This window comes from Paenibacillus sp. 01T47 (assembly GCF_056398245.1).
The window spans coordinates 230,685-272,016 of the sequence record NZ_JBFTPA010000009.1 but is presented as its reverse complement, the minus strand read 5'-3'; the positions used below and the strand labels follow the sequence as shown (position 1 = coordinate 272,016).

The 41,332-nt window shown below is 42.5% G+C and carries 41 protein-coding genes, 4 tRNA genes and 1 pseudogene (1 of these 46 running past the window's edge); 14 read left to right on the top strand and 32 right to left on the bottom strand.

What is annotated here, in order from left to right; genetic code table 11:
• Nucleotides 1–191 precede the first annotated feature (191 nt).
• On the bottom strand, nucleotides 192–443 hold the full coding sequence (locus AC1DOV_RS19795; RefSeq protein ID WP_076268203.1) for a DUF3892 domain-containing protein: 252 nt from the start codon (nucleotides 441–443) through the stop codon (nucleotides 192–194).
• A 136-nt stretch (nucleotides 444–579) separates the two neighbouring features.
• Nucleotides 580–747, bottom strand: a complete 168-nt coding sequence (locus AC1DOV_RS19790; protein ID WP_441883064.1) for a hypothetical protein — start codon at nucleotides 745–747, stop codon at nucleotides 580–582.
• A 190-nt stretch (nucleotides 748–937) separates the two neighbouring features.
• Here AC1DOV_RS19790 and AC1DOV_RS19785 point away from each other — a divergent pair, with 190 nt between their 5' ends.
• Nucleotides 938–1,111 carry a YjfB family protein gene (locus AC1DOV_RS19785; protein ID WP_076268202.1) on the top strand — a complete coding sequence of 58 codons (174 nt, stop codon included), beginning with the start codon at nucleotides 938–940 and terminating at the stop codon, nucleotides 1,109–1,111.
• A 207-nt stretch (nucleotides 1,112–1,318) separates the two neighbouring features.
• Complete coding sequence (locus AC1DOV_RS19780) at nucleotides 1,319–1,489, top strand: aspartyl-phosphate phosphatase Spo0E family protein (RefSeq protein WP_441883062.1); 171 nt, start codon at nucleotides 1,319–1,321, stop codon at nucleotides 1,487–1,489.
• 360 nt (nucleotides 1,490–1,849) lie between these two features.
• Here the strand turns inward: AC1DOV_RS19780 and AC1DOV_RS19775 are convergent, their stop codons facing one another.
• On the bottom strand, nucleotides 1,850–2,449 hold the full coding sequence (locus AC1DOV_RS19775) for a DUF4352 domain-containing protein (protein ID WP_477510119.1): 600 nt from the start codon (nucleotides 2,447–2,449) through the stop codon (nucleotides 1,850–1,852).
• Nucleotides 2,450–2,824: 375 nt separating this feature from the next.
• Here AC1DOV_RS19775 and AC1DOV_RS19770 point away from each other — a divergent pair, with 375 nt between their 5' ends.
• Nucleotides 2,825–3,199, top strand: coding sequence for a winged helix-turn-helix transcriptional regulator (locus AC1DOV_RS19770; RefSeq protein WP_477510118.1), 375 nt, complete (start codon nucleotides 2,825–2,827; stop codon nucleotides 3,197–3,199).
• A 95-nt stretch (nucleotides 3,200–3,294) separates the two neighbouring features.
• Here the strand turns inward: AC1DOV_RS19770 and AC1DOV_RS19765 are convergent.
• A pseudogene (locus AC1DOV_RS19765) lies at nucleotides 3,295–3,478 on the bottom strand (IS256 family transposase); the annotation flags it as partial.
• A 235-nt stretch (nucleotides 3,479–3,713) separates the two neighbouring features.
• Between AC1DOV_RS19765 and AC1DOV_RS19760 the strand changes: the two are divergent.
• From AC1DOV_RS19760 to AC1DOV_RS19750, 3 genes are all read left to right on the top strand, one after another.
• Nucleotides 3,714–4,916: an MFS transporter gene (locus tag AC1DOV_RS19760; protein WP_477510117.1), complete on the top strand. Its 1,203-nt coding sequence runs from the start codon at nucleotides 3,714–3,716 to the stop codon at nucleotides 4,914–4,916.
• A gap of 62 nt (nucleotides 4,917–4,978) precedes the next feature.
• Entirely contained in the window at nucleotides 4,979–5,359 is a 381-nt protein-coding gene (locus AC1DOV_RS19755) for a VOC family protein (RefSeq protein ID WP_477510143.1), read from the top strand.
• Nucleotides 5,360–5,366: 7 nt separating this feature from the next.
• A complete protein-coding gene (locus AC1DOV_RS19750) occupies nucleotides 5,367–6,089 on the top strand; it encodes a sugar phosphate isomerase/epimerase family protein (RefSeq protein ID WP_477550821.1) in 723 nt (240 codons plus the stop codon).
• A 236-nt stretch (nucleotides 6,090–6,325) separates the two neighbouring features.
• On the opposite strand, the gene AC1DOV_RS19745 is transcribed toward AC1DOV_RS19750, so the two are convergent.
• The 5 genes from AC1DOV_RS19745 to AC1DOV_RS19725 form a co-directional block, all read right to left on the bottom strand.
• Complete coding sequence (locus AC1DOV_RS19745) at nucleotides 6,326–6,703, bottom strand: response regulator (RefSeq protein ID WP_477550820.1); 378 nt, start codon at nucleotides 6,701–6,703, stop codon at nucleotides 6,326–6,328.
• A gap of 90 nt (nucleotides 6,704–6,793) precedes the next feature.
• Nucleotides 6,794–7,816, bottom strand: coding sequence for an ROK family protein (locus tag AC1DOV_RS19740; RefSeq protein ID WP_477550819.1), 1,023 nt, complete (start codon nucleotides 7,814–7,816; stop codon nucleotides 6,794–6,796).
• 183 nt (nucleotides 7,817–7,999) lie between these two features.
• Entirely contained in the window at nucleotides 8,000–8,770 is a 771-nt protein-coding gene (locus AC1DOV_RS19735; RefSeq protein ID WP_477550818.1) for a sugar phosphate isomerase/epimerase family protein, read from the bottom strand.
• A 287-nt stretch (nucleotides 8,771–9,057) separates the two neighbouring features.
• Entirely contained in the window at nucleotides 9,058–9,600 is a 543-nt protein-coding gene (locus AC1DOV_RS19730; RefSeq protein ID WP_477550817.1) for an NAD(P)H-dependent oxidoreductase, read from the bottom strand.
• Nucleotides 9,601–10,088: 488 nt separating this feature from the next.
• A complete protein-coding gene (locus AC1DOV_RS19725; protein WP_477550816.1) occupies nucleotides 10,089–12,737 on the bottom strand; it encodes an HD domain-containing protein in 2,649 nt (882 codons plus the stop codon).
• Between the two features lie 445 nt (nucleotides 12,738–13,182).
• On the opposite strand from AC1DOV_RS19725, the gene AC1DOV_RS19720 reads away from it, so the two are divergent.
• Together AC1DOV_RS19720 and AC1DOV_RS19715 are read left to right on the top strand one after the other, a co-directional pair.
• Nucleotides 13,183–13,356 (top strand): hypothetical protein, encoded by a 174-nt coding sequence (locus tag AC1DOV_RS19720; protein WP_477550815.1) that lies wholly within the window; start codon nucleotides 13,183–13,185, stop codon nucleotides 13,354–13,356.
• 527 nt (nucleotides 13,357–13,883) lie between these two features.
• The gene (locus AC1DOV_RS19715) at nucleotides 13,884–14,483 is read left to right on the top strand and encodes a JAB domain-containing protein (RefSeq protein ID WP_477550814.1); all 600 of its coding nucleotides are present in this window, start codon (nucleotides 13,884–13,886) and stop codon (nucleotides 14,481–14,483) included.
• Between the two features lie 278 nt (nucleotides 14,484–14,761).
• Here AC1DOV_RS19715 and AC1DOV_RS19710 read toward each other — a convergent pair whose 3' ends face one another.
• From AC1DOV_RS19710 to AC1DOV_RS19690, 5 genes are all read right to left on the bottom strand, one after another.
• Complete coding sequence (locus tag AC1DOV_RS19710) at nucleotides 14,762–14,968, bottom strand: hypothetical protein (RefSeq protein ID WP_477550813.1); 207 nt, start codon at nucleotides 14,966–14,968, stop codon at nucleotides 14,762–14,764.
• Nucleotides 14,969–15,050: 82 nt separating this feature from the next.
• The gene (locus tag AC1DOV_RS19705) at nucleotides 15,051–15,269 is read right to left on the bottom strand and encodes a hypothetical protein (protein ID WP_477550812.1); all 219 of its coding nucleotides are present in this window, start codon (nucleotides 15,267–15,269) and stop codon (nucleotides 15,051–15,053) included.
• The gene (locus AC1DOV_RS19700) at nucleotides 15,270–15,620 is read right to left on the bottom strand and encodes a helix-turn-helix domain-containing protein (protein ID WP_477550811.1); all 351 of its coding nucleotides are present in this window, start codon (nucleotides 15,618–15,620) and stop codon (nucleotides 15,270–15,272) included.
• 694 nt (nucleotides 15,621–16,314) lie between these two features.
• Complete coding sequence (locus AC1DOV_RS19695; protein ID WP_477550810.1) at nucleotides 16,315–17,103, bottom strand: hypothetical protein; 789 nt, start codon at nucleotides 17,101–17,103, stop codon at nucleotides 16,315–16,317.
• A 121-nt stretch (nucleotides 17,104–17,224) separates the two neighbouring features.
• Nucleotides 17,225–17,989, bottom strand: a complete 765-nt coding sequence (locus AC1DOV_RS19690) for a hypothetical protein (RefSeq protein WP_477550809.1) — start codon at nucleotides 17,987–17,989, stop codon at nucleotides 17,225–17,227.
• Between the two features lie 347 nt (nucleotides 17,990–18,336).
• Between AC1DOV_RS19690 and AC1DOV_RS19685 the strand changes: the two genes are divergently transcribed.
• From AC1DOV_RS19685 to AC1DOV_RS19675, 3 genes are all read left to right on the top strand, one after another.
• Nucleotides 18,337–19,824: a YfjI family protein gene (locus tag AC1DOV_RS19685; RefSeq protein WP_477550808.1), complete on the top strand. Its 1,488-nt coding sequence runs from the start codon at nucleotides 18,337–18,339 to the stop codon at nucleotides 19,822–19,824.
• A gap of 5 nt (nucleotides 19,825–19,829) precedes the next feature.
• Nucleotides 19,830–20,000 carry a helix-turn-helix domain-containing protein gene (locus tag AC1DOV_RS19680; RefSeq protein WP_477550807.1) on the top strand — a complete coding sequence of 57 codons (171 nt, stop codon included), beginning with the start codon at nucleotides 19,830–19,832 and terminating at the stop codon, nucleotides 19,998–20,000.
• A 113-nt stretch (nucleotides 20,001–20,113) separates the two neighbouring features.
• The gene (locus tag AC1DOV_RS19675; protein WP_477550806.1) at nucleotides 20,114–21,250 is read left to right on the top strand and encodes a site-specific integrase; all 1,137 of its coding nucleotides are present in this window, start codon (nucleotides 20,114–20,116) and stop codon (nucleotides 21,248–21,250) included.
• Between the two features lie 135 nt (nucleotides 21,251–21,385).
• Here AC1DOV_RS19675 and AC1DOV_RS19670 read toward each other — a convergent pair.
• Nucleotides 21,386–21,461: transfer RNA gene (locus tag AC1DOV_RS19670), tRNA-Val, on the bottom strand.
• A gap of 200 nt (nucleotides 21,462–21,661) precedes the next feature.
• Here AC1DOV_RS19670 and AC1DOV_RS19665 point away from each other — a divergent pair.
• Nucleotides 21,662–22,624 (top strand): S-layer homology domain-containing protein, encoded by a 963-nt coding sequence (locus tag AC1DOV_RS19665; protein WP_441883046.1) that lies wholly within the window; start codon nucleotides 21,662–21,664, stop codon nucleotides 22,622–22,624.
• Nucleotides 22,625–22,683: 59 nt separating this feature from the next.
• On the opposite strand, the gene AC1DOV_RS19660 is transcribed toward AC1DOV_RS19665, so the two are convergent.
• The 3 genes from AC1DOV_RS19660 to AC1DOV_RS19650 form a co-directional block, all read right to left on the bottom strand.
• Nucleotides 22,684–23,376: a uracil-DNA glycosylase gene (locus AC1DOV_RS19660; protein WP_441883044.1), complete on the bottom strand. Its 693-nt coding sequence runs from the start codon at nucleotides 23,374–23,376 to the stop codon at nucleotides 22,684–22,686.
• A 51-nt stretch (nucleotides 23,377–23,427) separates the two neighbouring features.
• Nucleotides 23,428–23,913: a hypothetical protein gene (locus AC1DOV_RS19655; RefSeq protein WP_441883042.1), complete on the bottom strand. Its 486-nt coding sequence runs from the start codon at nucleotides 23,911–23,913 to the stop codon at nucleotides 23,428–23,430.
• Nucleotides 23,914–24,083: 170 nt separating this feature from the next.
• Nucleotides 24,084–24,479 (bottom strand): RDD family protein, encoded by a 396-nt coding sequence (locus AC1DOV_RS19650; protein ID WP_477550805.1) that lies wholly within the window; start codon nucleotides 24,477–24,479, stop codon nucleotides 24,084–24,086.
• 220 nt (nucleotides 24,480–24,699) lie between these two features.
• Between AC1DOV_RS19650 and AC1DOV_RS19645 the strand changes: the two genes are divergently transcribed.
• The gene (locus tag AC1DOV_RS19645) at nucleotides 24,700–25,215 is read left to right on the top strand and encodes an RNase H family protein (protein ID WP_441883038.1); all 516 of its coding nucleotides are present in this window, start codon (nucleotides 24,700–24,702) and stop codon (nucleotides 25,213–25,215) included.
• A 199-nt stretch (nucleotides 25,216–25,414) separates the two neighbouring features.
• On the opposite strand, the gene AC1DOV_RS19640 is transcribed toward AC1DOV_RS19645, so the two are convergent.
• The 4 genes from AC1DOV_RS19640 to AC1DOV_RS19625 all read right to left on the bottom strand — a co-directional run bounded on the left by AC1DOV_RS19640 (nucleotide 25,415) and on the right by AC1DOV_RS19625 (nucleotide 25,986).
• Nucleotides 25,415–25,500, bottom strand: a tRNA-Leu gene (locus AC1DOV_RS19640).
• 21 nt (nucleotides 25,501–25,521) lie between these two features.
• Nucleotides 25,522–25,598, bottom strand: a tRNA-Ile gene (locus AC1DOV_RS19635).
• 37 nt (nucleotides 25,599–25,635) lie between these two features.
• Nucleotides 25,636–25,712, bottom strand: a tRNA-Met gene (locus AC1DOV_RS19630).
• A 109-nt stretch (nucleotides 25,713–25,821) separates the two neighbouring features.
• The gene (locus AC1DOV_RS19625) at nucleotides 25,822–25,986 is read right to left on the bottom strand and encodes a hypothetical protein (protein WP_162839330.1); all 165 of its coding nucleotides are present in this window, start codon (nucleotides 25,984–25,986) and stop codon (nucleotides 25,822–25,824) included.
• 141 nt (nucleotides 25,987–26,127) lie between these two features.
• Here AC1DOV_RS19625 and AC1DOV_RS19620 point away from each other — a divergent pair, with 141 nt between their 5' ends.
• Nucleotides 26,128–26,640, top strand: coding sequence for a 2'-5' RNA ligase family protein (locus tag AC1DOV_RS19620; protein WP_076268194.1), 513 nt, complete (start codon nucleotides 26,128–26,130; stop codon nucleotides 26,638–26,640).
• A gap of 68 nt (nucleotides 26,641–26,708) precedes the next feature.
• Here the strand turns inward: AC1DOV_RS19620 and AC1DOV_RS19615 are convergent, their stop codons facing one another.
• The 10 genes from AC1DOV_RS19615 to carA form a co-directional block, all read right to left on the bottom strand.
• Entirely contained in the window at nucleotides 26,709–28,214 is a 1,506-nt protein-coding gene (locus AC1DOV_RS19615) for an ABC transporter substrate-binding protein (protein WP_441883036.1), read from the bottom strand.
• A 6-nt stretch (nucleotides 28,215–28,220) separates the two neighbouring features.
• Nucleotides 28,221–29,111, bottom strand: a complete 891-nt coding sequence (locus tag AC1DOV_RS19610) for an ABC transporter ATP-binding protein (RefSeq protein WP_441883081.1) — start codon at nucleotides 29,109–29,111, stop codon at nucleotides 28,221–28,223.
• An 8-nt stretch (nucleotides 29,112–29,119) separates the two neighbouring features.
• Nucleotides 29,120–32,050: an ABC transporter permease gene (locus tag AC1DOV_RS19605; protein ID WP_441883034.1), complete on the bottom strand. Its 2,931-nt coding sequence runs from the start codon at nucleotides 32,048–32,050 to the stop codon at nucleotides 29,120–29,122.
• Nucleotides 32,051–32,053: 3 nt separating this feature from the next.
• Nucleotides 32,054–33,118 carry an efflux RND transporter periplasmic adaptor subunit gene (locus AC1DOV_RS19600; RefSeq protein ID WP_339209586.1) on the bottom strand — a complete coding sequence of 355 codons (1,065 nt, stop codon included), beginning with the start codon at nucleotides 33,116–33,118 and terminating at the stop codon, nucleotides 32,054–32,056.
• Entirely contained in the window at nucleotides 33,090–33,821 is a 732-nt protein-coding gene (locus AC1DOV_RS19595; RefSeq protein WP_441883032.1) for an ABC transporter ATP-binding protein, read from the bottom strand. The genes AC1DOV_RS19600 and AC1DOV_RS19595 overlap by 29 nt, the downstream gene beginning before the upstream one ends.
• Nucleotides 33,822–33,998: 177 nt before the next feature.
• Entirely contained in the window at nucleotides 33,999–35,726 is a 1,728-nt protein-coding gene (locus tag AC1DOV_RS19590) for a methyl-accepting chemotaxis protein (RefSeq protein ID WP_441883030.1), read from the bottom strand.
• A gap of 175 nt (nucleotides 35,727–35,901) precedes the next feature.
• Nucleotides 35,902–36,549 (bottom strand): orotate phosphoribosyltransferase, encoded by a 648-nt coding sequence (gene pyrE / locus AC1DOV_RS19585; RefSeq protein WP_076268188.1) that lies wholly within the window; start codon nucleotides 36,547–36,549, stop codon nucleotides 35,902–35,904.
• Nucleotides 36,542–37,279, bottom strand: coding sequence for an orotidine-5'-phosphate decarboxylase (gene pyrF, locus AC1DOV_RS19580; RefSeq protein WP_441883028.1), 738 nt, complete (start codon nucleotides 37,277–37,279; stop codon nucleotides 36,542–36,544). The genes pyrE and pyrF overlap by 8 nt, the downstream gene beginning before the upstream one ends.
• Nucleotides 37,280–37,416: 137 nt before the next feature.
• Nucleotides 37,417–40,641: a carbamoyl-phosphate synthase large subunit gene (gene carB / locus AC1DOV_RS19575; protein WP_441883026.1), complete on the bottom strand. Its 3,225-nt coding sequence runs from the start codon at nucleotides 40,639–40,641 to the stop codon at nucleotides 37,417–37,419.
• A protein-coding gene (carA, locus tag AC1DOV_RS19570) for a glutamine-hydrolyzing carbamoyl-phosphate synthase small subunit (protein WP_339208742.1) crosses the window boundary here: on the bottom strand, nucleotides 40,628–41,332 show its 3' portion. Its footprint extends 441 nt past the window's final position; the window shows 705 of its 1,146 coding nt (coding positions 442–1,146); the start codon falls outside the window, past its right edge — the gene reads right to left on this strand; the stop codon is at nucleotides 40,628–40,630. The genes carB and carA overlap by 14 nt, the downstream gene beginning before the upstream one ends.

Below are 41,332 nucleotides of genomic sequence, written 5' to 3'. Positions count from 1 at the left end.
TCAACATGTAAGCGGATTGCCTCCACTTTCGTTGTATCTTCATAATGCTTAAACTTTTGCCCTTTAACCGCCACAAAAATACACCCCCTAGAATTTCATCGGAATAACCTAGGGGTTTTTCCAATGTCTATTCTAAGGGGTGCACTTCAAAGAAGTGCGGCGCCTTTTTATTAATGTAGTTAACATTTCATTTAGAACATTGGAAGCTGATCCAAATTGTTTGTTGGATCTCCATCTGCGTCGCCTCGGATATAGATGTCGCCATCTTTTCCTTTAAAGGCATTTACCCCTGCAATATGACCTGCTTGTACCTCTTGAAGTGCCGTTGCATAGTCAAGCACTCGGCCGCTATTCGTTTTGAATGCGGTAAGATCACCGTCTCCATCCTTTTGTACAGCAACAATTTGCTCCCTAGTATCTTGTCCGCCAACCTCGTGACTCATCTTTGTTAGCCCCTCTCAACTGATAAGAATGTACAGCCAATTACTATCATGCCTTGCGTGTGCAATAATTATGCACCATCGCTTACAAAAAAAATCCAGCGCTATCGCATGAGGAGCGAACGCTGGATTTTTGTTTTTATTTTCTTTTGATTGCGTCAGCTGGAATTTTCCTTCGCCAAACAAACTGCTCGTCATGCGACAAGGAATCATGTATTGCGAAATTTGCTACAGAACCAATAACAATGCCGATAATTCCAAACATCCCCAATAGCCAAATGGCTAAATAGGCATACTCTGCTGCCAACAGCAACCGCCTCCTGCGCGCTTTCTATCATCGTATGCTGTTAATCGTGCCTTTAGTATTGTTTAAATTAAATCCACAATTAGGTCGCATGAAATAGCTTTAAGCAGCATATCAGAGCAGTTCTAGCGGGCAACGATTTATTGTAAAGAAGTTGATCGTTTTTGCCGATAATGGAGTAAGGAGGTGTATTATGGATATAGCAGCAGCATCAATTGCGATGAATCAGAACAGCTTAGCACTTGCAGCGAGCATCCGTGTCATGTCTTTAGCAAAGGAACAAGCTACGCAGCAAGCGCAGGATATGGTTCAAATGATGAAACAAGCACAACCTCATTTAGGCCAAAGCATCGATATACAAGTTTAAACTGAACCCCCAAAGGCATAAATCGCTACTTGGGGGTTTTCCATCTTGAAACTGTTTCAAATGAAACTGATTGGTTTAGTTAATCTAATACGAAGGCCTGCTTCTTTGAGATTGTTCAGAAAACTAACATTATCCTAATCTCATTGTTAAAAAATTCTAACAACCTTCGTTTATCCTTAATTTAACAAATGAAAAGTTGGAGGGATTATGATGAACATTTGCTTTTATCAACAAAGAATTGAAGAAGTACGAGCTGAAATGGTCGAGATATTTGGCGCGTGCAATAATTTTACAGATCAAGCTGTTCTCAAAATTAGCCAAGAACTGGATTTTCTCTTAAATCAATATTCCGGATGTTTAGCCAATCATTCAAATTAGCCCTTTCGCATGAAGAGGTTTTCTTATATTGCATGGAAGAATATGAAATTACGTTTCGGAGGTCTGATTGTGGAGATAAAATAAAAAGGACCCTTGCTATGCAAGGGTTCTGAACGTGTTCCTACCTAATCAAAATTTTGCAGCACACTCCTCTTCACCTCATAAGGCTCACGATCCTAACTGCCACAACACTATTCGATTTCCCTGTTTTGATTTCCCTCCTGCTTCCTCTAATTAACTACTTTACCTTACCATGCTCGGCGCAGCTCTTTCTTAAAAGAATGGAACAATCAACTGCCGCGATTAAAGTTAGCTTTTTCGGGATAAAAAAACACCCACAATACTGGGTGCTTGTTTCTACTATTTTAAAACGATTTGAGCTTTTTCCCCATCATCTTCAAGCTTAATTACAAGACTTTCATTGGAACTAGCTACCGAGTCTGGAACTTCGATTACAACAAAACCTTTTTTGCTCGCTAATGGTTTAATACTATTTTGACTCAAATCTCCATCGATCATAGTTACAGTGTAATCATATTCATACTCGCCTTTAAAAATAGCTTTCATTCGAATACCATTTATCATTGCAGTAAAATCATTTGCCTCTTTACCATTATTGGTAACATTATAATTTAATACGATAAATTTATTGCCTTCATCAGCGCTTGAGGAAAACATATCACTACTCACTTTTTGATTAAACTCAAATGATTCAAGGGTAATTTCCCAAGTGCCTAATTTGAATTTATCACCTGGCTTGAAGGATGCTTCTTTCGGTTCCTCCGTAGGCGGAGTTTCTGTTTCTTTGGGTGTTTCAGTAGCCTCAGTTTCCTTGCTATCCACCGTGCTTGCTTGATTGTTATTCGAAGATTTGGCTGCATTATTTGTTTGTGATCCCCCGCATGCTGATAAAACAAGCAATATGAGTGCGAGTAATGTAAAGACTTGAACTTTTTTCATCAAACTTTCCCCCTTCAACAATTTTCTACATATTACCACAAATTCTAAGGGTTGTCTTAGAAATATTTGTAATACTACGTCAATTCTTTTTCAAGTAATTGATACCTATAATAGATTTCTAAAAAATACTTTTAATAATTGCTCTATTTAATATCCATAAAATGGTAATTGTTGAAGTTTCTCATTTGCTATATCAAGCACCTATTTACTGCCTGAGTGTTTTGAACTAATCGTTTCGAAATGGTATAGTAAGTTTATTGCTCCCAGGTTGACTTTTCAGCGAATTGTCAATTACAGAGAAAGCGAATTCTTAGCATAGAGACGCGGCAGCACCTGCCTTTTTCGTCGAATATCTCAAAAGGAGGATAACAGCCCATGCAGGTTGAAAACTGTGTACCGTCTGGCATTCAACCCAAAGACACTGGCTTCGGCTACACATTGTCTGTTATTGGCGGCAAATATAAAATGACCATACTGTACTGGCTCTCCGAAAACAAGGTCATGCGGTTTAATGAGCTGCAACGGAAAATCGGCACTATATCCTTTAAAACATTAAGCGTGATGTTAAAAGAGTTGGAGACAGACGGCATTGTCAGCCGCGAGGAATTCCCACAAATCCCTCCCAAAGTTGAGTATTCCTTGACCGAGTTGGGGCAAACGATTATTCCGGTACTGGATATCATGTGCCAATGGGGAGAAAAAAACGGCATACCAGCCGCGCAGGCGGCGACAATTCCGCTTTCAATGTAAATGCGCACGAAGAAAAGAGGTTGTCCCAAAAGCTATGAAAATGGCTCTGTGACACCTCTTTTCAATTTTCAAGAGACTGTCAACTAATAAATATAACCTTTAGCGACTTTTAACAGCTCCCGCTGGTATCCCTCGATCAATTTGTTCGTGTAGATGAGCTTGCGCAGCTCCAGCAGATAGGCAAAGATGGTCGAGAGCTCCTCTCGATTTCTGTCCCCACGACTTCACTAGTAACAGGCTTTACGTTCCCCATTCTTCCACAAATCGATCCAGTTCCGCCACGCAGACAAGAAGGATGTCTTGGCCCCATTAGGAGCTTGCCAAAAAACCATTTGAATCGGTAAAGTATTCATCCCGTGTCCAATATTCAAGTATTGACTCTCATACAAACATGAGATATATTTATTTCGTAGCTTATTAAAATAATTAAAATAACTATTTAAAAATAATAAAGGAGAATTATAAAAACATATTCGCAGGACCACAAAATAATTTAACACAACGGAGAATGGACATGGTTTTTCTTATTTTAATTTATTTGGCCTTTATCAGCCTTGGATTGCCCGACTCCCTGCTTGGTTCATCCTGGCCCATCATGAATACGGATTTGGGTGTTCCCATCGGAAATGCGGGAATTGCATCCAGTATTATTTCCATAGGCACCATTATTTCAAGCTTGCTCTCATACAAGTTGATTCGGGTCATTGGTACAGGCAAGGTAACGATTATCAGTGTCGCCATGACTGCCGCTGCACTACTTGGTTTTTCGCTTTCGCCTTCCTTCATTTGGTTATTGGCTTTTGCGATTCCGCTTGGTCTTGGGGGCGGAGCCGTTGATGCCGGACTGAATAGGTTTGTGGCCGAGCATTATGAAGCCAAACATATGAACTGGCTGCACGGTTTTTGGGGTGTTGGAGCTATGCTAGGCCCTATTTTGTTGTCTACGCTCGTATTGTGGGGAAATACGTGGAGAAGCGGATATTTTACTATATCGATGGTACAGTTTTCATTAGTTATGTTACTGCTGTTTTCTCTTCCAATGTGGAGGAAATTTGAAGGCCCGTCAACGAAGCCGGCTAACGAAGATCTGCAATCCAAAGAGAAGCCAGGACTGCTCGCTTCGCTGAAAACAAAAGGTGCTATCTTTGGGATGTTTTCGTTCTTTCTGGTTTCTTCAACGGAAGCTTCCATGATGCTATGGGGATCAAGTTATTTGGTGAAAAACGAAAGCATTTCGCCTGAAAGCGCTGCAGGTTGGGTATCCTTATTTTTCTTGGGAATCACGGCCGGACGGATGTTAAGCGGCTTTATCTCTATTAAGTTGAGCAATGAGGCGCTGATTCGCCTTGGAACCTTTCTTATGATTTTCGGATTTTTTATCATGCTGTTGCCGCTTCCGACGATTTTCACATTAATCTCATTCATTATTGTTGGGACAGGGCTTGCGCCGATCTATCCATCCATGCTGCATCAAACGCCCATTTATTTTGGGCAGCATAACGCACAGGCGGCTATGGGCATGCAAATGGCATTTGCCTATACCGGTACTACGTTGGTTGCACCATTGCTTGGACAACTTTTTGCGCACGTCTCCTTCTCCTTAATGCCTTATGTTCTTCTCACCTGCGGCGTCGGATTGCTGACTTGTAGGGAAATGCTAACGCGGGCGTATAAAAGCAAAGCTGGCGTTCACAAAAGCACTTCTTTGGAGAGCTAAGCTAAGTGTTTGAAGTAGCAGGCCGAATGCTCCAGCTTTAAATATAGAAAGGCGGATGAATGATGCGAATTGAACATGTCGCAATCTGGACCAAGGACCTTGAAATGATGAAATCGTTCTATGAGAAATTTTTCAACGGCATCATAAATAAAAAATATGTGAATGAAAAAAAACAATTCCACTCGTATTTTTTGACCTTTGAATCAGGTGCGCGTTTGGAATTGATGCAAAAACCCGAGCTTGTGGAGTTGGAAACTGCCGATTATTACGGCATAACCCATTTTGCTTTTTCAGTCGGTTCTGAGGAAAAGGTGAATGAATTGACGGATCGCTTAAAGAAGGAGGGCTTTCAGGTTTTTGATGGGCCTCGAACAACCGGTGATGGGTATTACGAAAGTGTTGTGCTTGATCCAGAAATGAATCGGTTAGAAATCACGATTTAAACGAGAGATGGCGACCGATTTCAAAGTAATGCTGAAGAAAGTGGCCGAGTTGGGTTATGAGGGGGTTGAAATTGCAGGATATGGCGGTCTTCCTGCCGATGATCTGAAGGCGCTATTGGATGAACTCGGCTTGAAAGGATATAGCAGCCATCTTTCTCTGCACGCGCTTCGTGCTGATCTGCAAAAAGAGATTGATTACTTGAAAGCTATCGGCGCTCAATACATGGTCTGTCCTTATCTATTCCCTGAAGACCGACCGAAAAATGCAGACGAATGGCGTACCTTATTTGTAGAGCTTGAACAAATCGGGAAGGAAGTTCAAAAACAGGGACTCATTTTTGGTTATCACAACCATGAATTTGAGTTCGAGGGCGTAGTAGGCGGTAACAATCCTTTTGAAGCCTTGTTTGCAGAGACAACACCGCAAGCTGTTCAGATGGAGATGGATGTATGCTGGGTGCAATTTGCAGGCAAAGATCCTCTTCAGTACATCGACAAATATGCCGGCCGTCTCCCCTTGCTTCATCTAAAAGATTATAGCTTAGACGACCAAAGACAGATGGTTACATTAGAGCTTGGCGAGGGCGTAGTAGATCTGCCAGCCGTAATCAAAGCAGCTGAGCAAGCCGGAGTCGAGTGGCTGATTGTGGAACAGGATTTTTGTCAGAGCCCTCCGCTGCAAAGCATTGAAAAAAGCTATGCATGGTTAAAAAGAAACTATCTTACCTAAATGAGGTTTTATTTCAATGAGTATGGGACAAACAGCTAAGCCAAGAGCAGCTCCTTTGTCTTAAAAAGCTTTGCGATTTTAATCTACCTTATTTCAATTGAAAGACAACGACTCTCGTCGTTGTCTTTTTTTGATTAGATGGAAAAACACTACACAGCGAAGACGTTTCCTGCTACTTGGTTGGGCCAGGAATCGCTACGCACTATCTACTTCACCCAAATTATCAATTATTAATTCTAACTGGACGACTCACTTGAATTAATAAGTTTGTTTATCGTTTCAGATAGCTCTGATTTCGAGAATGGTTTTAATAAATAATCTTTAACTCCTAGTTGCATTGCTTTGCGAAAGTAAATGTGTCCGCTGAGCCCCGTCATTACAATCCATTGAGTATCTAAAAATCTATTACGATAGCTCTCAATAAACGTCATTCCATCCATCCCCGGCATGATAATATCTGTGAGTATGATATCCATATGATCCTCTTCCATAATTACAAGAGCCTCTTTGGTAGAAGAAGCTTCATATACGTTGAGATCTGGAAAACTCTTCATTAGGGTGCGTTTAACATCACCTTTTATTATGAAATCATCATCAATAATCAGAATATTCATGACCTTACTCCCCTATCGTTGAAAAGATTCAAGTAAACGCGGGTTCATCAGAACCTTTTCACCATAGAAGTCTACTTTAATAAATTTATCTTAGATATATTCGTTGTCTTGTCGATAATTTCCGAGCAGACCAGACTGATATGCTGCTATCGCCTGAGCAATCAAACCTTGAAGGATGTCGGAATCTAAATCACTTTCATAATTAACAACAGGGAATATTTTTCTCAAACCCTCTGATGGTATCGCTTGCTCAATCGCTTCTTTTAAAGCTTCGGAAAAAAAATCACCGTAAAGAACAACATATGCGGGATTGATTGTCCCACAAAAAATACTGATTAATTTAGAAATGGCAGCTCCTAGCTCTTTGGGATCATCATAGTTAATCGTTATCCAGTCAACACCGATCGGAAGCAGATTGACTTCACCAGCATAACCAACAACCCCTTTATGAATGCTGCCATCAATTACAACGCCTGCACCTGGACCAAACGTACGAGGGAAATAAATGCCGACAATAGAGGATACTTTTTCTTTATGTTGGCTAAAACCAAAAGCTGCTGCATTGACATCATTCTCAACAATGACCGGAATCTTATACTTATTCTGAAAATATTCTGTAAAGGAAGTCCCTTTTAAAGATGTAAAGTCGTTTTCCAAAATAATACCATTACGCTCCACACCCGGCAGTGAAAAAGCAACAAGACTTATAGTCGAATAGTTTCGCAGGGCCTCATCGATCAGCTGATCAAAACTAGAGAGTTGAATGGTATCAAACAGCTCCTCTGCGTCCCATACGCGTTCACCGTAAAGATTCCCGATACAAGCACTGATAATATTTTTACCGTTGCGTACCCGCGCCGATAGCCCCAGCACATGCGCAAATTCTGCATTAAAGCTATACGCTTGAGACGGCCTTCCTCCCGTCGCTGAATACATTTTACCGAGTTTGACTTCTCCGCTTTCTACAAATCCATTCAGTATGTTCCCAACGGTAACAAAGCTTAAGCCTGTCGTTTGAGCCAATTGTTTAATGGTGGAAGTTTTGGATGAACAAAGGTTCCAAAGAACTGTTTGTGAATTGCTCTCTTTCATGTCCAGCATATTTATTCCCATAAAAACCCCCGGCTTATTAACTCTGATTTTCATTTTATAATGTTGCAATCCGCCATAAATTCCTGACTTTGAATCATGCTATCTGTTTCTGTATTTTTCCGAATCACTATGCAGAGATCTCCTGCGGCAACCGAGTCAGGTAGAATATCTTTTAGTATAACATTTCCTGCACCTGTTGTTTTTCTAAACATTAGCTGATGTAATACCCGATTTCGTTAGATAATCCAAGCTCTCTTTTACACAATCAAAGGCGTCCTTCTGCCAGTTTTCTTGCTCGACCAGTCCCCATTTCACACCGGTTCGATGACTAGCCTCAAATATGGGCAACCAATCAATCCGACCTTGGCCAAGTGGAACCAAATATTCTTTCCCTTCGGTTGAGAGTGCAGAATCTTTAAAATGGCATATGTCTACTCGCCCTTGATACCGTTCCATTAAAGCCACAGGGTTCTCACCTGCCCGCACAGCGTGATACACACATAAGGTTAAGCCCACTTCAGGCAGCTGTTCCATTACGATATCTATGGCACGAATGCCATTTATGTACTCATAGTTGAACCAGAGCGGGTGGAAGGTGAGTGCGATACCATGTTCACCCAGCGTCCTAGCCATTAGGCCCATCGCGTCACAAAATTCCACGATGCCTTCCGGTGTCATTAACTCGCGCGGGATGGTACTGACACATAAAGAATTACTTTCCCACAGCCTATTCATCGTGATATAGTAATCCAGATTATTTTGCACCACTGTAAAATCTTCTTGCGTTGCGATACATTTCAGCCCAGTTTCTCGCAAAGCTTTTGCCGTGAATGCCAGAGGTACGGCAGGATCGATCCATTGCAGCTGTACATCGTGATACCCCATATTTTGCAGTCTACGAAATGTATGTTGTACTTCATCTTCTGTCGTGAGATAAGGTCTAAGACTGGAAGCTTGAAAGCCAAATGATGTCATAATTCATCCTCCAAGTTTATTAATTGGTTATTAAAATGAATTTAATAAATATGATTTAACTATACCCCTGTCTGCATAAGGAGTCAATGTCTAATGTATTAACTCCTCACTATCCCATAACTTGTTGAAAGAAAGCAGCAATAGACGCAAAAAGAAAAGGAGTTAAGCACAGACAAGCTGCTTAACTCCTTTTCTCATTTAGACATTCATCTTCAATGAATATCCGATGTATCCCGCGGATCCTAAATTTCCACTTATGGGACTACCTCTTTTTAGTTCTTCACTAATTAAAGACTATCAATAAAATCAACATAACCCTGCGCACTAATATCTAATTTCCTTAAATAATCTGGATTTCCTTCCGTCTCGTATTCAGCGCCATAGAAGGCATAGAAGGAACGATAATCGGCGCCACAATACAAAAATGTCGTGTCAAAGGGAGATAGGAGTTGGTCAAGTCCGTAACGTAGTTTCCCTTCATCGGTAAAGTCTTTTTCCCTTCCACCGGCGGTTACAGCTAGAGCGGTTTTTCGATTTCTTAATTTATCGCCCTTTGACCCGTATGCCCACCCGTAAGTTAGCACCTCGTCAAGCCATTGTTTAAGCAGCGGTGGAGAACTGAACCAGTAAACAGGGAACTGCAAAACTAAATTGCTATGCGCTTCAATCAACTGTTGTTCCTTTTCCACGTCGATTTTTCCATCGGGATAGGCTCTGTGCAAATCGTGAACCGTATATTTGTCGGGATATTTACGAAGCTCTTCCGCCCAGCGTTTATTGACGATGGATGCTTCCATGTTTGGATGTGTAATGATAACAAGTGTTTTCAATGTATTGCCCTCCTTGAGCGGTATTTGTTTCTGAACTTGAGTATAGATCGCATCGCCGTATTGCGGAAGTATGCACTTTTAGTTCACCTACTTACCATAAGGTAAGTACTGTACCGAACAGTTAGTCCCAAAATGTTAATCAAATCTTTTAAAAAATCTATACTGATTTGAATGGGAAATGGAATGCTTAATGTAGTCAAGGAGAGAATGTTGAGGAGAATCTGAGGGTTAAGATCTCGCAGTTTTGAGTATAAAAACAAAAAAAGCCTTGATTATCAAGGCTTCCGAAGTTTAAGTTATGGTGATCTGAACAGGGTTCGAACCTGTGACCCCTACCCTGTCAATGTAGCCCTTGAGGTATCCTTGTGTGTTTACCAATGCTCGAAAGCCTACTCTTAAAAGGCTTTCGGGCATTGTTTATTTCCGAATGTTACCCTTGATTTCCAAGTATTATTAGAGGTTTGCTACCACGGTGCTACCATAATAATTCAATTTTTAAAATCCGTAACCTTACACAAAAACCTTATAGGAGAACCATCTTTTTTCGTACCAACAATCCATTCTTTTGTTTCAGATTTGATAAATCCTTTAGAATCTAATATGTTTTCTATTCCTATACCTTTTGACGTACAAATAGCTTCAAAGATTCGATGCTCTGATCGACGACGATACCAAAATTGAGAATCAGTCCTATTAAAAGGCCAATCAACATTATCAGTTGTTACACTCATACCTGTTAATCCAACAATCACAACACCAGGATCTAAATATTCCAAATCAACCAATTTATTCTTATCATAAGAACTCAACAAAGCAATTTGATCTGGCCAAGTTAACCGCGCAATTTCTTGATAAGATAGTTTTCCTTTGTTAGTTTCACAAATCGGCAATGGGCCTGTGTCTCCTCCAAGCTCAGAAATTGAACTAGAACCTTCAAATAATGTATCATTATTCTTTCCGATGTTCAATTCGTTCATCAAATGTGCTTGTTCAGTTGCCCATACAGATATTTCATCAGCAGTTATCAGGGGTATCGCACTGTTTCTAGTCGCATCTGTGACTTCCCCTAAAACTAGTCCAGTTAGCATGTTAAGATAACTACTTCGAAAACCACCACAAGTAATCGGACAGTCGAGACTTATATCGAGTTCAGTCCCTAATATATATCTAAATCCAGTAAATCCCAATCGACCAACCACTTTACCTTCTTTGTTTGTTATTGTTCTTATTAGAGGGGCTTTTTCAGAAATTATTTCCATTAATTCTTGAGGACAAATTTCACTAACTAATCCCTTTGTCCGTAATATCAGGTCTCTTTCATTGATCACTAACCAGTCATTCGCCTTTATGACTAGTCTTTTAGGACCATCAAAAGCTTGAACATATACGTCAACATCTATAGTAGGCGCAAGTAATCGGCATAGTAAAGCTAACAATTCATCGTATTCCAAATCATTAACCAGTTCTAGATAGCTTAAGTGTTTCGCCATATCTTTAATGATGTCAGGATCTTTTAAACATATTCTTATTTCGGTTCCTGGTTCGGTTCGTTGCTGGTTTCGGTTAAGATTAAGCAAAACTGGTCTAGCAGATAACTCATTTCCAAACTTTAATAATAACGTTCCATCAGGTCCTTTGTAAACTGATCTTGTGAGTACCTCAACATTATCACCTAGCATAAATACTGAATAAAATCCAATCCCATACTTGCCTGTAGATGAAAAATCGGTAGACATTAGTCCTGGTTGTTCTTCTAACATAGTTTGACTGCCCCAATATGATTTTCCGAAATCTAGTAGGTTCTCACGGATAGCTCGATCAGTCATCCCGATACCTTCATCTGACACAGATAACCACAGCAGACCTTCATGATCTTTATTAATTTTTATTACGATACTACCCCAATCCTCACTTTTATGATGCAACTTTCTCCTTGCTACAACAGCATCACGCGAATTCTGCATTAATTCTCTTAATGCAACATACGGCTTATTACCATACAGTGCATCTCCACCTAGCTTTCGAACAAGCTTAGGCACATCACTTATGTGTATACTTGTGTCAACAGGTTTCCAGTTGCTTACATGTATAAATTCAGATAATTTCGCTGGATTATCGGCACCTTTTACACCTTGTACTACAAAAGCCTGCGCCTGTTTCTCCCGTAGCAGTTGGTTTGATTGTTTTATCTCTCTGTCAATTGCTTTTACTGCATCATAAGCTAGCCACCACGCACTAGCGTCTTGATCAGTAAATCGAAGACGTGAAGAATATACCAGTAGATCATCCCTCACAACAGGCCGAGCAATTCTCTCTTGGAACTTCCAGTGAAGATCACTTTCTCCCTTAGGCTTTCTAATTATTCTAAGAAAACTAGGAGCTCTTCTACTATCTATATGGCTAACATCAGCACAACGCAATATGCATGCTAGCTTTAATGCGTCAACCTCCCATTCATGTGGACACAAAGGAGGGGCACCGAGCACATATGAAAGCTTCTCCTCAACTTCCTCTACACTCCACCAGTGACTCGAGGCAACTAAACCAATTGTTTCCCCGCAATGATCTAGAAGCTCTTGGTCATCTAAAAGCCTGTAACTGTTCCCAGTCCCATCTTTGTCTTTCCACACAACAAATGGTAATTTTTCCGCTTTAAATGCATGTAGTTGTCTTAATCTGGTGTCTAGTGCAATTTGCTTTATATCTGCTGGTGGATTATTTATCTCATCTTTAGTTGGTATGCTTCCTGTATGATTTCTTATTAATAATGAAATAATGTCTCTCCACTCATCCTCTAAGTATAGCGATTCTACGCCTTCCACATAAGCTGCAGCAGCCATTCCGAGATCGTGTATTAATATTGCTCCCCCTAACACGAATGCTTCAGCAGGGTTAAGTGGATAGTTCTCCCCAGTAATTAGTGATGCGATTTCCCAAAGCGAGTCTATATGCGTAATATCGTGAACTGTAAATTCAGGAAAATCATGAGCAATATGAGCTGCGAGAACTTCACAATTTTTCCTGAAGGAATCAAGGGCTACTTGTAACCGTTGCTTCTCTTTGTTAAATTCTATATCCACATTTGGATCAAAAGCATTTTTCCATAGCGAACTGTTATACATGTATTGTGCTGACATTATATTCCCCCATATAAAAATTCAGACTCTAGTATTAGGTATCTTTTGTATTAATGCTACTAGCAGACAAAACCTCAATCCATCTATGAATTCCTCCAAAGTATATTGTCTGCGATCAGTCAGTGAACTGATATTCTTATACAATCCATAATTTCAACAAGGTACGACAATAATCCTGCTTTCCATAATGAAAAATTTAGGTGATTTTCCTAGACTTAAAAATTGATGAAAAAAATTCTTGTAGTGGTACTAAAAATTCAAAAATTTCCAGGCACCAGTATTGCATTGTAAGAATTAATTGAGATTTTGGAGTAGGCCACCCGTTCCTTATGGAGATACGACAGCACTGTGTTCGTTCAATATGGACTGATGCGGGGCTTTAGCATGTTATACAGCGATAATACGGAGGAGTGAGATAAACCCCATATGAGAGGAGGTGATACCAATGGAAGGTTTTAAGATAGCGCTGGATACGGTTATTGATTCAATGATCAGGTTGGAAGCCGAATGGGATCGGATAGAGTGTACCCACGCCGATCAATTGGCTGAGCATTATCCGCTTACCCATGATTATCGGGAAATTGTTTATCAGATGATGAATTGGCAAGAGAAACTGTAAAGGAGAGATTAAATTGGTTGTGAAGCGTGGATTACCAGAAGATATGACGGTGTTGCTTCGGCAGCTCGTCGTGAATGTTAGATCCGTATGGCAGGAATAGTCTTACGGACGTACTTCATTCGGGAATGGAAGTTGGAAGAAGAACTGGCTAGAAGGTACGTGCGTGGATGTTTCACCAAGTACTACCTTAAGCAGTTAGAATCGCACCTCACATAGCTGAATACTGCTAGTTAATAGAGAGGATGGAGAGAATGCTAGAGCAATTAATGAGGCGTAAGATGGCTCTACAACAAGCGAGAGAACGTCTGAATAGGGTAACGCCGCTCACACTACCCAATGGAAGACGATACATGCAGGTCTTGACGATGCTTGTCGTGAAACAGATGCAGATTTAAGAACATGAAAAAGGACGCTCTGGAAAGCGCCCTGTGTAACATCAACCAGATTCAATCATAACCAAATATCAATTCACATTCAAGGGGAGTAGCTGCGGCTGTTCCTCTATTCAATTTATGGGGGTAATCACAATGAATATGTATTCTATTAAGTCCGCACTCAGCGATGCTCTTTGTATTAAGGAAGAAAGCACGGTAATGCAGGAGCTATTCACTCGATTTGTAAGCCCTTATGAATTGCTCGATGCTTCCGAGATGGAGCTTATCCAAATCAAAGGGATCGGCCCCGCCAAGGCACGTCAAATCATCAGTACACTCAAATTGGCGAGAGCATTGAATACACCTCGTGAAACGCCCTACGTAATAAGGAAGCCTCAGGATGTGTTTCAATTGATGCGCTTCACTGTCGGGCACAGACCTGTCGAGGAATTCTGGGCGCTTCCACTCAACACTAAGAACCATGTGATCAGCAAAGAAATAATCAGCATCGGCACTTTAAACGCTTCCCTAGTCGGATGCAGGGAGGTGTATCGGACATTAATTCAAAGAGCTGCGGCAAGCTGGATAGCAGTCCATTACCACCCATCTGGACAATGTCAAAGCTCACCCGAAGACCTCCAGATAACCAAACGCTTAGTTGAAGCTGGTCAAATTCTCGGTATTGAAATGCTTGATCACGTAATTGTGGCTACGGATAGCTATTACTCACTTAAAGAGAATGGCCATCTGTAAGCTGCGGGAGTATCGCCGCTGTCACTAACATTATATCTAATAATTGGAGGAATGCTATATGGATAACGCAGTAATCATCGGTTACGCATTGCTGGCTGGAAAGAAAATCGGAATGTCTTACGAGGAACACAGCAATTAGAGGTTGTTATGCACTCAGTGCTGGATCACTATACAGAAGACGAAGCAATTGAGACGTATCGTAAGAACTAAACTCATTGGAGAGTCTGTTGTTTGGACGGCTCTCCTTTATTCTGCCTTCGGCTGCGTTATCGGCTCGCCTACGCTTCACCGCTTGGTTCGTTCGTTTGCATCAATCGTCCCATTAACCCACTTGCCAAAGACGACTCCTGCGACATAGATGCTTGCCAGAGCCATTTCAATAATCGTCCTTTACAGAGCCTCCCGTTAGCCATGTTTCCGCTTCCTGGCTGTGCTTCCTTAACACACATTACGGAAGCGCGATCTTGGGCTTTCGAGGCTAACACGGCTCTCCCACTCCATAAAGGAAACGCTATCGCTCGATTAATTGGAATGCCCTTGCTAGTTACTGTATTCATAAGTGGTTGTTTAAGAATTAAGCAATGAATTAGGTGTGTAGGTAGCGCCCGTAGTTAATCGCTCCATGATTACATCTAAGGGAGGGTGTGACTCATACGGAGCCTTGCTTCTAGTGAGGCATTGATAAAGATGTAATCTAAAGGCATTAGCCTCCCGCTGAGCATTCGTTGTATCTGGATTCTTGTCCTGCTCAGCATACAATGCTCGAATCTCATCCAGTGTCATCATTTATATCACCTCATCATCATCGTCAAAATCATCAAATAAGTTGGCTAGTGTCCCTCCAATATACTGTTGTCGGTACAAATAGTTTTCGACAGCTCGCAAATGCCTTCGGGGAATCTCAATTTTGCCATTCTCAATATCACTGAGGGTCGAAACGCCCATTCCCAGCTTCCTTGCCAATTCGGGTTGCGTGAACCAATCTGCGTAACGCTTTAAGCGCAATTGTTGATGAACAACTAGGCTATCGGCATCGATCAGTACGTGCTTATTAAACAGCCTGTGCATCTCCCAGATCGGAATATCTTCTTCGCTGTTGTCGTCAAAATCGCATGGATAATATATTTTTTTCTTCATAAGTTCTTCCTTTCACGTTAATGGGAGTAGTGCGGCCTCCTCCCACCGTGAATAAGAGGAAAGCCGCTATATGAGGAACAGGAGACCCGCTGTAGTTACAAGTCTACAGTGGATACATACGGAGAGTAACCATTAGGGAGTGGGAAATCAAGAACTTTCTTCTGAATTTCGTTAAATATTTTCTTACTCATGATCTCGCAAATCTCAAACCGAATGTGCAATATAAATTCATGTTTTCAGCACGTTTACACACGACAAGGATAAATATCTATGTAGAAATCGCTGAAAGGCTTGTCAGTACTGGGTTTATAGCCAATTGATAAAACAAGAACATATGTACGGATACATGTTCTTATCGGGCTGTGGTAGTGTGGGGGATGAGGCTCTATTTGCCTACAATTTGAAGTTGCACGCTATGGAGACCAGTAACGATGAGTATCGTGCCTAATAATACTAGAATGCCTTGAGGCCATGTGCAACAAGGGTTGATTCAGTACCACCGATAATACTGAAATCGTACTGCAATACCTATATGGGGTTTGATCCCGTCGATACAGTCACATTAAAGTACAAGTGGCAAGACTGGAATAACTTCAACGCGATGAATGTTTTAAGCTAATCAAGTCATATTAGTCTTGTACTATCCATCAGCAATGCTTACAATCATCGTGGACGTATTAGCAGCGGGAATCAGTCAGGAGGTTCTTGCGTTCGCATGCGTTGAGGGTGAGTAAATGAAACTTGGAATATCGTCTACATTAGGGAGTATGAACTGGTACAAGTTCACCGCTTGTGCCGCCGCATACTCTCTTATTTTCACCTTGGTTCTCCAATCGACATCTTTCCATTTGACTTCATCTCTGTTCAACCGAAGTGTTAACTCCTTCAGATCATTAGGTAGATTAGAAATGTCCGTTATGACGTAGTATTGATTGGCTGCGACAAAATCCGCCGCATCAAGCTTTGATATTCGCTTCATTGGTGAGAACTTGCAACGCAGTTCCACCCTGGTCCATGTATCGGTCTGTATATGTCTCTTCTCTGCCATCTGTACCTGCTTATCGTAAATGTAAAGCCTCGTAGATGAGCTTGCCCCACCCAAGTATAATGATGTAGGTCTCCACTCTGGCTTGGCTGGTTTAGCTGGCCGTACTGCATGAAACTGCTCATATGGCAGATTAAAGTCAAAGGCAATGTGCATCTCGCTCGTCAGCCATTGCGCTAAAGGTACTACAGAGAATATCTCCTTTAACAATGGGCTGTCATCCGAGTATCCATGAAAGGATAGTGATGTTGTGTAGTTCATGTACGGTGCTCTAGGGAGATGGCCAAGGAATACACCATTGCGCTTGTCCTGGACCGAGTAGTAATAGTATGGGTTATCCTGCTGCTTGTACGGCTTAATGATACGGTCAAACAGCATTTTCGCTTGTATGTCGTTGAGTCGTGCCTTGAGTCGCTTTGTATCTGTACTGACTTGCATATGGTTGCCCTCCCAGGGAGTGATTCGAGGTAGTATGTGAAGATACAGAGACATACTTATCTCATTCATCCTTAGAGCAACCTTTATTCATCAAAAGCACAAGTCGGAACTTACGTTCGTATTAATTTTCATCTTTCTTACTCATATCCATTCGCTTGATGTGCTCCTTTAACAATCTAACAGCATCTTGTTGTGGATTCTCATCGCTTCTATTGAACTTCAATTTCATGTATTCCGCTTCACGTTTAATAAGCCCCTTCAAATGCTCAACATCATCGGGAGCTAGAACAGCCTCCTCAACGATCACGTTTTCATCTATCAGTGATTTCGTCGATGTCTGATACACCTTCAATGAAATCTCTATGGTATATCGATCAAATGTAATACTCCCATCAACATTATGAATAACATCGTATGCTTCCGAATCAATATCATCGTGCTTGCCTTCATTTGAAGATAGAACGCCATGATTAGGGTCAAGAGCATGTCGATGGAAGTTCAGTCTGTAATAGCTTTCTAAGAACTGTTTCTTCTCTTCATGCTTCCCGATTAAGAACCCTTCGAGCATTTTACAGTAATCTGCATCCGTAAACAGCTTCAAAGGAAGGTCGTATATCTTGCATAATAACTCGATAGTTCCATTGTATGGACGCTTAATAATTTCCTCCTCGATATTCTTGAGTCCCTGGTACGACAGGCCAGCCGCTTTGGCGACTTTGCCTCTGCTGAATTCCTTCTTAGAGTGAATCTGTTCCAATGTCTCACGAACAAACCGTAGCTTTTTACCGATTGAGTACTGCTTGAATATCTCGTAATTGTTTCCCGTTATTTCCCTGATGTTATCTGATCCCACAAACAAGATCGATGATACTGAAGGTTGCCTCACCCAAACCACTCCAAAACTCAGATTTGAAATCCAACATTAATTCTTCAACACTTCTCAGCCCATGAACCCTAGATAGAAAAGGGAACTGCGCAATATGACGCTAAGAATTGAAACTTTTAAATATTACATATAATATACTTTACAACTATTGAAATAAAAATCAAGCTACTGTAAAGTCTTGATTGCAAGACAGCGATGAACAAACTTAAAAAAAGGGATGTGACTAAAATGCTAATGACACCAGTTCTATGTTCTGCTTATTTTTTGATCGACACACAGCATTGGTAGAAACCGTGACCTTTTTCTAAATCATATTTATTCTATACAACAATACTGGAGGCATTCAAATGACAAAAATCCAGCAAGTCGAGCAACAAGCAGTAGTCGTTCCGTTCGATCAATACGATCTTCCAAGCTTCCCTGTGGAAATGTTTCCGAATTGGTTGCAACAGTACGTTATGAATGTAACGGAGGCTTCGCAAACTCCTATAGACTCATCTGGAATGGCGGCTTTATCTGTGCTTTCTACCGCCTTATCTAAGATATTCACGATACGTCCTTTCAACGAGGGATCGTGGACTGAGCGAAACAACTTGTACTCAGTAGTAGTGCTACCTTCAGGAGAGCGAAAAAGCGTAGTGCACAATTTGTTTGTGAAACCCATCGTGGAGTACGAGAGAAGGGCTATTCAGTCCAAAAAAGCCGAGAAAGATGCTGTTAAGGAAGATGGAAAGGAAGTTGATAGCTCTTATATGCCTAGATTAATTGCCGATGATGTTACGCCAGAGAAGTTAATTGGCCTATTAAAGGAGAACGGTGAGCGCATGGCTATCTTATCGTCTGAAGGTGGGCTGTTCGAGATGTTGGATGGAAAGAGATATACTAATACTCCTAATCTTGATGTATATCTGAAGGCATATACAGGCGACTATCTCACCGTTGATCGTGTTGGACGTCCATCTGAGGTATTATACGAGCCTATACTAACAATCGGTCTGTTTGTTCAACCAAGCGTCCTTCAAGGGCTTCCAGATCGACTTGCTGACAGAGGGATATTCGGCAGATTCTTGTATGCTGTTCCTAAGAGCATTCGAGGCAATAGAGATGTGTCACCAAAGAGGATCAATGAAGAATTTTCCGATAAGTTTCGTAGAAGCATCACCTGTATGTTGGATTTTCAAGCACAGACACTGGCATCACTTGTACAAATCGAATTAATCCTCTCAGAAGAAGCACAGAAAGCATTCCTCGACTTCCTCAAGGGGCACGAATGCAGTTTGAATGGCAATCTAACTTATGACCACTTGAAGTCCTGGACAGAACGCTTTCCTGCTCATCTATTGCGGATCGCTTCCTTGCTTCACGTCGCTGAGCAGTTTGAACAACATGAGAACGCATTTAACCAACTAAATTTGACGGTCAGCCTTGATACAATTCAGAAAGTACTTGATGCAAAGCAATATTTTATTGATCATGCTATGGCAGCATTCGGTTGTATCAAGTCCGACGAGGAACTGGAAAACGCAAAATACCTGTGGAATGTTCTAGTTAGAGAGGGGAAGCAGGATTATCGAAAGCAATACATCTGGCAAAAGACCAAAGGTAAGTTCACCAGAGTCGAACGACTAGATACGGCTATTAGCATCCTAAGACAACGATCTTATCTTGATATCGAGTCTGACGATTCGAAACCTGGAAGGAAAGCATTGCTCGTAAGATTGAATCCGAAGGCAATCGAACTTACCGATCCTGGTCGAGTTAAACATGTATCTACTAATGCAGCTTGGCATATACCTGCGCGTATACCTGCGCCTAAAGAAATTGTGAAAGGATGATACCTATGCTAAATAATTACCCTGATGTGCTTAATGTAGCAGATATTCAGCAGATTCTCGGCATCGGTCGGCGGCAAGCATATGAACTTGTAAATTCAGGACAATTCCATGTCGTCCGTGTCGGCAAGTCCATCAAGATACATAAAGATGCATTTTTTAATTGGCTGAGAGGCTGATAATCAAATATTGAAAGGTGGTGATGAAAATGGGCATTGTGCGCATTCGTGGTGATCCAACAGATGATAGTATGTGAAATGTTTCACTAGCAAATCGAAGGGAGAATTTAAACATGACTAAAGTTGCAGGTTACATTGGTAAGTACAACGTAAAGAAAGCCAATAAAGATTATTATTTCTATGTACTTACATTAGGTAAAGGCACTAACGGAAAAAGGATTCAGATCAAAAAACGAGGTTTTAAAACGAAGAAGGAGGCTGAGAAAGCCTTAAGAGAAGCACAAGTTGAAGCAGATAAAGGAGCATACGTCCAACCGTCTAAAATGACATATGGTGAGTATTTGACTGAATGGATTCGTGCAAAGAAACAACAGATCTCCTCTCAAACCGCTCATGTAACTGAAGTGTATATGAGAACGCATATAGTCCCTGAGCTCGGAGGGATCAACCTTACACAACTGAATCCATTGATCATTCAGAGGTTCTTAAGTACTCTCCAGGACAAAGGCTTAGCGGATTCGACCATTAAACGAATATATAATATCGTCAATACATCATTGAATGCAGCAGTCAAGCAACAACTCATCAATCGTAACGCCGCTTCCCTCATCGATAAGCCAAGAGTTAAGAGGAAAGAAATTGAGGTCTGGGATGTAAAAGAAGTACAAGCATTCTTAAATTATGCACAAACCTATACCAGATACTACATTGCCTTTCATTTAGCTCTAACCACAGGGATGAGACAAGGCGAAATACTTGGTCTTCGATGGATGGATGTGGATTTCGATAGGAATATGATATCCGTTAGACAAACGTTAAGCCATAATGGGAAAGAAATCATTCATGGAGCAAAGACTGCTACAAGTATACGCACAATATCTTTCGATCCACATACAGCCACCGTCCTTCAAAAGCACATGCGATTGGTTAGACGTGAAATGTTTTCACTCGGAAAGTCATTTAGTCAGGAAGATCTTGTTGTCTGTAACGGGCTGGGTACAAAATCTAACCCAAGAAACATCAATAGGATATGGTACAAACTGCTGGAGAAAACGGAATTGAAGAAAATCACTTTTCATGACCTTAGGCACACCCATGCCTCCCTGCTACTAAAGAATAATACCCATCCTAAAGTCGTGTCGGAAAGATTGGGGCATAGCTCAATTAAGAAAACAATCGATTTGTACTCTCATCTGTTCCCTAATATGCAAGTGGAGGCCGCTGCTGAGTTAGCTAAGATGCTTTTCTAATCTAAAACTCATCAGTCGGAATAGTTTGCTACCACCCTGCTACCACGGGTACCTAAGGAGGGACTATGTTGATAAGGCAATGGTTGATCACAACAAAAAAAGCCTTGCTGGACAAGGCTTTCGGCGTTTAAGTTATGGTGATCTGAACAGGGTTCGAACCTGTGACCCCTACCCTGTCAAGATAGTGCTCTCCCAGCTGAGCTACCAGATCATGTTAGCGACAATTAATAATATATCAGGTGCAAGGCGCCAAGTCAACATATTTCTTTACAGATTTTTCTGACTCTCCACTCTCATCACGATGTCTCCACAAAAGTGGAATCGGTCATAATGATTGTATAATAATTGCAACAATTTGTCTTTTAACGACGTCAAGTAAGTGCTGCAGCAAAAAAAAGAAGAGGTGACCGTATGAAAAGACGATTGATACTGACAATGACACTGGTTGCAATGATGCTCTTCACTCTTGGACAATCCGTATGGGCTTTCAAGGACGTTAAAAATGACGTAAACGAGCATAAAATTAACGAGCTTAAGAAGATGGGCATAATAAGCGGAGATAAACATGACAAGTTTAATCCTAAAGGCAAGCTCACTTATGCCGAAGGCGTTTCTTTGATCGTTAAAGGGCTAGATATTAATATCAACCATATCCGCTTCATTAAAGAACCTAAAGCAAGCGACTATTTTACAAACATAAAAGATAACGCTTGGTATTCGCAAGCTTTTATCATCGCGAGTATTAATGGTCTAGAAATTCCAAAAACGGTCAAAGCTAACGACATCATGACCCGGGAGCAATTTGCTCATCATTTGTTTAAAGCGATGATGACGAAAGGCGATTACGCCTTTATTGAAATTTTCATGCAGTTGGAAGATGCGGCTGATGTGAACAAAACCTACATGGACAGCATTCAAAAGCTTCTCATAAGCAAAATCGTCACATTGGATAGTGCGAACAAGTTTTATCCTAAAAAAGCTATTTTGCGCGGTGAAGCAGCAGGCTGGCTATATGACGCCATTACATTTGTAAAGGAGACGGCTCCGATTCCAACTAAGCCTGAGCAACCGAGCCTCGACCTGAAGCTTTCGATTGAGGCGGTAAACCCGCAAATCAATAAAGTAACCGTAAGCACTCAAGTAGGACATCCCGGTTATGGTTTCCGTATTACCTCTATTGCTTTCGAAGGAGATCAAGCTTTCATCAATGTAGAATTGGTCATGCCTGATCCTGATAAAATGTATCCTCAAGTTATTACAGACGTATCCGCCTCCACTTATATTGATGCAAAGCTAAAGCCAGTACTCACCCAATCCTCGCAATCTACGGAATCAAGTGAATCGTCAACAGGCAAAACGATCATCATCAATTAAAACAAAAAAGACTTCTCTACCTGTCTTATTAACCATCAGACAGTTGAGAAGTCTTTTTTTTATTTGCTTTCAAGCTCATTCAGCATCGGAATCGACCAGTCAATCGGCTCGCTTCCAATCGATTCTAAGAAACGATTTGTCCTGGAAAATGGTTTGCTTCCAAAAAAACCTTTGCGCGCTGCAAATGGGCTTGGATGCGGTGAAATAATTAAATGATGCTTGTCCCCATTAATATGCTTCGCTTTCGCTTCTGCATTCTTGCCCCAAAGTATAAATACCACGGGCTTCCCCCTATCGTTTAGAGCGGCAATAATCTGATCGGTAAATTGCTCCCACCCTATTCCTTGATGAGAATTAGGTTTGCCATCCTCCACCGTAAGCACTGTATTTAGAAGCAGCACTCCTTGCTTAGCCCATGAAAGCAAGCTTCCATGGTCAGGCACAGTGGCCCCTACATCCGACTCCAGCTCTTTGTAAATGTTTTTTAGTGAAGGAGGTACCTTTAATCCTGGCTGCACGGAGAAGCTAAGCCCATGCGCCTGCTTTGGTCCATGATAAGGGTCTTGTCCTAAAATGACCACTTTCGTCTGCTCATAGGATGTATGATGAAGTGCATTGTATATATTTTCTGCATCCGGATAAACCTTGGTCGTTTTATATTTTTCTGCCAATATGGCAAAAAGCTCTTGCATATAAGGCGCTTCAAGCTCACTCTGCAATTTCTGCGCCCAATCATTTGCTAACGTATTCATAATCATTAATATCCCCTTCAAACGCAATCGTTTTTGAATAAGCAGCCTTTGTTAGCTCTGCTTATCAAACCAATTATAAAAAACTTGATTAATATATTGTCCAGTAAGCAAATATGGAACCGTCTCTTTTTCTACAAACGACTCTTTTCCTTGAATACTAAAATAAAGCCATAAAGCAATTCCTTCGGAAAACGAATCAGGCTCGTAATCAGCTTCATTTAATAGGCCTGAAATGACAGTCATACAGTCCTCTATCGCCGCTTCCCCTTCAGAATGATACGTTTTAAGCTTTATTTTCAAATAGGAATAGACATAAGGAAACTCCTTGTTTCCACCCAGAGAAGAGCTGTAAAGCGCTGTAGAGATCGCAGCTGCCATTATGCCGGTTTTCCACTGCTCCGCTTTTTCCGTGAGTGATACATCATCCTTAAACCGATTTAGAAGATCATTGTAAAGCGTGTCCTTTAAAGAGAATATCTCCGCATAGAGTCGACGCGCGCTTAGCTTAAGTGAAGTCTCCTCGTTCTTGTGCTGCATCAATCATCCACCTACTTCCCTTATCGCTCAGGTATTTCAATACAACTCTTAGTTTACTTCATTCAAAATAGAGAAAGCAAAAAAGTTTCCTCATTAAATATCGTGGCAAATGCCAACAGTATAATAAAAAAAGCCCGCTGCATGATATCGCAACGAACTCATAAGACCGCTTAATCAGAATGCACCACTCCTGTTCCTGCTATAAAATCATGAATCGCTCTTTTGTCCTCTCGTAAACCGACCATAAAGGCGCTGACGATCACAGCAATACCTAATGTTAATCCATAAACAAGTCCACCGACAACATTACGCAATAACATGGTGCCTATACCTGGAGGTGAGCCATCCAGCTTTCTAATCTGTACGCCGCATATCCTTTTCCCAATGGTATAGCCGCTCCAAAATACCGGAACCAGTAACGAGTAAAGGAATGAGACCGCATCTGTAAAATAATCTCTACCTTCATTACCTCCTGTAAATAATAATGAAATAATGGCTAATGGAATGCCAATAATAATGCCATCCAGCAATGAAGCTCCTAATCGAATCCAAAAACCTGCGTTCATGCCGAGTCCCCTCCAGTATTACATCATTAATGTTACTCCCTTATTCAGACACATTCCTATTAAAACTTACGCTTATCAGCTCCGATGTATACCTTAATCCATTCGCCTATCCTTAAAGTAAAAAATATTTCGAGGATTTCCCATTTGAAGACTAGCCCATCTCTTTTTTGACGATGATTAAAATAATGAAAGAAGGAATATAATCTGGAGGATAGATTTTGTGGATACTACAACAGAATTGCTAATAAAAAGAGCATATGCCAATCCCCGTTTAAGACAAAACATTATGAACAAGAGTATGATTTGTTTGTATTGTGATTACTCTGGTTTCGTTGCGCAAAATAATCATGGAGCAGCTTGTTGCTTTGTCTTCAATAGAACAATACGCGTTACCGCCAAAAAAATTATGATGGAACATATTGAAGGTTCCAATTACGGTGAATTGCTTGCTGTTCGTTACAGTCTTGAAATACTTGCAAGTGCGCTGACGGAGTATGAGCCGAAATTCGCTATTATCTATACTGATTGCAGTCAAATCGCAAACATTTTATCAAAAGATTATTTTTCTCATTCACATCATAAAGATGCTAGAGATGAAATATTGGCAGCTCTACATCATTTAAATAATATGTATCCCAGCGTTCACATACAAATAAAATACATAAGCAAGCACAAGAAAAACAATACCCTCCATAGGTTAGCCCATAATGCTGCGAGACAAGCTGCTATAAATTAATTACTGCCAGCCTCTAATTTACTTAACAGCTTTAGAAATTAACATATAAAATTAAATTGCTAGATATTAAGTACCTAACGATAAAAAAACCTCCTTTGTTTAGAACTGACAAGTCAGATTCTATAAAGGAGGTTCTTTTATCGTTCGTACATCTTATGTACTTCGTGAAAACCATTGACTCGTCAATGTCTTCGAGGTATGCCGAGGACGGGAATCGAACCCGTACGATGGTCACCCATCGCAGGATTTTAAGTCCTGTGCGTCTGCCAGTTCCGCCACCCCGGCATGTTGTAAAGGTTTTGCTTATGGTGGGCCCTGAGGGACTCGAACCCCCGACCAATCGGTTATGAGCCGACCGCTCTAACCAACTGAGCTAAGGGCCCTCGAAAAACGTATATTTCAACGTATTCATCGAAAGGTTGGTTGCGGGGGCAGGATTTGAACCTGCGGCCTTCGGGTTATGAGCCCGACGAGCTACCGGGCTGCTCCACCCCGCGACGTATATCCATTTGAGCAAAGCCAGTTGAATTGGCGACATAAAATAATATACTATATAGGTGTGTTTTAAGTCAAGCAAAATATTCTAATTTATTTTCTTTTTATTTTTTATGGTATAAACCTCACGCCGTATCGCCCTTTTCGGGATCGAAATACCTCTACCTCATGCGGAGTTTCATAGCCATACATCCAACCGTCATTCTCCATTCTCCTAACCAAACAACCCGCTTGAAATTTGGTTTCATATAGGCGAACCCAATATACCCATCTCATGTCATCCCTCCACTATCTTATTGGAGAAGCTGATGCTTATCACTCCAATAAAGGCTGTATACATTAGAATACCCCAAAATTGGGATCATACATGCAAATGGGGTATACTCAAAATAGGTCATTTCGAAGGAGCTGAAGACCATGTTATATGGAATTGTTGTTTTCCCCGAAAAGCATGTACAGGACTTCGCTAATAGCTGGCGAAGACGCCATGATCCGCATTACACAGCTGTACCTGCTCATTTGACAGTACGATACGCAGAAGATTGGTCAGACGATGAATTGCAGCTAGCAGTCGCTCATTTAGAGCAAACCACATCTAAGCTGCCTGCTTTCTCTATCCATTTGAACCGTGTATCTACTTTTTTCCCTGTAAGTCATGTGCTCTATTTAGCGCTTGAAGACACCGTTTCCATGCAGAAGCTCCAGGAGAGCGTGTGCAGCGGTCCGCTGGCCATTGTCGAGCCCAAATATGTTTACACGCCACATGTCACGATAGGGCAAGAAATCTCAGCTGATGAGCTGCATGATTTATTCGGAAATCTGCGCATGCAGTCCATTGATCTTACTTCGAGAATTGATCGCATACATCTGATGTATCAGACCGAGAACGGCTCTTGGACCGCTTACCAGTCCTTTCTATTACGAGGTTAGACAAAATATTAAGGAAAAAGCCCGCAAACGACGCAGAGGTCGATTACGGGCTTCTTTCTTATTTCAAATTATCTAGGCATCGGCATAATTTCGACTCCGCCGCCGTTGCCTTCTCCAGTTGGATTGTTTTTAATTTTTTCCAAAACCGCGTTTCCACGTGTTTCCCACTCAGCTAGTGCTTCACGAGCCGATTTTTTCTTCTCGATTACGGCCTGGAACAATTCATAGCCAGGTTGTTGAGCTTCCCATGCACCTGGTTTCTCACGGAAGATTTTGTCCGTATCTACAGCTGGCATTGGTTTAAGTGAAGTAAATGCGTCAATGTTGTACTGCAAACCGCCGATTGGCGTCAAAAATTCCTTACGTGCAACCATTTCATAAAGACTTCTCGATTTCAGCTTAGCCCATTCCTTGCTGTTGGAGAACTTGATGAAATCCCAAGCGTCTTTATCGTTTTGAGCTTTGTTGTTAATACCCATCAACTGGCTCAATGAAATACTGCTGCCTACTTCAGGATCGCTTGGAGAAACGGGAACTGTCACAACGTCCCAATCAACAGCTTCAAAATCTTTAATTTTCGATGCGTTGTCCGAAGCTCTCTTAAGCTCATTGATATAACCATAATCACCAATCGTCATCGCAATTTTGCCTTTGATGAACAAATCACCATAGAATGGGTCATTGCCACCTTCCGCGTTTTGCTTCTCATACATTTTATTCATAAATTCTTGTGTTGGAATAACTTCTTCTTGATACAGCGATGCAACAGTGCTCCATACATTTTCCCACTGATCGCTATTGACGAGCATTTTCTCGCCTTTGTCATCCCACATTTTTAGCTGCAATGCTTGGCTATAAGACTGCGCATTGCTAAAGCCGTCGTTGGACCAACGATTGAAGGAGAATCCAAATTTACGGTCCACGCCTTCACCTTTAGCCACTTGACGTGCTAGGTTAAGAACTTCAGTCCACTCCATTTTGTTTGTCGGAGGAGTTACACCAGCTTCAGTAAACATTTTTTTGTTGTAGTATAGTGCAGAAGAGTTAAAAGTTGGCGTCAATGCATACAATCCGCCGTCACCAGCAGCTTTAATGCCTTCAACAACAGTTGGAACATAATCCGACAAGTCGAATTTATCTTGTGCTATTAGCGGATCCAGCGGTTGCAGCAAGTTGTCTTGTGTCATCCGACGAAGCATATTGTAATCCAGAACAACAACATCGACTGGATTTGATCCAGTTAGCATTTCTTTCATTTTTTCATACGGATCTGGCTGCTTTGTTGGCTTTGCAGGATCTTGCTGTTCAAAGCGTTGATCATCATAGTTGATTGCGCCTACGATTTGGAACTCAATGTTAGGATGAGACATTTCATACATATCCGTGTATTGCTGACGGAAATACGGCTCATTATCCGCACCGCCATAAAGCACGCCAATACGTAAAACCCGTTTTTCTGTAGAGCTGTCTGAGCCGCTGCTGCACGCTGCTAGCAGGCCAATAAGCAAGGTAAGTGTTAACGATACTAAAGTAAATTTGCGAATTCGCTTGCCTGACAATCTTTTATTATTCATTTGATTTTAACCCCCTAGTGATTTAGGCGGAGTAATAATAATCCGCTCGCCGTCAAATTCCATCGTTGCTTTGTCTTTAATATTAAGAGCAGATAAATATTCCTTAGGCACTTGTAAACGTCCAACGCGATCTACCACGACATAGGCTTCATGCACAGACTGCAGTCCGCTGCTTACAGCTGGAAGCTCTGCCTCACCTCCATCAAGATTAATATTCGGATTGCGTTTAATGAACTCAGTGCTCGTCAAGCCATCGCGAATGGCAACCACTCGGTCTACCTTGCCAGCAAGCGTCAAGTCATGCGTTACAATGACGATGGTAATACCGATCTCGCGATTCAACCTGCGGAAAATACCCATAATCAAATCGGATGTAGCCGTATCAACCGAACCTGTCGGTTCATCCGCAAGCAGAAGCTTCGGACGATTCGACAATGAAATCGCAATGGCAACCCTTTGCTGCTCACCACCTGATAATTGATGGAGCTTGTTATGCATTCGCTCCTTCAAGCCAACCCATTCAAGCAGCTGCTTCGCATATGAGCGATCAACCTTCCCCGAAAGCATCATCGGCATTTCTACATTTTCGAGGGCAGTAAGATAAGGCAGCAGGTTTCTGGCATTATTTTGCCAAATAAATCCTACCGTCTCCCTCTTGTATTTCACTAGATCCTCTTCGGAAATCTTCAGAAGATCCCATGGACCTACATGCACCTGGCCGGCTGAAGGGCGGTCAAGACCGCCCAGCGTATTCAGAAGCGTCGATTTCCCGCTGCCGCTGTTGCCGATAATAGCCATTAGCTCGCCTTCGTTTACTTTTAGGTTCAAGCCTTGCAGGGCAACGACCTCTAGATCGTCTGTCTTGTAAATTTTCACTAGACCTTCGCAATCGATCATCGCTGTTGTCATCGTTCTTCTCCCATCTTGACCGCTTGATGCACTCTAAGCCTGCGTATGTGCAGGAAGAGCAGCAATGCGCCGGTCAGCATCATAAATCCGACAACTATGAACAATTGGTTCGTATCGCTAGACTCGAATATGACTCGGAAAGGCGGTACTGTTTCTGCAACGTTTTCTGTCGTTTGCAAGAATGGAAGGAAGAGCAAGCTCACACCTTTACCAATTAACACCCCAAGTCCAATCGCAAGTCCTGCTGTAAATAGCTGCTCCAGAAGCAGCATCCCCGTAAGCTGTCTTCGCGATAATCCCATTGCCCGCAATACCCCGAATTGGACAACGCGCCCTGAGAGATTAAAGAACCAGAATAGAACGTAGCCAGCTAATGTGATGATGACCGAAACAAGGAAACCTAAACTCAATATTCCGAATACGCCGCCCCTAGTTGGAAGCTTCGATTGAATGATTAGCTCGCTTCTTACATCTTTAATAGCTGCTATCTCCACCCCAGCCTTTTGCAGCGCTTCAACGATCGGAGCTACTTTAGCATCAGGCTTCATCTTCAGCCAAACCTCATAAGGAATAAGCGGAAGCTGGTCATAAATATAATCTAAATTCGTGATAATAAACGGAGATTTATCTGGATATTGGCTAGGCCAATAAGGCAAAATGCCAACGACCATAAAATCCACTTTACCTTCGGCGAATCCAACTGACACAGGATCTCCGATTTTTAATTGATATTTCTCTGCTACTTTCGAAGGAATAAGTGCCGCATGCTCATATTTACCCAAGTTATTTAAATAATAATTCGGATGAACTGGGTACAAATCATTGCGGAACCAGCCGACCTTGGCAAAGTCGACATTATCAATTCCCATTACGGTTCCTTGACCAATCGATTTGCCTGAAATGACCACGCTGCCCTTCGTCTGTAGTACACGAGCAGCCGCTTCTACGCCTTCAAGGGAACGGAATAGCTCAAATGGAGGTTCACTGAACAACATCTTTGAAGGTATGGTTTGACCGCCACCGCCTCCGCCGCCTGAACCACCGCCGTTGCCTCCTCCACCATTTCCGCCGTTTCCACCGCCGCCAGAACCGCCGCCATTGCCTCCACTGCCGCCGTTACCACCATTTCCGCCGTTGTTGCCAGGCGTCGTGGTAATTTCCGGAGAGCCTTCCCATACCGTTTGAATGGTTACATCTGCTCCGTATTTATACAGCGTACGTTCCGTGGAGTTCAAATCAATCGTTCTAGCTGCCGATGCGTTATAAACACCAAGCCCCAACGTCAGCACCAATAGAATCATCAATGGGTAATATCCCTTGGATGAACGTGAAAGCTGAGTCAGCGTCAAATATAGCGGAACCGGTAAAAATTTGCGTCCTAACCATGTAAACACCTTCAAAAGCCATGGGAATAATCTTAAGAAAAACAACCCAAATGCAAAGATTGATAAGGCAGGAACAAAAAATAAAAATGGCTGTACGTTTAATTGATCCGTTGTCATGCCTGTTTTGAATGTCAACATTTGGCGCTCATTGAACATATACCAGCCATAACCAGCAGCGGCAATTAACAAGACATCAAGATACCAACGCTGCCAAACTGGCTTGCGATCAGAACGCGCCAGATCCTGCTTATAACTTACGATTGAAGATCTTGCATAAATAACAGCTGGAATAATGGTCGCCATAAGCGCTAGAAAGACTGCAGCTCCACCAGCAATAATGGCCTCTGTAGAGAAGCCAACCGGTATGGACTTCCGATTAACGAAAGAAAGGAAGCCATTGGCTGATCCGATACTCTTCGCCATGAACCAACCGATAAACGGACCGCTTCCAAGCGCGATCCCTCCAAGCAGTAGTCCTTCGAGCAAATAAATCCATATGATTTGCCGTGTGCCGGCCCCCCTGCTTCGAAGCACTGCAATGTCGCTTCGCTGCTTATCCAGTGACTGCCTTGCATTCATGGCAATAAAGAAAAACACCATCGCAAGCATTGGAGCAGCTAGCGTAAACAGCAATGTTTGCAGCTGCAGGCTTTGTTTCTTAAATTCGGTAAGCGTGGATGCAAAAGAAATTTCTACTCTTGTGTCCTTAAGACGCTGATAAAGCTCAATATTCAAGCGTTCTAGCGTTTTGCTTAAGGGTGTTAATTGACTCGTTTTTATTTCCGATAAATCAAATGCGTAGTACCAGCTTGCATTATGCAGCGGTATTTTTTTATTCGCTAACAGCGTCTTTTCGAATGCTGCTTTGCTTATTTGGAACGTGTTCAGCAAGCTTTCCATCCCTTGATACCAGTATGAACTCGTATCAGTAAGCGGTTTGACTGCTCCGACAATTTTCACTCGCAATGTCAGATCCAGTCCACCGTATATCGGATATTCAAAAACATCGCCGATATGTACATCATTTCTATACATTGCTTCCTCGAACATGACTGCTTCGAGTATATCTCCATCCCCTTCGGTATTTGAAAACCATTTACCTTGGGTCAGCTCTGTATTTTTTTCAAGTTCTGACAGATTCATAATCGTCAGTTGACGGTTTCGTCCTGCGTCTACTTTGCTTGAATCCTCAGGAACGACCTCTGCACCGCGAATGGAATAGCTGTTTACATACGTACCAAATGGAAATCCAATTTCCTTCGGTATTCCATCTTTAATATACTTTTCAAGCTCCGACAGCGCTGCTAAATCCGTTTTCCCGCCAGCAGGTGATTGATATCTCATGAGAAGCGAGCCCGCAGGTAATCCGGTACTCTTCTGCTGCAGTGATTCGGCTACTACTCTCTTGAGTGCGCCATCTGCATACATAGGGATACTCGTTGCAAATGCAACCGCCAGAGTTAGCCCAGCCAGCGTGCTTAAGGTTAGCCAGCGCGTGTTCCACATTTTGCGGAACAAAAAACGAAACAGCGGAATTCCCATTGGCTATCGACCTACAACTTTCTGCCCCGGTTTCAACCCTTTGAGGATCTCAATATTCGTCGAGGTTTGTTGGCCGACCTCTACGTCAACTTCGCGCTTAACTTCGCCTTCAATGACCTGCACGTACGTACGAGATCCAATAGAACGAAGCGTAGAAGGAGGAATAACAATAGCATTTTCAGTGCGCTTCGTAATGACTTTAATCGAAAGCGGCATACCGCGGTTCAAGTTTTTAGGCAAATCCTTAAGATCAACGATTAAGAAGTCTTCGGGTTTTTCTGGTTTCTCTACTCCAGAACCACCACCGCCGCCGCCGTTGTTCTGTTCCTCCGTTTTGTAAGGGAGCTGCTTGATCTTGCCTTTAAATTTACCAACGCTCGTAATATCAGCCGTTACTTCCATGCCAACGCCTAATTTTTCTAGCTCTGACTTAGAAATTTTGGCTGCAGCTGTAATCTTGCTCGTATCGGCTACAATTGCAATTGGAGCATAGGCTTTAATCAAATCGCCCTTCTGCACGTTAAGCGATACAATCGTTCCAGCAAATGGAGCTTTTAATGTCGCTTTCCCGATTTCCTCTTCCATATCGACTAGCTTCTGCTTCTGTTCTTCAAAAGCAATCAGCTTACCTTCGAATTCAATCGGATCCATTTCATCACGCTGGCGAAGCGTGTCTTTCATCTCATTTTCGATTTTCCTAAATGAAAGCCGCTCTTGCCGCAAGCTTTTGACCAGTACATCAACGTCCAGCTGACCAATCACTTGACCGGCTTTTACAGTTGTTCCTACTTTCACATTCAACTCCTTCAAATTCTTGCCGTCCAATGTGAAAAACATCGTCTCTTCTTCCAAAGAGATAAGCTTGCCGATCAGCGGTATCGACGTTTCTAATGTCGTCGTCGTTACCTCATACTCGGGTTTCTTGGATATTTGTGCAGGGGCAATCTCAGGTATAACCTCTTCTTCATCTTCTGCGGGAAGCAATGAGCACCCGCTTGAGAGCACCAATGAAGCACTTAATACAACAACCATTGAACGCTTAAATAAATTTTCCGTCCACCATTTCATAGACAATGTCAGCAACCTCCAAAATCGTAGGATCATGTGTAGTCATACAAATAGAAACTTGTTCAGTGCGAATAATATTTTGGAAAACCGCCATAATTTGAGCTGACATGCCAGTATCAAGCTCTGCCGTCGGTTCGTCAGCAAGCAGCAGCATTGGCTTATGGGCGATCGCCTTAGCAATTGCGACCCGCTGCTGCTCACCGCCGGAAAGCTCGAAGGGACGATGATTCATTCGGCGCTCCAAACCAACCAGTTCAAGACATTGCGTAACTCTATCCTTCCATTCCGCTCGTGGTACACCAGCCATCCGAAGAGACAGCTCCACATTCTCACGTGCGGACAATAGCGGCATAAGTGCGAAGGCTTGAAATATAAAGCCCATGTGCTTTCGCCTAACTAAAGTGCGTTGGTCATCGCTCATGCTGTGAAACTTCAAGCCGTTAAACAAAATCTCTCCTTTGCTCGGCGTATCAAGCCCGCCCAAGCAATTCAGCAGCGTCGTCTTGCCAGAGCCTGATCTGCCTCTGAGCATAACTAATTGACGCTCCTTAAGCTCCATATTGATGCCTTTCAGTACAGGCAGCGGAGTTCCTCCAACTTGGAACGTTCGCTCTACATCAATAACTTTAAGCAGATCGCGTCTTTCCTCAGTCGTTTCTAACTGCTCTTCTACCTTCTGTTCTTCTTCCTGCGGAATGGCCATTAGCGCTTCCGATCCCTCCTCAACCAACTTTCATAATTCTCATCTTACATGATAGACGTAGGACATGCTCAAAAAGTTACGTCAAATTTAAACAACTTTTTAAAACCTTTTTCGAACAAAAAAAGCTGCTTTTAGCGAAGGCTTAAACTCCGCATAAAAAACAGCTTTTACATTATCTTACTTCATCTTGAAATGAGAAATAGCAAGGTCCAAATCGCGTACAATTTCCTCTAAATGAACAGCTGCTGAAGAAATGTTATCCATCAAAGCAAGCTGCTCTTCCGTTGCGGCAGCAACATTTTCTGTCTTCTCCAGATTAACGGCAGCTGTAGCAGCCGTTTGCTGCATTGAGGCGCTTACTTGCTCCGAGCTGGCTGACATTTGCTGAGTAATTGCAGAATTTTCATGAATCTGCTCACTCATCTGTGTAATAGAAGCAACAATGACATCCAAGTTCTGACGAACCTCGCCTACCCGCGCGCTGCCTCGCTCCATTTCCAGAACCGTTTGCGACATATATGCCGAAGCTCCTGCAATTTCACTTCGGGTAATATCCACGAGTTGATGTATCCCGTCAGCAGATGCAAGGGATCCCGCTGCCAGCTTCCGAATCTCTCCTGCAACGACCGCAAAACCTCTGCCGTGTTCGCCTGCACGAGCTGCTTCTATTGATGCGTTCAGCGACAAAATATTCGTTTGGTTTGAAAAACTTGTTATATTCTCGGCAATTGCACCTATCTCCTTGGAACGATGCTCAAGCGTTTCAATTGTATTCGATAGTTTGCCAGTTACTGAGGTTACCTCGCTCATTTGATCAATTAACCGGAGCAGCGCTTCATGACCAAGTTCAGCCTGCTTAGAGGTTGAAGATGATTTATCGGCAATTGAGGCTGTGTTTTCTGCGATTCGTTGAATGCCTATCGTCATCTCTTCGATCGCTCTAGATGTTTCCTCCGCACCTCTAGCTTGTACTTCTGAGCCACTCGCTACTTCCTGAATATTTTGAGCGACATGCTCTGCTGCGTCTGCAGATTCCTTAGATGCAGTCGTTAACTGATCAGTTGAATTGGTCACTTCAGCTGCGTTGCTAGCAATACCGCTAATCAGCTGCTTTGTAGCTTCAATCATATGATCCACCGATTGCGAAATACGGCCAAGCTCATCCTTGCTGTATTTCTGATCCGGAAGAACCGTTAAATCCCCTTCTGCTACTCGCTGTGTCTTAAATACAACACTCCTGATTGTCTTCATTATATGACGCACTGTAAAGTACATAGCAATTAATATAACTAATGTAACTGCAATGATGCAGATTAAGAGAGTAAGCTGCGTTTTTCTAAGCTCATTTGTAATATCAGTAATCGTGGTTTGTGCATAAATTTTAATATTTTGACCGATTTCATCAATCCCTGTACGGCTTGTTAAGAAGCTATTATCGATCTGTTTATTTTGAAAATTGTTCTTTCCATCCGCTGCTGCTTTTACCGCTGCAACTGACCAGAAATTAAAATTAGCCTTAAACTCAATTAAAATTTGGTTTATGCTGCGCTCAGTTTCCCCTTCTGCTAAGTTCTGAAGTCCTTTCTCATATAAAATGGCTTGCGCTTCTCCTACCCTGTCTTCAACTTGTTTTATATTTTCGGCTAACTCCGCTCGAGCAGCGTCTGCATTTACTTGATCCAAAGTACCGGATTCCACTCTCAAGTAAGCTTGATAGGCCTGATACATATCCCTATCCGCGTTTAATACTAATGTGTCTACTTGATTAGAAGTTTCATAAATACGATCTGTCATGTCATTCAACACACGCCATTGCTCATTGAGCAAATAAAGCCCAGTAAATGCATAAAACATAAGTGGAACCAAAGACAACAAGACTAGCCTAACACGTAAAGACAATTTCATTAAAACCCCGCCCCTCAATTCATGACTATACTCTATAATTATTTATCGGAGACAAATAGCTATTAAGAAGAGTCCCTTTCAAAAAAAATTAAATTTTAGTGTCGAATTATGAACAATTTTGTCACAAAAAAAGCGAGCTCTCATGGAAAGAGCACGCTTTTTTTAATTTAAGCAATTATTTTCCAAACGATTGAGGATCTTGTCTCCAAGCTTGCAAAGCAGCTACATCTTCAGGAGCAACTTTTCCAAGCTCTACAGCTGTTTGAATAAGTGCGCTATAGCTAGACAATGTAACAAGAGGCATTTGCTCTGATGCAAAGGCTTGAATCGCTGAATCAAATTCGTAAGTGAATATAGCAAGCACCGCCAACACTTCTGCGCCTGCTTCTCTGACTGCAAGACCAGCTTTAAGCGAGCTGCCGCCAGTCGAGATCAAATCCTCGATCACAACGACCTTTTGTCCAGGTAGAACACGGCCCTCGATTTGATTCTGCTTGCCATGACCTTTCGCTTTATCGCGAATATAAGCCATCGGTAGATTAAGCTTCTGTGCTACCCAAGCTGCATGTGGAATACCGGCAGTTGAAGTGCCCGCAATAACCTCAGCATCAGGATAACGCTCACGAATGATCGTTGCGAAACCTTCTGCAACAAGATCGCGAATCGCTGGGTATGTCATCGTAAGGCGGTTATCACAATAGATTGGTGATTTAATGCCTGATGTCCATGTGAATGGCTCATTAGGGCGAAGTGCCACGGCTTCGATTTCTAGCAGGCTTTTAGCAATTTGATTTGGCAATTCAGATAAAGTAATTTTACTCATAGGAAATCAGCTCCTCAATAATAGATTCTAATGCTGCACGCGGATTTGGTGCCGCTGTAATCGGGCGACCGATAACCATATAATCAGTTCCTTTGCGCAGCGCCTCACTTGGCGTCATGATGCGTGATTGATCATTAACATCCGCTCCAATGGGACGAATGCCTGGCGTTACGGTTTTGAAAGAGCTGCCGCATAGCGACTTAATAGCCTCAACCTCGGAAGGTGATGCGACAACACCGTCCAAACCCGCTTTTTTGGTAAGCTCTGCATAACGAAGCACTGCCGCTTCTACGGTTCCGCTAATACCAATCTGCTCATTGAGCATCGACTGACTCGTACTTGTCAAATGAGTTACCGCGATTACCGTTGGCTTACGAAGGCTGCTGCCTGTTAATGCAATATCTACGCCCTCAAGCGCAGCCTCCATCATATCACTGCCCCCTGCTGCATGGACGTTAAACATGTCAACTCCCAATTTCGTTACGCTATTAGAGCCGCCTTTGACAGTGTTCGGAATATCATGCATTTTCACATCAAGAAATACGTAGTAACCACGCTCTTTCAAGCTTTGCACGAAGGAAGGACCGGCAGCATAAAACAACTGCATGCCCACCTTCATAAAACAGGGAATGCCTTGCAGTTCGGCAATTAAACGTTCAGCCGCTGCTGCATCTGGATAATCAAGGGCTACCATAATCCGTCCTGCTGCTTGCTCTTTAGTCAATTTCATCCGAAATCGCTCCATTTCTCTGTTCATTTGCAAAATAAACGGCCATACGTTTGCTTCAAGCTATCCACCTTAAGACTAACTTCTTAAGGTAGATAACGAAGCAATAAACGCTGGCCGTACTTTTAAGCTCATTGAGCTTATTTGTTTTGTAGCGCTACTGGCATTGAACGGGAGGAGAAGTTCAACGTTTCGAGCATAACAAGCAATGCACGAACTGTATCAAGCGATGTCATACAAACGACGCCATTCTCAACCGCTTCACGACGAATTCTGAATCCATCACGTTCAGGAGCTTTGCCTTTAGTCAACGTATTGACTACAAATTGCGCTTGCCCTTCACGTACTAGATCAAGAATATTCGGTGAGCCTTCGCTAAGCTTATTAACAGTCGTAACGATAAGGCCGGCTTCTTCGAGTGCTTTCGCCGTTCCGCCTGTAGCAATAATTTTGTAGCCTAGGTTAAAGAATCCGCGAAGCAACTCTGTTGCTTCCTCTTTATCTTTATCCGCAACTGTAGCAATGATAGCGCCTGATGTTGGAATTTTCATGCCTGCGCCAATGAGACCTTTATAAAGAGCTTTCGCATATTGAACGTCGCGGCCCATTACTTCACCTGTTGATTTCATTTCCGGCGTTAGCGTTGGGTCAACCCGGCGCAGCTTCGCGAAGGAGAAGACAGGAACTTTAACCGAAACATATTCATCCTCAGGCCACAAGCCTTCAACATAACCAAGATCAGCAAGCTTCGTACCGAGAATTGCTTTAGTAGCTAAGTTTGCCATCGGAATATTCGTAACTTTGCTTAGGAAAGGTACGGTACGCGATGAACGCGGATTAACTTCAATCACGTATACTTTTTCTTGGTGAATGACGAACTGGATGTTAACAAGTCCAATTACGTTAAGAGCTTTAGTAATGCTAATCGTGATGTCAACGATTTGCTGTTTAATTTCTTCCGAAAGTGATTGTGGTGGATATACCGCAATGGAATCGCCTGAGTGAACGCCTGCGCGCTCAACATGCTCCATAATCCCTGGAATAACAACAGTATCGCCATCACAAATTGCGTCTACTTCAGCTTCTTTACCTAGCATATAACGGTCGATTAGAACCGGGTGCTCAGGGTTAATTTTCACTGCAACTTCCATATAGTTAAGCAGTTCTTCGTCTGAGTACACAATTTCCATTGCGCGTCCGCCAAGTACATAGGAAGGGCGAACAAGTACCGGATAACCAAGACCTTGTGCCGTAACTACCGCTTCATCAACAGAGATAACCGTTTTTCCGTCTGGCTGTGCGATGTTCAGGCTGCGAAGCAATGCTTCGAATTTCTTGCGATCCTCTGCTGCATCGATGCTCTCAAGGCTGGATCCTAGAATGCGTACGCCAGCTTTGGAAAGCGGAGCTGCAAGGTTGATTGCCGTTTGACCGCCGAATTGTACGATTACGCCAATCGGATTTTCTTGCTCAATAACATTCATTACATCTTCAAAGAACAATGGCTCAAAGTAGAGTCTGTCCGATGTGCTGAAGTCTGTTGAAACCGTCTCTGGGTTATTATTGATAATAACCGCTTCATAACCTGCATTTTGAATTGCCCATACCGCATGAACCGTCGAGTAATCGAACTCGATGCCTTGACCGATACGAATTGGTCCAGAGCCAAGGACTAGAACCTTCTGTTTGTCTGTTACAGTTACTTCATTTTCTACTTCATAAGTGGAGTAGTAATATGGTGTCGAAGCTTCGAATTCAGCTGCGCATGTATCAACCATTTTGTATACCGGCTTTAAGTTAAGCTGTTCGCGAAGTGCACGCACGTCAGCTTCCGTTGTGTGACTGCCATTCGGGAAACCTTCTTGACGAATTTCAGCAATAGAACGATCTGAGAAACCTTTGCGTTTAGCTTCATACAACGTTTGTTGATTCAACGTTGATTCGCTGCGCATACGATCCTCGAATGCTACGATAGACTGAATTTTATCAAGGAACCACCAGTCGATGTTTGTAATGTCTTGGATTTCTTGAAGCTGATAGCCCCGGCGGAACGCTTCTGCTACGAGGAACATACGCTCATCATCCGGCTTCTCTAGACGTGCGCGAAGCACTGCATCTTCTAAAGATGAAGCTTCTTTCAAGTGAATGCGGTGAGCGCCAATTTCCAATGAACGAACCGCTTTATGAATGGATTCCTCAAACGTACGGCCGATAGCCATAACTTCGCCAGTTGCTTTCATTTGCGTACCAAGTTTACGGTTCGCGTTAACGAATTTATCAAACGGCCAGCGTGGAATTTTCGATACGATATAATCAAGTGTTGGCTCGAAGCAAGCATACGTTTGTCCTGTAACAGGGTTTACAAGCTCATCGAGTGTGTAGCCGACAGCGATTTTTGCTGCCATTTTGGCAATTGGGTATCCTGTTGCTTTCGACGCTAGTGCCGATGAACGGCTTACGCGCGGATTTACTTCAATGACATAATATTGATAGCTTTGTGGATCAAGTGCGAACTGTACGTTACAGCCGCCCTCGATGTTCAGCGCACGAATGATTTTTAGGGAAGCTGAACGAAGCATTTGATACTCGCGATCAGACAAGGTTTGGCTTGGCGCTACGACGATGCTATCGCCTGTATGTACGCCAACCGGGTCAAAGTTTTCCATGTTGCAGACAACGATACAGTTATCGTTCGCATCACGCATAACTTCATATTCGACTTCCTTCATGCCTGCGATCGATTTCTCGATCAAGCACTGGCTAATCGGGCTATAACGGATTCCAGAAGCAACCGTTTCGCGCAGTTCTTCTTCATTCGCACAAATACCGCCACCTGTTCCGCCCAATGTATAAGCAGGACGAACGATGATTGGGTAACCAATTGTGTTAGCGAAGTTAACTGCATCTTCTACTGTAGTTACGATGTCGCTGTCTGGTACTGGCTGTTCCAGCTCACGCATAAGGTCACGGAACAAGTCGCGATCCTCTGCTTTCTCAATAGCTGTCAGCTGTGTTCCAAGCAATTTTACATTCTCGCGTTCAAGAACGCCTGCGCGTGCAAGCTCAACCGCCATATTAAGGCCTGTCTGGCCGCCAAGCGTCGGAAGAAGTCCATCTGGACGTTCTTGACGAATGATTTGTGATACAAAATCTAAAGTAATTGGCTCGATGTATACTTTGTCAGCCATGTTCGTGTCTGTCATGATTGTTGCTGGGTTACTGTTTATAAGAACAACCTCATAGCCCTCTTCTTTGAGCGCTTGGCAGGCTTGAGTACCGGCATAGTCGAATTCCGCCGCTTGTCCGATGACAATTGGACCGGAACCGATCACGAGAATTTTTTTGAGTTCATTATTTTTGGGCATACTGAAGCTCTCCTTTCAACGTCTCCGACAACACAGCTTGACGAGGTTTTTGTGGGTTATTTTTCTTGTGCGTACGGATCATTTCTAGGAACTCATCAAACAAATAGCTGGAATCATACGGTCCAGGCGCAGCTTCTGGGTGATATTGAACCGAGAAAGCTGGGAATGTATTGTGTTTAAGTCCTTCGATCGTGCGGTCATTGTTATTGATATGTGTTACTACAAGCGGCGTGTTAGCTACTGATTCTTCAAGCACCGTATAACCATGGTTTTGTGAAGTAATGTAGCAACGGTTAGTTGCCAATTCTTTAACCGGGTGGTTTCCGCCGCGATGTCCGAATTTAAGCTTCGTTGTTTCTGCTCCGCAAGCTAATGCGAACAGCTGGTGGCCTAAGCAAATTCCGAAGATCGGGTATTCGCCGAGCAGTTCAGAAATCATTTTTACAGCATAAGGTGCATCTTGCGGGTCCCCAGGGCCATTGGACAATTGAATGCCGTCTGGAGCTAGGCGACGAATTTGGTCTGCTGTTGTATCGTGAGGAACAACGACTACATCGCAGCCGCGCTTAGTAAGCTCGCGCAAAATACCGCTTTTTGCACCGAAGTCAACAAGTACGATACGCTCGCCTTGACCCGGGCTTGAGAATACATGAGATGTAGAAGTGCGTGCAACTTGATCCGTCATTAGCTT

Coding starts and splice junctions, on each gene's coding strand:
- AC1DOV_RS19615 (WP_441883036.1), bottom strand. CDS start 28,214: ATGAATAATAAAAGATTGTCAGGCAAGCGAATTCGCAAATTTACTTTA.
- AC1DOV_RS19740 (WP_477550819.1), bottom strand. CDS start 7,816: ATGGGAATAAATATGCTGGACATGAAAGAGAGCAATTCACAAACAGTT.
- pyrF (WP_441883028.1), bottom strand. CDS start 37,279: ATGAAATTGACTAAAGAGCAAGCAGCAGGACGGATTATGGTAGCCCTT.
- AC1DOV_RS19605 (WP_441883034.1), bottom strand. CDS start 32,050: ATGGGAATTCCGCTGTTTCGTTTTTTGTTCCGCAAAATGTGGAACACG.
- AC1DOV_RS19655 (WP_441883042.1), bottom strand. CDS start 23,913: ATGCAGCACAAGAACGAGGAGACTTCACTTAAGCTAAGCGCGCGTCGA.
- AC1DOV_RS19770 (WP_477510118.1), top strand. CDS start 2,825: ATGCAGGTTGAAAACTGTGTACCGTCTGGCATTCAACCCAAAGACACT.
- AC1DOV_RS19785 (WP_076268202.1), top strand. CDS start 938: ATGGATATAGCAGCAGCATCAATTGCGATGAATCAGAACAGCTTAGCA.
- AC1DOV_RS19660 (WP_441883044.1), bottom strand. CDS start 23,376: ATGAATACGTTAGCAAATGATTGGGCGCAGAAATTGCAGAGTGAGCTT.
- AC1DOV_RS19590 (WP_441883030.1), bottom strand. CDS start 35,726: ATGAAATTGTCTTTACGTGTTAGGCTAGTCTTGTTGTCTTTGGTTCCA.
- carB (WP_441883026.1), bottom strand. CDS start 40,641: ATGCCCAAAAATAATGAACTCAAAAAAATTCTCGTGATCGGTTCCGGT.
- AC1DOV_RS19705 (WP_477550812.1), bottom strand. CDS start 15,269: ATGATGACACTGGATGAGATTCGAGCATTGTATGCTGAGCAGGACAAG.
- AC1DOV_RS19720 (WP_477550815.1), top strand. CDS start 13,183: ATGGAAGGTTTTAAGATAGCGCTGGATACGGTTATTGATTCAATGATC.
- AC1DOV_RS19780 (WP_441883062.1), top strand. CDS start 1,319: ATGATGAACATTTGCTTTTATCAACAAAGAATTGAAGAAGTACGAGCT.
- AC1DOV_RS19685 (WP_477550808.1), top strand. CDS start 18,337: ATGACAAAAATCCAGCAAGTCGAGCAACAAGCAGTAGTCGTTCCGTTC.
- AC1DOV_RS19715 (WP_477550814.1), top strand. CDS start 13,884: ATGAATATGTATTCTATTAAGTCCGCACTCAGCGATGCTCTTTGTATT.
- AC1DOV_RS19725 (WP_477550816.1), bottom strand. CDS start 12,737: ATGTCAGCACAATACATGTATAACAGTTCGCTATGGAAAAATGCTTTT.
- AC1DOV_RS19675 (WP_477550806.1), top strand. CDS start 20,114: ATGACTAAAGTTGCAGGTTACATTGGTAAGTACAACGTAAAGAAAGCC.
- AC1DOV_RS19650 (WP_477550805.1), bottom strand. CDS start 24,479: ATGAACGCAGGTTTTTGGATTCGATTAGGAGCTTCATTGCTGGATGGC.
- AC1DOV_RS19625 (WP_162839330.1), bottom strand. CDS start 25,986: ATGAGATGGGTATATTGGGTTCGCCTATATGAAACCAAATTTCAAGCG.
- AC1DOV_RS19700 (WP_477550811.1), bottom strand. CDS start 15,620: ATGAAGAAAAAAATATATTATCCATGCGATTTTGACGACAACAGCGAA.
- AC1DOV_RS19695 (WP_477550810.1), bottom strand. CDS start 17,103: ATGCAAGTCAGTACAGATACAAAGCGACTCAAGGCACGACTCAACGAC.
- AC1DOV_RS19745 (WP_477550820.1), bottom strand. CDS start 6,703: ATGAATATTCTGATTATTGATGATGATTTCATAATAAAAGGTGATGTT.
- AC1DOV_RS19610 (WP_441883081.1), bottom strand. CDS start 29,111: ATGATCGATTGCGAAGGTCTAGTGAAAATTTACAAGACAGACGATCTA.
- AC1DOV_RS19795 (WP_076268203.1), bottom strand. CDS start 443: ATGAGTCACGAGGTTGGCGGACAAGATACTAGGGAGCAAATTGTTGCT.
- AC1DOV_RS19760 (WP_477510117.1), top strand. CDS start 3,714: ATGGTTTTTCTTATTTTAATTTATTTGGCCTTTATCAGCCTTGGATTG.
- AC1DOV_RS19600 (WP_339209586.1), bottom strand. CDS start 33,118: ATGAAATGGTGGACGGAAAATTTATTTAAGCGTTCAATGGTTGTTGTA.
- AC1DOV_RS19595 (WP_441883032.1), bottom strand. CDS start 33,821: ATGGCCATTCCGCAGGAAGAAGAACAGAAGGTAGAAGAGCAGTTAGAA.
- pyrE (WP_076268188.1), bottom strand. CDS start 36,549: ATGAGTAAAATTACTTTATCTGAATTGCCAAATCAAATTGCTAAAAGC.
- AC1DOV_RS19665 (WP_441883046.1), top strand. CDS start 21,662: ATGAAAAGACGATTGATACTGACAATGACACTGGTTGCAATGATGCTC.
- AC1DOV_RS19750 (WP_477550821.1), top strand. CDS start 5,367: ATGGCGACCGATTTCAAAGTAATGCTGAAGAAAGTGGCCGAGTTGGGT.
- AC1DOV_RS19680 (WP_477550807.1), top strand. CDS start 19,830: ATGCTAAATAATTACCCTGATGTGCTTAATGTAGCAGATATTCAGCAG.
- AC1DOV_RS19735 (WP_477550818.1), bottom strand. CDS start 8,770: ATGACATCATTTGGCTTTCAAGCTTCCAGTCTTAGACCTTATCTCACG.
- AC1DOV_RS19755 (WP_477510143.1), top strand. CDS start 4,979: ATGCGAATTGAACATGTCGCAATCTGGACCAAGGACCTTGAAATGATG.
- AC1DOV_RS19620 (WP_076268194.1), top strand. CDS start 26,128: ATGTTATATGGAATTGTTGTTTTCCCCGAAAAGCATGTACAGGACTTC.
- AC1DOV_RS19775 (WP_477510119.1), bottom strand. CDS start 2,449: ATGAAAAAAGTTCAAGTCTTTACATTACTCGCACTCATATTGCTTGTT.